This is a genomic window from Streptomyces sp. NPDC050263 (genome assembly GCF_040655955.1).
Classification (GTDB): Bacteria; Actinomycetota; Actinomycetes; order Streptomycetales; family Streptomycetaceae; genus Streptomyces.
In genome coordinates, this window is record NZ_JBFAKW010000071.1 from 1 (window position 1) to 49,544 (window position 49,544).

Annotated in this window: 44 protein-coding genes, 2 tRNA genes and 1 pseudogene; 18 read left to right on the plus strand and 29 right to left on the minus strand. The window is 71.8% G+C overall.

The window, feature by feature from the left end:
• Nucleotides 1–12: 12 nt before the first annotated feature.
• The 7 genes from AB0J04_RS27785 to AB0J04_RS27815 form a co-directional block, all read right to left on the minus strand.
• Nucleotides 13–86: transfer RNA gene (locus tag AB0J04_RS27785), tRNA-Lys, on the minus strand.
• Nucleotides 77–664, minus strand: a complete 588-nt coding sequence (locus AB0J04_RS27790) for a bifunctional DNA primase/polymerase (protein WP_363171290.1) — start codon at nucleotides 662–664, stop codon at nucleotides 77–79. The genes AB0J04_RS27785 and AB0J04_RS27790 overlap by 10 nt, the downstream gene beginning before the upstream one ends.
• A 122-nt stretch (nucleotides 665–786) precedes the next feature.
• A complete protein-coding gene (locus AB0J04_RS27795) occupies nucleotides 787–1,155 on the minus strand; it encodes a hypothetical protein (protein ID WP_363171291.1) in 369 nt (122 codons plus the stop codon).
• Between the two features lie 165 nt (nucleotides 1,156–1,320).
• Entirely contained in the window at nucleotides 1,321–2,661 is a 1,341-nt protein-coding gene (locus tag AB0J04_RS27800) for an AAA domain-containing protein (RefSeq protein WP_363171292.1), read from the minus strand.
• Entirely contained in the window at nucleotides 2,658–4,256 is a 1,599-nt protein-coding gene (locus tag AB0J04_RS27805) for a hypothetical protein (protein WP_363171293.1), read from the minus strand. Before AB0J04_RS27805 ends, AB0J04_RS27800 begins: the two co-directional genes overlap by 4 nt.
• Nucleotides 4,247–5,380 (minus strand): hypothetical protein, encoded by a 1,134-nt coding sequence (locus AB0J04_RS27810; RefSeq protein ID WP_363171331.1) that lies wholly within the window; start codon nucleotides 5,378–5,380, stop codon nucleotides 4,247–4,249. Before AB0J04_RS27810 ends, AB0J04_RS27805 begins: the two co-directional genes overlap by 10 nt.
• Entirely contained in the window at nucleotides 5,331–6,302 is a 972-nt protein-coding gene (locus AB0J04_RS27815; RefSeq protein ID WP_363171294.1) for a phosphatase PAP2 family protein, read from the minus strand. The genes AB0J04_RS27810 and AB0J04_RS27815 overlap by 50 nt, the downstream gene beginning before the upstream one ends.
• A 223-nt stretch (nucleotides 6,303–6,525) precedes the next feature.
• Here AB0J04_RS27815 and AB0J04_RS27820 point away from each other — a divergent pair, with 223 nt between their 5' ends.
• Nucleotides 6,526–7,119, plus strand: coding sequence for a histidine phosphatase family protein (locus tag AB0J04_RS27820; protein WP_363171295.1), 594 nt, complete (start codon nucleotides 6,526–6,528; stop codon nucleotides 7,117–7,119).
• 26 nt (nucleotides 7,120–7,145) lie between these two features.
• On the opposite strand, the gene AB0J04_RS27825 is transcribed toward AB0J04_RS27820, so the two are convergent.
• Nucleotides 7,146–8,624 (minus strand): hypothetical protein, encoded by a 1,479-nt coding sequence (locus AB0J04_RS27825; protein WP_363171296.1) that lies wholly within the window; start codon nucleotides 8,622–8,624, stop codon nucleotides 7,146–7,148.
• A gap of 281 nt (nucleotides 8,625–8,905) precedes the next feature.
• Here AB0J04_RS27825 and AB0J04_RS27830 point away from each other — a divergent pair, with 281 nt between their 5' ends.
• Both AB0J04_RS27830 and AB0J04_RS27835 read left to right on the plus strand, forming a co-directional pair.
• A complete protein-coding gene (locus tag AB0J04_RS27830) occupies nucleotides 8,906–9,304 on the plus strand; it encodes a hypothetical protein (RefSeq protein ID WP_363171297.1) in 399 nt (132 codons plus the stop codon).
• 78 nt (nucleotides 9,305–9,382) lie between these two features.
• Nucleotides 9,383–10,252 (plus strand): fused MFS/spermidine synthase, encoded by an 870-nt coding sequence (locus AB0J04_RS27835; RefSeq protein WP_363171298.1) that lies wholly within the window; start codon nucleotides 9,383–9,385, stop codon nucleotides 10,250–10,252.
• A gap of 19 nt (nucleotides 10,253–10,271) precedes the next feature.
• Here the strand turns inward: AB0J04_RS27835 and AB0J04_RS27840 are convergent, their stop codons facing one another.
• Nucleotides 10,272–10,838: a hypothetical protein gene (locus AB0J04_RS27840; RefSeq protein WP_363171300.1), complete on the minus strand. Its 567-nt coding sequence runs from the start codon at nucleotides 10,836–10,838 to the stop codon at nucleotides 10,272–10,274.
• Nucleotides 10,839–10,960: 122 nt separating this feature from the next.
• On the opposite strand from AB0J04_RS27840, the gene AB0J04_RS27845 reads away from it, so the two are divergent.
• The 4 genes and pseudogenes from AB0J04_RS27845 (at nucleotide 10,961) to AB0J04_RS27860 (ending at nucleotide 15,103) form a co-directional block, all read left to right on the plus strand.
• Nucleotides 10,961–11,674 carry a response regulator transcription factor gene (locus AB0J04_RS27845; protein ID WP_363171301.1) on the plus strand — a complete coding sequence of 238 codons (714 nt, stop codon included), beginning with the start codon at nucleotides 10,961–10,963 and terminating at the stop codon, nucleotides 11,672–11,674.
• Complete coding sequence (locus AB0J04_RS27850; RefSeq protein ID WP_363171302.1) at nucleotides 11,671–13,041, plus strand: HAMP domain-containing sensor histidine kinase; 1,371 nt, start codon at nucleotides 11,671–11,673, stop codon at nucleotides 13,039–13,041. The genes AB0J04_RS27845 and AB0J04_RS27850 overlap by 4 nt, the downstream gene beginning before the upstream one ends.
• Before the next feature lie 230 nt (nucleotides 13,042–13,271).
• Nucleotides 13,272–14,111: pseudogene (locus AB0J04_RS27855) on the plus strand (beta-galactosidase trimerization domain-containing protein); the annotation flags it as partial.
• Between the two features lie 83 nt (nucleotides 14,112–14,194).
• The gene (locus AB0J04_RS27860; RefSeq protein ID WP_363171303.1) at nucleotides 14,195–15,103 is read left to right on the plus strand and encodes a hypothetical protein; all 909 of its coding nucleotides are present in this window, start codon (nucleotides 14,195–14,197) and stop codon (nucleotides 15,101–15,103) included.
• Nucleotides 15,104–15,175: 72 nt separating this feature from the next.
• On the opposite strand, the gene AB0J04_RS27865 is transcribed toward AB0J04_RS27860, so the two are convergent.
• The 4 genes from AB0J04_RS27865 to AB0J04_RS27880 all read right to left on the minus strand — a co-directional run bounded on the left by AB0J04_RS27865 (nucleotide 15,176) and on the right by AB0J04_RS27880 (nucleotide 20,005).
• Nucleotides 15,176–16,606 (minus strand): GH1 family beta-glucosidase, encoded by a 1,431-nt coding sequence (locus AB0J04_RS27865; RefSeq protein WP_363171304.1) that lies wholly within the window; start codon nucleotides 16,604–16,606, stop codon nucleotides 15,176–15,178.
• A 125-nt stretch (nucleotides 16,607–16,731) separates the two neighbouring features.
• Complete coding sequence (locus AB0J04_RS27870; protein WP_363171332.1) at nucleotides 16,732–17,619, minus strand: carbohydrate ABC transporter permease; 888 nt, start codon at nucleotides 17,617–17,619, stop codon at nucleotides 16,732–16,734.
• Nucleotides 17,620–17,660: 41 nt separating this feature from the next.
• Nucleotides 17,661–18,671, minus strand: coding sequence for a sugar ABC transporter permease (locus AB0J04_RS27875; protein ID WP_363171305.1), 1,011 nt, complete (start codon nucleotides 18,669–18,671; stop codon nucleotides 17,661–17,663).
• A gap of 5 nt (nucleotides 18,672–18,676) precedes the next feature.
• A complete protein-coding gene (locus AB0J04_RS27880) occupies nucleotides 18,677–20,005 on the minus strand; it encodes an extracellular solute-binding protein (protein WP_363171306.1) in 1,329 nt (442 codons plus the stop codon).
• Nucleotides 20,006–20,397: 392 nt separating this feature from the next.
• Between AB0J04_RS27880 and AB0J04_RS27885 the strand changes: the two genes are divergently transcribed.
• Entirely contained in the window at nucleotides 20,398–21,453 is a 1,056-nt protein-coding gene (locus tag AB0J04_RS27885) for a LacI family DNA-binding transcriptional regulator (protein WP_363171307.1), read from the plus strand.
• A gap of 37 nt (nucleotides 21,454–21,490) precedes the next feature.
• On the opposite strand, the gene AB0J04_RS27890 is transcribed toward AB0J04_RS27885, so the two are convergent.
• The 5 genes from AB0J04_RS27890 to AB0J04_RS27910 form a co-directional block, all read right to left on the minus strand.
• Nucleotides 21,491–22,000, minus strand: coding sequence for a GNAT family N-acetyltransferase (locus AB0J04_RS27890; RefSeq protein WP_363171308.1), 510 nt, complete (start codon nucleotides 21,998–22,000; stop codon nucleotides 21,491–21,493).
• A 78-nt stretch (nucleotides 22,001–22,078) separates the two neighbouring features.
• Nucleotides 22,079–22,151, minus strand: a tRNA-His gene (locus AB0J04_RS27895).
• 105 nt (nucleotides 22,152–22,256) lie between these two features.
• Entirely contained in the window at nucleotides 22,257–22,859 is a 603-nt protein-coding gene (orn, locus tag AB0J04_RS27900) for an oligoribonuclease (protein ID WP_363171309.1), read from the minus strand.
• Between the two features lie 122 nt (nucleotides 22,860–22,981).
• Complete coding sequence (locus tag AB0J04_RS27905; RefSeq protein WP_363171310.1) at nucleotides 22,982–24,193, minus strand: helix-turn-helix domain-containing protein; 1,212 nt, start codon at nucleotides 24,191–24,193, stop codon at nucleotides 22,982–22,984.
• A gap of 377 nt (nucleotides 24,194–24,570) precedes the next feature.
• Entirely contained in the window at nucleotides 24,571–24,900 is a 330-nt protein-coding gene (locus AB0J04_RS27910; protein ID WP_363171311.1) for a hypothetical protein, read from the minus strand.
• Between the two features lie 367 nt (nucleotides 24,901–25,267).
• On the opposite strand from AB0J04_RS27910, the gene AB0J04_RS27915 reads away from it, so the two are divergent.
• Both AB0J04_RS27915 and AB0J04_RS27920 read left to right on the plus strand, forming a co-directional pair.
• Entirely contained in the window at nucleotides 25,268–25,795 is a 528-nt protein-coding gene (locus AB0J04_RS27915) for a universal stress protein (RefSeq protein ID WP_363171312.1), read from the plus strand.
• A gap of 169 nt (nucleotides 25,796–25,964) precedes the next feature.
• Nucleotides 25,965–26,531 (plus strand): GPR1/FUN34/YaaH family transporter, encoded by a 567-nt coding sequence (locus tag AB0J04_RS27920; RefSeq protein WP_363171313.1) that lies wholly within the window; start codon nucleotides 25,965–25,967, stop codon nucleotides 26,529–26,531.
• Nucleotides 26,532–26,667: 136 nt separating this feature from the next.
• On the opposite strand, the gene glmS is transcribed toward AB0J04_RS27920, so the two are convergent.
• Both glmS and AB0J04_RS27930 read right to left on the minus strand, forming a co-directional pair.
• Nucleotides 26,668–28,485: a glutamine--fructose-6-phosphate transaminase (isomerizing) gene (glmS, locus tag AB0J04_RS27925; RefSeq protein ID WP_363171314.1), complete on the minus strand. Its 1,818-nt coding sequence runs from the start codon at nucleotides 28,483–28,485 to the stop codon at nucleotides 26,668–26,670.
• 47 nt (nucleotides 28,486–28,532) lie between these two features.
• Entirely contained in the window at nucleotides 28,533–28,790 is a 258-nt protein-coding gene (locus AB0J04_RS27930) for a hypothetical protein (protein WP_363171315.1), read from the minus strand.
• 186 nt (nucleotides 28,791–28,976) lie between these two features.
• On the opposite strand from AB0J04_RS27930, the gene AB0J04_RS27935 reads away from it, so the two are divergent.
• Nucleotides 28,977–30,545: a metallophosphoesterase family protein gene (locus tag AB0J04_RS27935; RefSeq protein ID WP_363171316.1), complete on the plus strand. Its 1,569-nt coding sequence runs from the start codon at nucleotides 28,977–28,979 to the stop codon at nucleotides 30,543–30,545.
• Nucleotides 30,546–30,610: 65 nt separating this feature from the next.
• Here the strand turns inward: AB0J04_RS27935 and AB0J04_RS27940 are convergent, their stop codons facing one another.
• Nucleotides 30,611–31,504 (minus strand): DUF4429 domain-containing protein, encoded by an 894-nt coding sequence (locus AB0J04_RS27940; RefSeq protein WP_363171317.1) that lies wholly within the window; start codon nucleotides 31,502–31,504, stop codon nucleotides 30,611–30,613.
• 106 nt (nucleotides 31,505–31,610) lie between these two features.
• Between AB0J04_RS27940 and AB0J04_RS27945 the strand changes: the two genes are divergently transcribed.
• On the plus strand, nucleotides 31,611–33,218 hold the full coding sequence (locus AB0J04_RS27945; protein ID WP_363171318.1) for a beta-N-acetylhexosaminidase: 1,608 nt from the start codon (nucleotides 31,611–31,613) through the stop codon (nucleotides 33,216–33,218).
• Nucleotides 33,219–33,293: 75 nt separating this feature from the next.
• On the opposite strand, the gene AB0J04_RS27950 is transcribed toward AB0J04_RS27945, so the two are convergent.
• The 6 genes from AB0J04_RS27950 to AB0J04_RS27975 form a co-directional block, all read right to left on the minus strand.
• Nucleotides 33,294–33,473: a hypothetical protein gene (locus AB0J04_RS27950; RefSeq protein ID WP_363171334.1), complete on the minus strand. Its 180-nt coding sequence runs from the start codon at nucleotides 33,471–33,473 to the stop codon at nucleotides 33,294–33,296.
• A 19-nt stretch (nucleotides 33,474–33,492) separates the two neighbouring features.
• Nucleotides 33,493–34,545 (minus strand): ABC transporter substrate-binding protein, encoded by a 1,053-nt coding sequence (locus tag AB0J04_RS27955; RefSeq protein WP_363171319.1) that lies wholly within the window; start codon nucleotides 34,543–34,545, stop codon nucleotides 33,493–33,495.
• 201 nt (nucleotides 34,546–34,746) lie between these two features.
• A complete protein-coding gene (locus AB0J04_RS27960; RefSeq protein ID WP_363171320.1) occupies nucleotides 34,747–35,907 on the minus strand; it encodes an acyl-CoA dehydrogenase family protein in 1,161 nt (386 codons plus the stop codon).
• A gap of 6 nt (nucleotides 35,908–35,913) precedes the next feature.
• Nucleotides 35,914–36,843: a hydroxymethylglutaryl-CoA lyase gene (locus AB0J04_RS27965; protein WP_363171321.1), complete on the minus strand. Its 930-nt coding sequence runs from the start codon at nucleotides 36,841–36,843 to the stop codon at nucleotides 35,914–35,916.
• On the minus strand, nucleotides 36,840–38,849 hold the full coding sequence (locus AB0J04_RS27970) for a biotin carboxylase N-terminal domain-containing protein (protein WP_363171322.1): 2,010 nt from the start codon (nucleotides 38,847–38,849) through the stop codon (nucleotides 36,840–36,842). Before AB0J04_RS27970 ends, AB0J04_RS27965 begins: the two co-directional genes overlap by 4 nt.
• Nucleotides 38,850–38,855: 6 nt before the next feature.
• A complete protein-coding gene (locus AB0J04_RS27975; protein WP_363171323.1) occupies nucleotides 38,856–40,472 on the minus strand; it encodes a carboxyl transferase domain-containing protein in 1,617 nt (538 codons plus the stop codon).
• A 105-nt stretch (nucleotides 40,473–40,577) separates the two neighbouring features.
• On the opposite strand from AB0J04_RS27975, the gene AB0J04_RS27980 reads away from it, so the two are divergent.
• From AB0J04_RS27980 to AB0J04_RS27990, 3 genes are all read left to right on the plus strand, one after another.
• Nucleotides 40,578–41,171, plus strand: coding sequence for a TetR/AcrR family transcriptional regulator (locus AB0J04_RS27980; RefSeq protein WP_363171324.1), 594 nt, complete (start codon nucleotides 40,578–40,580; stop codon nucleotides 41,169–41,171).
• A gap of 188 nt (nucleotides 41,172–41,359) precedes the next feature.
• Nucleotides 41,360–42,517, plus strand: a complete 1,158-nt coding sequence (locus AB0J04_RS27985) for an acyl-CoA dehydrogenase family protein (protein WP_363171325.1) — start codon at nucleotides 41,360–41,362, stop codon at nucleotides 42,515–42,517.
• A 35-nt stretch (nucleotides 42,518–42,552) separates the two neighbouring features.
• Nucleotides 42,553–43,470 (plus strand): acyl-CoA thioesterase II, encoded by a 918-nt coding sequence (locus AB0J04_RS27990; protein ID WP_363171326.1) that lies wholly within the window; start codon nucleotides 42,553–42,555, stop codon nucleotides 43,468–43,470.
• Here AB0J04_RS27990 and AB0J04_RS27995 read toward each other — a convergent pair.
• Both AB0J04_RS27995 and AB0J04_RS28000 read right to left on the minus strand, forming a co-directional pair.
• Nucleotides 43,416–44,228 carry a phosphatase gene (locus tag AB0J04_RS27995; RefSeq protein WP_363171327.1) on the minus strand — a complete coding sequence of 271 codons (813 nt, stop codon included), beginning with the start codon at nucleotides 44,226–44,228 and terminating at the stop codon, nucleotides 43,416–43,418. The genes AB0J04_RS27990 and AB0J04_RS27995 overlap by 55 nt on opposite strands.
• Before the next feature lie 67 nt (nucleotides 44,229–44,295).
• A complete protein-coding gene (locus tag AB0J04_RS28000) occupies nucleotides 44,296–45,777 on the minus strand; it encodes a helix-turn-helix domain-containing protein (RefSeq protein WP_363171333.1) in 1,482 nt (493 codons plus the stop codon).
• Nucleotides 45,778–45,955: 178 nt separating this feature from the next.
• Between AB0J04_RS28000 and speB the strand changes: the two genes are divergently transcribed.
• Genes speB through AB0J04_RS28015 form a run of 3 tightly spaced genes read left to right on the plus strand, consistent with a single transcriptional unit; the run spans nucleotide 45,956 to nucleotide 49,321 of the window.
• Complete coding sequence (speB, locus tag AB0J04_RS28005) at nucleotides 45,956–46,924, plus strand: agmatinase (RefSeq protein WP_363171328.1); 969 nt, start codon at nucleotides 45,956–45,958, stop codon at nucleotides 46,922–46,924.
• Entirely contained in the window at nucleotides 46,921–48,603 is a 1,683-nt protein-coding gene (locus tag AB0J04_RS28010) for a thiamine pyrophosphate-binding protein (protein ID WP_363171329.1), read from the plus strand. The genes speB and AB0J04_RS28010 overlap by 4 nt, the downstream gene beginning before the upstream one ends.
• Before the next feature lie 37 nt (nucleotides 48,604–48,640).
• Entirely contained in the window at nucleotides 48,641–49,321 is a 681-nt protein-coding gene (locus AB0J04_RS28015; RefSeq protein ID WP_363171330.1) for a maleylpyruvate isomerase N-terminal domain-containing protein, read from the plus strand.
• Nucleotides 49,322–49,544: the final 223 nt, after the last annotated feature.

Consider the following 49,544-nt stretch of genomic DNA (forward strand, 5'->3'; position numbering starts at 1 on the left):
CTGTCGATGTCGTGCGCCGCCAGGGACTCGAACCCCGGACCCGCTGATTAAGAGTCAGCTGCTCTAACCAACTGAGCTAGCGGCGCCTGCTGACGTCGTAGACCTTAGCATCCTGATCGGCGGGAGGAAAAATCGATATCCGCACGGCCGCGCGGGCCGCCCGGACGGCCGCCCAGAGCAGGATCTCGGGCCCCGGAAGCCATGGGTGACGGGTGTCCGGAGCGACCATCCAGCGGGTGGCGGAGCCCGACCCGGCCGGGCTGAGCGCGGGCACGGTCACCGCGTCGCCGGTGCCGTGGCACAGCAGCGGCGGCACGCTTCCGGCACGGCCGTCCCGGCGGCCGTCGGCGCTCCACTCCTCCCACTCCAGGAGCGAGGGCAGCCGCTGGGCCGTGCCCGGCGCGGCGAACAGCAGCGTCCGCGCCCGGAACGCGGCCACCGGCCCGGAGCCCGGCCCGTCGCCCCAGAGCCGGTCGAGCATCAGCCGGCCGAACATCGCCGGCGCGCTGACGATGTCGAACACCGAGCCGCAGGGCAGCACCACCGGAGCCTGCGGCCGCTCCTCCCAGAGGGCGAGCGTGCTGCGCGGATACGTTCCGGCGGAGGCCAGCCAGGCGGCGCCGTCCGGGGTGACACCGAGGGGTTCGTCGTATGCGCGACTCATGCGTACAGGTCTACCGGCGGTGAGCGGCCGAATTCACAGGGTTGCGAGAAACCGGGACGGCAGGGTGGGGGACGGGGTATCTTGCCCGCCCGGCATATGCCACACATGTCGTCCCCGGGCCGCTAGACGGGGTCGACGTGCCCCCGTCCCTCGGCGTCGCCCCGCAGCAGATCGCGGCCGAACTCGACCATCTTCTTCGCGTAGTCCTCGGTCCACTCGGCGCGCTCGGCGATGTCTGCCGCCGTCAGCCGGTCGAAGCGGCGCGGATCGGCGAGCTGAGCGGCCGCCATCGCCTGGAACTCCGTCGCGCGGTCGGCCGCCGCCCGGAACGCGAGCGTCAGCTCCGTCGCGCGGGACAGCAGCGCACCCGGGTCGTCTATCGACTCCAGGTCGAAGAAGTGCTCCGGGTCACCGGCTGCCTCCGCGGGCTCGAAGAGCAGGGGCGCGGGGCGTAGCCGCGGTTCGTTCCGACGCGGCGTGGGCTCCGCCATGTCTTGTCCTCCTCGTGCGGTTCGGATGCGGACCACCTTCCATTGTCCCCCGGTGGCGCAAGAGGCATTCGGCCCCGAACTCTCAAGCACCCCGATCGCCCCGATGTTCCCCGTCCGGCGGGCGGGGGAGGGTCGGTCATGGGGGGTGGGCCGGCGGCGGGTCGGTCATGGCGTCCAGTGCACCCGGTGTTCCGCCAAGTGGGCCAGTACCGCGTGGTTGGCCTCCCAGCCGTCCGGGAACTTCACGAGGGTTCCGAGCTGGACGGGTTCCGTGGACGGGTATTCGTCCAGAAGGTCGCCGACGCCGGCTCGGCAGACGACCACGCACGCGTGGCGGTGGCGGGAGGCCAGGACGCACAGGCGGCCCGTCTCCAGGTGGAAGGCGGTGGCGTCGGGGCGGCCGGACAGCGGGTGCAGGATCACCGTGACGTCGAACTCCATGCCCTGGAGCCGGTTCGCCGTGTCCACGGTGACGTCCGCGACGCCCAGCTCCGCCAGCGCCGCCCGTACCGCCGCCGCCTGGTCGCGGTGGGCGGTGCCGACGGCGACCCGGGCGGCGGTCAGCGGGGTCGGGTCGGGGGAGCGCTCCGAGGTGGCCGCGCCGCCTCGGTCCAGCAGGCGCCGGACCACCGACGCGACCGCCCGCACCGCCTCCGGGTCTGTGCGGGGCGTGTGCCGGGCGGGCAGCTCCAGCAGGCCCCAGCCCGACTCCGCCGCCTCGTCGATCACCCGGTCGGCGCCGGAGCCGTCCGACGCGACCGCGAACGACAGGCGCCGGTCGCCGTGCCCGGTGCCGCTGCGGAACCGGGTGTACGGGTAGAACGCGTCGGACACGAGCGGCGCGGCCGACGCCGGGAGCCGCCAGGACACCGGCAGCCGGTGCTGCGGCAGCTCGGGGTTGTGCGCGAGCAGCGTGCTCACCGCCGAGGCCGACGGGTCGTACGACAGGCCCGCCCACTGCTCGCCGCCCACGATCGAGAACGGGTCCAGCTGCCCCGGGTCGCCCACGAACAGCGCCCGCTCGAACAGCCCGGCCACGGCCAGCAGCCCGTCCGACCGCATCTGGTAGGCCTCGTCCACGATCGCGTGCCGCCACGGCTCGTCGACCTTCACATGTGCCCACTTCGCGGCGGTGGAGATCACCACCGGCAGCCCGGCCAGCTCCGCCGCCTTCGCCGACTTCTTCACGTTCGGCAGCTCTTCCAGCGCCTTGTCGTACGGGTCGGCGTCACTGCTGTGCAGTCGGCCCACGGCCAGCTCGCGGTTCTTCTCGGCGAGCCGTACCACCAGGTCGTCGACCTGCGCGTTGGTCTGCGCGACCACCATCAGCGATCGCCCCGCGTCCGCGAGTTCGAGCGCCGCGCGGACCACGAGCGTGGACTTCCCGGCCCCCGGCGGGGAGTCGACGACCACCCCGCGCGCGGTGCCGTGCAGCGTGTCCCGAAGGATCGCGTCGGTGGCGCGGCCGGCGGCGGCACCGGGGTCGAAAGCGGCCTCGGTGGTCACAGGACATCCTCCGGGGTGACGGAATCGGGGGCTTCGGGCGCCTGCTCCCCGGGCGGCCCGCCGTGCGTCCACGGCGTGTCCTCCGGGTCGGGCAGCTTCGCGCCGCCGCGCTGTTCGTGCTCGAAGAGCGTGAAGCAGAGCAGATCGCCCTTCTCCGGCACCGACCCCTGCTCGGGTTCCTTGCCACGGCCCATCTTGTCGACGATCCGCAGCACCAGGAGGCCTTCGTCCTCCTCGCCGTCGCGCTGCACGAACTCCGCCGCCTGCGGCTTCCCGCCCAGCGACCGGTACACCTTCACCCGCTCCGCGAGCCGTGGCCGGTCGTCCGTCCGCACGGTGACCAGCGGGCGCGGGCTCGGCCGCTTCCCCTCGCTGTACGCCATGACGACGTCGACGACCTCGCCCGCGAACGCCTCCCCGCCCAGCCGCCGCCCCGCCATGACCAGCGGGTCGTCCAGCGCCTCCTGGGCCTCCAGGCGGGCCTGCTCGCGCTCGCGCGTGGCGAGCTTGTTGGCGGCGGTCACCGCGTCGTCCCGGCGCGGCTGCGGGGGCTCGCCGGCCACGACCCGGTCGCGGTGGCCGGTGAACGACCAGCGGTCGCGTGTCCACCGCTCCTCGACGTGCGCGCCCTCGGGCAGGGCCCGCAGCAGGTCGAGGCCCTCCCACACCCGGTTCCAGGTCGGCAGCGTCCGGCTCCGCACCAGCTCGCGGATCTCCCGCTCGGCGGCGGTGAGCGCGCCCAGCCGGTCGTCGGCCTGGAGGCCGTCCTCGGCGGCGGCCAGGGCGGTGCGGGCGCGGTCGTAGCGCTCGATGGCGGGGGCGAGCAGCTTGTTGTCGAACGCGGGGTCGGTCGCCGGGCCGGCCGGCGGGCACAGCAACTGCCCGTCCGCGTCCCGCCCGAGCTCCGCCCGCAGCGCCGCCTCGGCGCCCGTCTCGCCGTCCGGCGGGGAGATCCAGGCGAGCAGCGCCCCCAGGTGCTGGTCCTCCAGGCTGGACTGCCCGGTCGCCCAGTGCCGGCCCAGCAGCTCCGTGAGCGCCACCAGCAGCGAGGAGCCCGGCACCCGGGACCGCTCCCCGAAGTGGGTCAGCCATCGCCCGAGCAGCGGCACGCGCGGAGGCGCGGGATACGGCGTCTGCGGATCCTGCTCCGCCGTCCGCCGGAAGCGCATGGAGCGGCCCAGCAGGCGGACGAGGTCGACGCCCGCGCGGCTCGGGACGATCAGCTGGGGCGCGTCGGCGCACAGCTCGACCTCGACCTTGACGCGTTTGCCGGTCTCCGGGTCGGTCTCGCTGCGCTCGGCGGCCTCCACGGCCCCGGCGTAGGAGTCGATGTACGGCAGGACGATGTCGGCCAGCTCGGCGAGGAAAGCGAACCGCAGGTCGCGGTCGCGCGGCTGCGGTACGACGAGCAGCCGCGGCGCGGCCCGGTCGGTGCCGACCAGCGCGCCCAGCGGGGCGCCGGCCTCACCGGCGGTGGTCAGCGGCACGAAGACCAGCGGCCGGTCGGAGAGCCGCCGGTGCAGGGCGGTGGCGGTGGGCTGGGCGCGGCCGCTGCGGACGGCCTCGAGCCGGGCGAGGGTGGCGATCAGCGACACATCGCCCCCAGGGCCTCGCTCAGGGCCTCGGCGCGCAGCTCGGCCGCTCTGCGCAGCGCGGCCACCGCCGGATCATCCGGATCCCCGGCCTCTCCGCGGGCTGCGGCCAGGACGCCCTCGACGGTCGTCAGCCCGCCCAGTTCGGCGCGCACCGACCGGCCCAGCGAGGTGACGGCACCGGCCGCGCGGGAGCGGTCCCGGCAGTGGAACGCCAGCTCGCAGGCGGCCAGGCACTCGGGTGCGTACGTCGCCGGAACGGCCTCGACGGCCGCCGTGAGCTGCTCGGCGGGCAGTTCGGGGGAGAAGCAGGTGCCTTCGGGGAGGGCGTCGGCGATGTCCTGGATGCGGGTGAGGCGGGCCAGCTGGCGGCTGGTGACCGCGCGCTGCTTGCGTACGTCCACGGCGGAGGCGGTGGGCAGGTTGGAGAAGTCCTTGGGGCAGACCAGCAGCACGCGGTGGCGCACGCGCGGGGCCGGGTCGAGACGGGCGGCGACCTGCTCGAGGGCGAGCACGTAGACCGCGGCCTGGCGGGCGGCCGCGCCGACCTTCGCGGGGTCCGCCGAGCCGTCCAGCATGGGGAAGGACTTGATCTCCACGACCGTCCAACTGCCGTCCGGGTGCACCACCACAGCGTCCGGCTCCAGGAAGGCCGGGGAGCCGGCGACGTCGAGCGCGATCATCGGGTGGTCCAGCAGCGTCCATGTGCCGGTCGCCTCGGTGGCCTCGCGCAGCGCCAGCGCGGTGCGCGCGGTGCGGCCCTCGGGGCCGATCGCGGACAGGTCGGGCACGGTGGCGGCGACGGGCGGCGCGGCGGCCGGGTCCAGCCGCTCGTGCACCAGCCGCAGCAGTTCCGCGCCGCCGTCCGCCTTCACCTTCGCCTCGAACGCGTTGCCGCGCGTGAGGGCGAACTGGGACTGCCCGAAGGCCGACGGCGCGCCCAGCGCGCCCGCCAGCGCCGCCTTGTTCACCCCGGCGCCGTCGAGGATCGCGCGCCGTTTGCAGCCCGGGTTCGCGGCCAGCGCCGCGAGGGCCCGGGCGTCCAGCGCCTTGGCCGGTACGTCGGGGCCGCGCAGCTCAGCGAGCCGCTGCCGGAGCGCCGTCCCCCGCGTCCGAGGGAGAGGCACTCGGCTCGGCTCCGGGTCGAAGCCGTTGCTCGCGCTGCCGTGGAATTCGCTCACCCGGGGAAGTCTGGCATCCGCCACTGACAATCGAGGCCGAAGCGCCCTGAGAGTCCGCCGAGACCACCGGGATCCGGTCCACCATCGGGACCCGGGCCGCGAACCACACCCGGGCGCGGTCCGCGCTCCGCATCACCAACGGCGTCAGCAGCAGCCCCACGCCCATCACGGCCCCGCCCGCGACCGCGTCGAGGAAGTAGTGGTTGGCGGTGCCCATCACCACGATCGTCGTGACCAGCGGGTAGACGACGGCCGCCGTCTTCGCCAGGCGGGTGCCGCCGTGGCGCCACAGGATGACCCCGCACCACAGGGCCCAGCCCACGTGCAGCGACGGCATCGCCGCGTACTGGTTGGTCATGCCGCCCATGCCGCGCGGCGCGCTCGCCTCGCCGCCCCACCAGCCGTACGAGCTGTACTGGGCCATCGTGTCCACGAAGCCGTGGCTCGCCGACAGCAGCCGGGGCGGGCAGGTGGGCAGCAGCGTGAAGCCGATGAGGCCCATGAACGTGGACGTCATCAGCCAGGTGCGGGCCGCCCGGTAGTGCCGGGACCGGGACCGGAACAGCCAGACCAGGATCGCGGGCGTCACGAGGTAGTGCAGCGACGCGTACCAGAAGTCGGCCGGCACGCCGATCCACGCCTCGGTCCGGAACAGCCGGTTCAGCGGGTGCTCGGCGTTGATGTGCAGGAACTTCTCGATGCGCAGGATCGTCAGGCCGTGGTCGACGGCGGTCGTCACATCGCCGCGCACGAGCAGCCGGCCGCCCGAGTAGCAGGCGTACACCAGCAGGATCAGAGGCAGCTCGGTCCACCAGCGCAGCCTTGTCCGCGAGGCCGCCTCGGTGCCTGGTGTCTCGGTCTGCGGCATCCGATCGCCTCCCCCTTCTTGTCGCTGTGTCCTCGCTGCGGCGCCTCTGGCGCGGGACGGGCCACTTTACGGCGTATGCGCGCGCCCGCTGTGAGCGCCCCGGCTCTCAAAGACGCTGAGATCGCCCACCGGGTTGCCCCTGTTCAGGGTGAGCGATGATGGAGGGGTTCCGCCTCTGATTTCTGCCCTGGTCCCTGCCAGGGTTTTCCCGGAAAGGTCCCCCATGGCACCGCGCATTCTGCTGGCTCGGCACGGGCAGACGGAGTGGTCGCTGTCCGGCAGACACACCGGCAGGACCGACGTGCCCCTCCTGGAGGAGGGCCGCCGGGGCGCGAAACTGCTCGGCGAGCGGCTGCACCGGGCGCCCTTCGAGGGCCTCGCCGACGTCGAGATCCGCACCAGCCCGCTGGCACGCGCGCGTGAGACGTGCGAACTCGCCGGCTTCGGCGAGCGGGCCGCGCACTGGGACACGCTCATGGAGTGGCACTACGGCGCCTACGAGGGCCTGACCCCCGCCGAGATCCAGGCCGACCGGCCCGGCTGGCTCATCTGGCGCGACGGCGTTCCCGAGGGCGAGACGCTCGCCGAGGTGACCGCCCGCGCGGACGAGGTCGTCGCCTGGGCCCGCTCGGCCGACCGGGACGTCCTGGTCTTCGCCCACGGTCACATCCTCCGCTCCATCGGGGCACGTTGGCTGGGGCTGCCGCTGGACTTCGCGGCCCGAATACGCCTGAACCCGACGTCCCTGTCGGTCCTGGGCTGGGCCTACGGCGAACCGGCGATCGAGAGCTGGAACGACCTCGGGCACCTTGCGTAGAACGCCCCTGGGACGGCGCGTGGGGCTCAGGCCTTGCGCGGAGTCGAGGCGTGGCGCTCCAGGAAGGTCGAGACGCCGCCCGCCCGCCGGTGCGGCAGCAGCACCCTCGCCGTTCCCGCCAGCATCGTCTGGATCCGGGACGACTGGACCTGGTCCAGCAGGTCGAGGACGCGCATCCCGGCCACCGCGGCCTCGTCGGGGCGGCCCCCGCGCGCGAGGTCGTCCGCCAGCTCGGCGGTGTACAGCGCGATGTTCCGGGTGAAGTGCGGGTCCTGGAGGTCGGCCGCACGTCCCGCGTGCCGGGCCGCGCGCGGCCAGTCGCCCAGCGTGGACCAGCACTGCGCCTTGAGCCCCTCCAGCTCGGCCTCGCCGTAGAAGCTCATCCACTCGGGGTCGTCGTCGCAGGGGCCGCGGTCGTAGAGGGCCTGCGCGCGGACGAGGGCCTGCTCGCAGCCGGCGCGGTCGGTGAGCCCCGCCCAGCCGCCCGCCTCGCGCAGCGCGAGCAGCGACATCAGCCGGGGCGAGCTCAGCGGGCGGGCGACGCGCTGGGCGGCCTGGGCGGCGCGGACGGCCTCGCGGGGTCGGCCGGCGTCCCGCGCGAGGAACGCCGTGTTGCAGAAGGCGTGCGCCTCCAGTGCCTGGTCGCCGGTCATCCGGGCGGTCGCGAGGGCCTCGGCGTAGTGCGAGCGGGCGTCGTCGAAGCGGCCCGAGTCGTGCGCCAGCCAGCCGACGGAGATGGCGAGCTCACCGGCGCCCGAGTGCAGCCGGTCGGCGGTCGTCTGCCGGGTCGTCCCGGCGTCCAGCAGCGCGTAGGCGGCGCGCAGCGGGGCGGCGGCGCGCCGGTAGAGGCCGTCGGCCCCGTGCCGGTCGTCGAGCAGCCGGATCCTGCGGACCGCTTCTTCCAGGGCGCCCGCCTCGCTCGTCCCCACGCGGCGCACGGGACGTTCCGCCGCCGACGTGTCGGGGGCGAGCCTCAGGGGGCCCAGAGTGGCGGCGGCCACGGTGGCGCCTCCGCCGGTCATGAATGCGCGACGCAGCACGTCGCTCTCCTCGTGGTTGTGGTGCTTGTCGTACGGGTCCTGCGTGTCATACGGGTCCTGCGTGTCATACGGCTCATGCGCCCCACCCGTCTCACCCGTGTCCCGCTCGTCACTGGTAGTGCGCTCCGGTCTTGTGGTGTGCGCACAGGGCGCGTCCTCGGCGGTGCGCGCCCCTCGTCCGCGAACGGACGCGCGGGGCGCGAACCCCAGGTCGATGAGCGTGCGACCGGGGAACATGTGCAGGAACACCCGCTCGTACGCGTAGTTGGGGCAGCGGATCTCGCCCGCCTCGACCCGCCCGATGTAGCGCGCGTCGCAGCTGACCAGCTCACCGATCTCGCGAGCGGCCCGCCGTACGAGCGCGGCGAACTCGGCCGGCGAGCGCTGTCCGCGCAGGTGCCGGAAGGCGAGGTTGGGCCGTGGTGGCCGGTCGGGCCGAGGTGGGGTCACCGTTGACGACGCCATGGCCGGGTCCTCTCGTGCGAACCGTCGAACCATGCCGGATTCGGGGTGACTTGTCCGTGTGGCACCCTTGTTCCCGGCGGGCAAGAACGTACCTGCTGTGGTCGGGCCGCCATGCGGTGTTTGGCTACAAACCGGATATCTCATCCGCGATCTGCCATGAACTGCCATCCTTTGCGGCGGACTTCCGCCGTAGCCCTTGACGTGCCCGGGCGTTGAGCCTTGTGGACCAGGACAGGTCCCCAGGCCCTGTCGTCAAGGCGGGCTGCGCGGTGGAGGCCGGGATGGAGATCAGGGAGACCAGCCAGAGCGACGATCCTTGTATGCCGTCGGGGGCGGCGTGCGACCTCGTGACGGTGCCGACGCGTCAGGGGCTGGAGGCCGTCGACATCCTGCGGAGAGCGTCGGCGGGGGACGGAGTGGGGCCCGTCCTGCACGACGACGGCGACGACACGCTCGGCTTCGTCGTGCCGGCCGGGACGGCGGCGGCCTGGGACGTACCGGGCAGCACCTGCACCGAGACCGACGGCCGGGGGCTGAGACTCGTCCCCGAGCCCTCGAACGAGGACTCGGACTGGCTGGTGCCCCCCGGCGAGGCGGACCTCGCGACGGATCCGGCGGTGCTGCGACGGGCGTTGGGCGAGGCGGCCCGGTTGATCGAGGCGGCGGACAGCTGCCGTTGAGCGGGCGTCCGTGACCTCCCGCGCCGCCGGGCTCGGCCGAGCGCGCGGGGAGCGTCCGCGGCCTGCGAAAATGCTGTCATGGCAAAGTCCAGGAACACCCGGCGCGAGCGGGACGCCGACGCCACGGTCGTCGAGACGGTCGACGGCGGCCTCGCCCAGCTCATACCCGACCGGGACCGGACGCGGGCCTGGACGCTGCTCATCGACGGAGCCCCCCAGTCGCACGTCGACCTCGACGACCCCGCCTTTCTCTCCTTCGAGTACCAGCGGCGCCTGGGCCATGTCATCGACCTCACCGGCCCACCCGGCAAGCCCCTACAGGTCGTGCACCTCGGCGGCGGCGCCTTCACGCTCGCGCGCTATGTCGCCGCGACCCGGCCCCGCTCCACCCAGCAGGTCGTCGAACGGGACGCGGCTCTCGTCCGACTGGTACGCCGGGAGCTGCCGTTGGACCCGGGGGCGCGGATCAGGGTCAGGTCCGTCGACGCCCGGGAAGGTCTCGCCAAGGTGCCGGACGGGTGGGCGGACCTCGTCGTGGCCGATGTGTTCAGCGGCGCCCGCACCCCCGCCCACCTCACCTCGACCGAGTTCCTCGACGAGGTCCGCAGGACGTTGAAGCCCGGCGGAAGTTACGCCGCCAACCTCGCCGACGGCCCACCGCTCGCGCACCTGCGCGGCCAGATCGCCACCGCCGCCGCCCGTTTCCCTCACCTCGCGCTGGTCGCGGACCCGACCGTGCTGCGGGGCAAACGGTTCGGCAACGCCGTGCTCGTCGCCTCCGACCTGCCCCTGCCGATCGCCGAACTGACCCGCCGGGCCGCCTCCGACCCGCACCCCGGCCGGGTCGAGCACGGCCGCGCGCTCACCGACTTCAGCGGCGGGGCGGCGCCGGTCGCGGACGCGTCGGCGGTGGCCTCACCGGCACCGCCGCCGTCGGTGTTCCGGTAGCGGAACCGCCGTCGGCGGTTCAGTAGTTCTGTACGTCGACCCGCGGCGGGCCGTCGTGCCAGGTGCAGAACACCGTCACCCGGTCCGCGCCGGAGGCGAAGTCCACCCGGATCCAGGACTCCGTCTTCCACACCTGCACCGACCAGTTCGCGCCCGGGGTGGCCGACACGAGCGTCGCGTACGTCTCGGCCAGGTCCAGGACGACCCGGCCGCCGTCGGTGTCGTAACTCTTGACCGTGCCGGACGCGTTGCCGGACCCGCTGCCGGACGGGGTGGAGGCGACGGGCGTGCCACTCGGCGTCGGGGACGCGGCGGGCGTGGACGCTGCGGGCGCCGAGGGCGTCGCCGGAGTTTTCGAGGCCGTCCGCGACGGGCTGGGCGAGGGCAGCGGCTCGGCCTCGCGGGCCGCCGAGCCGCCCGTGTCCGCCTCGGCGGCCCTGTCGGCTTCGCCCACCGTCAACGGAAGGGCGCGCGGCGGGTCGTAGACGGTGCCCGCCATGACCGTGTGGACACCCCACCACGACAGCGTGACCGCCGCGCCCGTGGCCAGCGACCAGGCCAGTACGTGTAGGAGTGCGCTCCGCATAGCGCGCCATCCTGCCTCACCCGCCTCACAGGTGTCCCCCCGAGGGGCCACCGTCCGTCCACAGCGGGGGAGTTGTCCACAGGCCCCGGCCGGGTCCGGTCGCATGGCGTAGGTTGCGGCGCATGGCAAGTGTGCTCGTGGTCGAGGACGACCAGTTCGTCCGCTCGGCGCTCATCCGCCAGCTGACCGACGCCTCGCACCTGGTGCGCAGCGTCGGTACGGCGCTGGAGGCGCTGCGCGAGGTCGCCCATTTCCGCTTCGACGTGGTCGTTCTCGACCTGGGACTGCCCGATCTGGACGGCTCCGAGGCCCTGAAGATGCTGCGCGGCATCACGGACGTGCCGGTCATCATCGCCACCGCGCGCGACGACGAGTCGGAGATCGTCCGGCTGCTGAACGCGGGCGCGGACGACTATCTGACCAAGCCGTTCTCGGTGGAGCACCTGTCGGCGAGGATGGCGGCGGTCCTGCGACGGTCCCGACGGACCGGCCCCGGGGACGCCCCGCCGTCCTCGCCCGTGCTGCACGTCGGCGGCCTGAGTGTCGACCCGCAGCGCCGGCAGGCGGAGTTGGACGGGGTGCGGCTCGACCTCACCCGCCGCGAGTTCGACCTGCTGGCCTTTCTCGCGGGCCGGCCGGGGGTCGTGGTCCCGCGCCGGGAACTGCTCGCCGAGGTGTGGCAGCAGTCCTACGGCGACGACCAGACCATCGACGTCCATCTGTCCTGGCTGCGGCGCAAGCTGGGCGAGACGGCGGCGCGGCCGCGCTATCTGCACACCCTGCGGGGCGTCGGGGTGAAGCTCGAACCACCGGGGGAAGCGGGGCCGGTGCGATGAGGTGGGCGCTGGTCAGGGTGTGTCTGGCGGTCACCACGATGGTCGTGGTCGCCTTTGCGGTACCGCTCGGGCTCGTCGTCAAGGAGATGGCCCGGGACCGCGCGCTCTCCAACGCGGAGCGGGAGGCCGCGGTCGTGGTGCCGGCGTTGTCCATCACGACCGACCGGGACCAGTTGGAGCGGGTCGTGGCCTCGGCGGGCTCCGACGAAGGCATGGCGGTGCACCTACCGGCGGGTGACGGCCGGACCGCCGTCGACCTCGGCCGGCAGCGTGCCGCCGACGCGGACATCGCGGCCGTGCGGAGACTGGGCCGCGCCTCCACCACCGAGGTGCCCGGCGGCTCGGCGCTGCTCCAGCCCGTGGCGCTGGGCCTGGGGACCGTGGTGATCGAGGTGTACGTGCCGGAGTCCGAGGTGAGCAACGGCGTCGGCACGGCGTGGGCGGTGCTGGCGGCGGTCGGGGCCGCGCTGGTCGTCGGCTCGGTGGCCGTCGCCGACCGGCTGGGCGTGCGGATGGTGCGGCCGGCGCGTCGACTGGTGGAGGGTGCGCAGGAGTTGGGGGAGGGGAAGCTGGGGGCCAGGGTGCCGGAGGAGGGGCCGAGCGAACTGCGCCTGGCGGCGGTGGCGTTCAACTCGATGGCCGATCAGGTGGTCCAACTCCTGGCGAACGAACGGGAGTTGGCGGCGGATCTCTCGCACCGTCTGCGCACCCCGCTGACGGTGCTGCGTCTCAACGCGGCCTCCCTCGGTGACTCCCCGGCGGCGGAGCAGACGCGGACCGCCGTAGCCCAGCTGGAGCGCGAGGTCGACACGATCATCCGCACGGCTCGGGAGGCGAAGCCGCAGACGACGGCCCCCGGTCCCGGCGCCGGATGCGATGCGGCGGAGGTCGTCCGGGAGCGGATGGCGTTCTGGTCGGCGCTCGCGGAGGACGAGGGCCGCAAGGTGCGCACGGCCGGCGTCGACCGCCCGGTGCGCGTCCCCGTGGCCCGCACCGAGCTGGCCGCAGCCCTGGACGCCCTCCTCGGCAACGTCTTCCGCCACACCCCGGAGGGGACGGCCTTCGCGGTCGACGTACACAACGGCGAGGACGCGGTGATCGTCCTCGTGTCGGACGCCGGCCCGGGCATCCTCGACCCCGAGACGGCGATGGCCCGCGGGCGAGGCGCCGGAACCCCCGGCTCGACCGGCCTCGGCCTGGACATAGTCCGCCGCCTCGCGGAGTCGACGGGCGGCGACGTACGCATCGGCTCCTCGGTGCTGGGCGGCACGGAAATACGCGTCTGGATACAACTGGCCGGAACCGACCCCGTGCGCAGGGGCCACCGGGGTTCCGTGCGACGGCGCAGGCGGTCGGCGCTCAGGTGACGTCCTGCCCGTGACGCCCGAGCCGTCGCACGCTGTTGCGCGGCATAGGCGGCGCGGCCGTTCTGGGCGCCGGAATACCGGTGCTGTCCGCCTGTGGCGGCAGCGGCGCCGCGGCCGACCCGAAGGCCGTCACCCTCGCCTCCAACGCCTCCAACGCCTCCGACGCCTCCGACGCCTCCGACGCCTCCGACGCCTCCGACGCCTCCGACGCCTCCGACGCCGTCGGCACGGCCGAGACGGCGATCGTCTGGGACTGGGACGCCCGTTGGGCCTTGGAGCTGCCCTCACAGCCGAGCGAGGAGGTCCGCTACCTCGACCTGATCCGCTCCTGGTACGAGCCGCTGTGGCGGGCAGGCGTCGCCGTGGACTTCGTCCGCCCGGACGCGGACCTGTCGGCGTACCGCCTGGTCCTGGCCCTCAGCCGCTACCTGGTGGACGACGCGGGAGCCGCGAACCTCACCGGCTTCGCCGAGCGGGGCGGCACGCTGGCGGTCGGCTTCCACAGCGGGGCGGTCGACGAGAACTGCCATGTCCGGCTGGGCGGTTACCCGGGCGCGTTCCGCGAGGCGCTCGGCGTCCGCACGGACGAGCTGTTTTCGCTGCTGCCGGGCGAGACGGTCGGCCTGACCGGCGGCGGCACGGCGACCCTGTGGTCGGAGCGGGTGAGCCTGGCGGGCGCGGCGGCGGTGACCTCGTACACGGACGGCCCTCTGACCGGCCTCCCGACCGTGACCAGGCACGACCACGGCACAGGGACGGCCTGGTACCTGGCCGCCCTCCCCGACCCGACCACCCTGACGACGCTCCTGGAACACGTCCGGGAGGAGGCGGGGGTGCGGCGGGAGCTGACGGACGTCCCCCCGCCGGGCCTGGAGGCGGTCCGCCGCCGCGGAACCGACGCCGACTACCTCTTCCTCGTCGACCACACCGGCCGGGGGGCCCAGGTGACGGTGGCCGCCGACGCGGTGGAACTCCTCACGGGGAACCCACTGCCGGACGGCCGGGTCACCGTCGCGCCGGGCGGGGTGGCAGTGGTGCGGGAGGCACACGGACACCAGCCGCTGGCATAGGTCATAGGCAAATTCACTCGTGCGGCTGAAACCAACCCCCACTCGCGTGCACGAAATGCGCTCGTCCAACTACATTCCGTCACATGGTCAGTTCACCTCACGAGGCGATGCACCGGATCTTCAGGGACGATCCGGGACTGTTCGCCCGAGTCCTTCCCCGGGCCGGCATCCCGTTCCCCGAGCCCACGGAGATCCGGGCCCTCGACACGGACCTCACCGAGATCAAGCCGCTGGAACGCCGCGTGGACACTCTGCTGCGGGTCGACACGGCGGACGGCGGCAGCTTCCTGCTCGCGGTCGAGGCCCAGAGCCGACCCGTGCAGAACAAGCTCAACAGCTGGACCTACTACCTGGCTCATCTCTACGCCAAGTACGAGCTGCCCCCGATCCTGCTGGTGGTCTGCGCCGACAAGGCCACCGCGGCCTGGGCCGCTGAGCCCATCCGCATCGGTCCGCCCGTGCACACCAGCATGGCCGTGTTCCCACTGGTCCTGGGGCCGGGCAACGTTCCAGCGGTCATCGACCCGGACGAGGCCGCCGAGGATCTCGCCCTCGCCGTCTTCTCCGCACTCGCCCACGCCAAGGATCCGGTTCTGCCTGCGATACTGGACGCGCTGGCGGCGGCAGTGGCGAACACCGGAGGCGAGACCGCGAAGCGCTGGGCGGAATTCACCGAAGTCGGCCTGGGTGACACCCGGGCCCGTGCACTGTGGAGGCATCTGATGGCCACGTACACTCCCCACTTCCCCGGCAGCGGGACCCTCATCGAGGAAACCCTCATCGAGGGCGAGGCCAAGGGGCGCGCCGAGGGTCGCGCCCAGGGGCGCGCCGAGGACATTCTCCGCATCCTCGGTCTCCGTGGCGTTGATGTGCCTGCAGACGTGCGGGAGCGCATCGCCTCCTGCGCGGACCTGGACACCCTGGGCGTCTGGTTCGACCGGGCCCTCACCGTGGCCGGTGTCGAGGAGCTGTTCGTGGAGCCGCAGCCGTAGCCCGAGTGCGGCGCAAGGCAGTGGGCGCGGCACGCCCCCTCAGCGTGCCGCGCCCCTTCCCCTGCCCCCGGGTCAGGTGGTTTCGGGTGACGGGAGCGTTCCCGTGCGGGCCGCCTCGCCGTACCAGTGGGCGCTCGACTTCGGGGTGCGGGCCAGCGTCGCGTAGTCGACGTAGACCGTGCCGAACCGCTTCTCGTAGCCGTACGCCCACTCGAAGTTGTCCAGCAGGGACCAGAGGTAGTAGCCGCGCACGTCCGCGCCGTCGGCGATGGCCCGGCGGACCGCCGAGAGGTGGCCGTGCAGATAGGCGATGCGCTCCGGGTCGTGGACGCGGCCGTCCGGGTCGGGCTTGTCGTCGTAGGCCGCGCCGTTCTCCGTGATGTAGAGCGGGAGGCCCGGGGCCTCGCGCGTGTAGCGCATGATCAGCTCGTGCAGGCCCGTCGGGTCGATCGTCCAGCCCATCTCGGTGCGCTCGCCCGGCGTCTGGTGGAACGCGACGTCGTCCGCGCCCGGCCAGGGGGAGTACTCGCTCGCGCCGTGGCCGTCCGAACGCGGGCCCTTGACCGTGGTGTCCGCCGCCGAGACCAGCGTCGGCGTGTAGTAGTTCAAACCCAGTGCGTCCAGCGGCTGGTTGACGGTGCGCAGGTCGCCGTCGAGGACGTAGGACCAGTCGGTCAGGGAGGACGTCGCGGACAGCAGCGTCTCGGGGTACGCGCCGCGCAGGATCGGGCCGTGGAAGACGCCGTTGGCGAGGTCGTCGATCTTCTGGACCGCCGCCAGGTCCGCCGGGTCGCCGGGCGACAGCGGGCGCACCACCGACGAGTTGAGGCTGATCGCCACCGAGTTGCGGGCCGGCATGGCCGCGCGCAGCGCCGAAGTGCCCAGCCCATGGGCGAGGTTGAGGTGGTGGGCCGCCTTCAGGGAGGCCGCCGGGTCGGTGCGGCCCGGCGCGTGCACGCCGGACGCGTAGCCCAGGAACGCGCTGCACCACGGCTCGTTCAGCGTGATCCAGTTCTCCACGCGGTCGCCGAGCGCCTCCCCGACGATCTGCGCGTACTCGGCGAACCGGTACGCCGTGTCCCGCTCCGGCCAGCCGCCCGCGTCCTCCAACTCCTGCGGGAGGTCCCAGTGGTAGAGCGTGACGGCGGGCTGGATGCCGACCGCCAGCAGCTCGTCCACCAGCTTGCGGTAGAAGTCCAGGCCCACCTGCACCGCGGGGCCGCGGCCCGTCGGCTGGACCCGGGACCAGGAGATCGAGAAGCGGTACGCGTTCAGGCCCAGATCCGCCATCAGCGCCACGTCGTCGCGGTAGCGGTGGTAGTGGTCGACAGCGATGTCACCGGTCTCACCACCGGCGGTCCGGCCGGGCGTATGACTGAAGGTGTCCCAGATCGACGGCGTACGGCCGTCCTCCCGCACCGCCCCCTCGATCTGGTAGGCGGAGGTCGCCGCGCCCCAGAGGAAGGCGGGAGGAAAGGTCACCGGAGTAACGGGCTCAGGCATGGAAGCGCTCCCATGAATGGTCGGCGAGACCGACGGAGGTTGGGGGGAAGTCGTGCGAAGGGGTGCTGAGGGGGCCGGGGCGGCGATGGCCCGGCCCCCGGGAAGTCACGGGGGCGGCGGCGGACTCAGCCCTTCACCGCGCCCTGCATGATGCCGCCCACGATCTGCTTGCCGAAGATCGCGAAGACCAGCAGCAGCGGCAGCGTGCCCAGCAGCGCGCCCGCCATGATCAGGGACTGGTCGGGCGTGAACCCGCGGCCGAGGCCCGCGACCGCCACCTGCACGGTCGGGTTGCCGGTCTGGCTCAGCACCAGGAACGGCCACAGGAAGTCGTTCCACGTCTGGACGAACATCAGCATGCCGAGCACCGCCATCGCGGGGCGCGCCGCGGGGAACACGACGTGCCACACCACGCGCCAGCTGCTCGCGCCGTCCACCCGGGCCGCCTCGATGATCTCGTCGGGCAGCGCCTGGATGAGGTACTGCCGCATGAAGAACACACCGAACGCGCTCACCAGCGACGGCAGGATCACCGCCTGGAGCTGGTCCGTCCACTCCAGCTTGGCGACCATCATGTACAGCGGGATCACGCTCAGCTGCGGCGGCACCATCATCGTGCCGATCACGATCAGCATCAGCGCGCCCCGGCCCCGGAACCGCAGCTTGGCGAAGGCGAACCCGGCGATCGTGGAGAGGAACACGACGGTCGCCGCCGACGTCCCGGCCACGATCGTCGTGTTGACGAACGCCTTGCCCAGGTTGGCTTCGTTCCAGGCCAGGTCCAGGTTGTGGAAGAGGTTGGAGCCGAACACGAACGGCGGCGGACTCTGCGCCAGCCGGTTGTTGTCGCGCGAGGCGGCGATCGCCGTCCACACGAGCGGGAACAGCGAGACGATGGTGAACACGGCCAGGATCGCGTACGCGATCGGGCCGCCGTGCATCTGCCCGCCGGCCCGCGCGGACTTCGGACGGCGCACCTTGCGGGCCGTCGGCACGGCGTCCTCGGGTTCCACTGACTTCGCGGTCGTTGTCGTCGTCGTCACGGCCGGTACTCCTAACTACTGGCGCGCAGCCGGCGCGAGATGACGTAGTTGACGATGCCGACCACGATCAGGATCAGGAACATCGTCCAGGCGATCGCCGAGGCCCGGCCCAGGTGCTGGTTCACCCAGCCCTGCTCGTACAGATACAGGCCCAGCGTCTGGAACTGGTGCTCCGCGCCGCCCGACGCGCCCCTGTTGGCGTCGAACAGCAGCGGCTCGCCGAAGACCTGGCTGGCGCCGATCGTCGAGACGACGACCGTGAACAGGATCGTCGGCCGCAGCGACGGCAGCGTGACGTGCAGGAACTGCTTCCAGCGGCTCGCGCCGTCCAGCGCCGCCGACTCGTACAGATCCTGCGGGATCGCCTGCATCGCGGCCAGATAGATCAGCGCGTTGTAGCCGGTCCACCGCCAGATGACGATCGTGGACACCGCGATCTGCGACGGCCACTTGTCGTTCTGCCAGTCGATCGCGTCGATCCCGACGAAGTGCAGCGCCCAGTTGATCATGCCGTAGTCGCGCCCGAAGAGCAGCACGAAGACGAGCGAGGCGGCCGCGATCGACGTCGCGTACGGCGCGAGCATCGCGACCCGGTAGAAGGTCGAGGCGCGCAGTTTGTAGTTGAGGATGTGGGCGAGGCCCATGGCCATCAGCAGCTGCGGGACGGTCGAGATGATCCCGATGGTCAGGGTGTTCTTCGCCGCGTTCCAGAAGAAGTCGTCGTCGAAGATGCGCGTGTAGTTGCGCATCCCCACCCACGTCATGTCGGTGGGCGCCGTCAGCTCCACCTGGTGCAGCGAGGCCCAGCCCGTGTAGAGCAGCGGGAACAGGCCGAACGCCAGGAACAGCAGGAAGAACGGCGAGACGAACGCGTACGGGCTCCAGCGCTTGTCGCGCTGCCAGCGGCGGGACAGCCGGGCCCGCCGCCGCTCCTCCGCCTCCGTGGAGACGACGGGCGGGCGGCCCGGGGCCGCGCCCCCCTCCTTCACGGGGGGCGCGGCGGTGGTGTGACGGGTGGTCATACGGGTCACTGGTCCAGGCTGTTGTCGATGGTCTTGGTAGCCGCGTCCCAGGCTTCCTGCGCCGACTTGCCCTTCGTCACGAGGATGACGCCGTTCTCGCTCAGACCCTTCATGATGATCTGGTCCTTCGGGCCGATCACCTGCACCGGGGCGGCCTTGGCGGCCTCGGCGAAGAACGTGCCGATGTTCGCCGTGCCGGTCATCTCGTTGGTGGCGCCGGTGACTTCGGGCATCGTGTAGGTGCTGGGCGCGCTCGGGAAGGAGCCCTGCACCTTGAACAGCTTGGCCTGCTGCGCGGGCGCGGTCAGCCAGGCGACGAGCTTCTCGGCCTCCTTCACGTGCTTGCCGCTGGAGGGCACGCCCAGGAAGGAACCGCCCCAGTTGCCGGACTTCGGCGCCACCGCGACGGCCCACTTGCCGGACGACTCGGGCTTCGACTTGCCCTTCAGGGTGCCGAGCATCCACGGCGGGCAGGCGATGGTGGCGAACTTGCTGTTGGCGATCGTCGTGTCCCAGGCCGGCTGGAACTGCGTCTGGGGCTGGACCAGACCCTTCTCGGCGGCCTTGGCGGTCAGGTCGAAGCCGGCCCTGATGGCGGGGTTGGTCTTGTAGATGACCTTGCCGGAGGAGTCGTAGAACTTCTCCTTCTCACTGCTGAGGACCGCGTTCAGCAGACCGCCGGGGGAGTCCATGAAGAACGTGCCGCTGGGCGCCTTCTTCTTGTACTGCTCGCCGACGGTGATGAACTTGTTCCAGTCGCCCGCCCACAGCGCGCCGACCGCCTTGGGGTCGGTGGGCAGACCGGCGGCCTTGAAGAGGTCCGTGCGGTAGCAGAGAGCCATCGGGCCGACGTCGGTGCCGAGTCCGATCGTCTTCTTGTCGCTGGTCGTGGCCTGCGCCCACTTCCAGCTCAGCCAGTTGCTCTCGCTCACGCCCGAGACCTTGGACATGTCCTGGAACTTGTTCGCCTGGGTGCCGACGACCTCGGAGATGTTGGCGACTTCGATGGCCTGGACGTCCTGCAGGCCGCTGTTGGTCGTCAGGTGGTTGACGAGCGCCGGGTAGTAGTTCTCGTTCCGCTCGATGACGTTCTCGGCGATCTTGATGGTCGGGTTGAGTCTCTCGTACTCGGTGTACAGCCCCGCTTCCTTGAAGCCCATCGTGCCGAAAAGACCCAGTGTGATGGTGGTCTTGCCCTTGCCGCTGTCCGACGAGGAACCGTCGGAAGCGTCGTTGCCGCCATCGTCGGCACAGCCGGCCAGCAGCCCGGCGCCCAGCGTCGCGACGGCCGCCAGGACCACCGCCTTGCGGGCGGTTCGGGTACGTGCTCGCATTGCGTCCTCCTGTTGCCCTGACGTGCCGACCCCCCGGCCAACTGCATTGTTGGGCCCGTTAGTTACTCGCTGCGGCTCGGGCGGGGAACGTGCGGGATGTGTATGTGTCAGGTACCGTGGGAGCGCTCCCACAGGTGATGTGTTGAAGAGTCGTCGGTTCGGGCGGGGGTGTCAAGGGTGGGAGCGCGGAAGGATGCGTTCAGTTATCTGCCTGTTAGCTAACTCGGGGAGACAGCGCTTTCGGTCTCTTTCGGCCCGTCCGGCACGGGAGGACGAGGCCCGTTCGGGGCCGGGGCGGGGGTCTGGGGGCGGTGGCCCCCAGGACCGGTGACCGACCCGACGGGACTGTTACATTCCAGGCCAGCACGAAAAGCGGCGGGAAGGCGGAGGCCATGGCAAGCCACGGAACGCGGGGGCGCAGTGGTGGTCGGCCGACCCTCGAAGAGGTGGCCGCACGCGCCGGCGTCGGCCGCGGCACGGTCTCCCGGGTGATCAACGGCTCGCCGAGGGTCAGTGACGCGACCCGCGCGGCGGTGGAGGCGGCGGTCGCCGAGCTCGGCTATGTCCCGAACACCGCCGCCCGCGCTCTCGCCGCCAACCGCACGGACGCGATCGCGTTGGTCGTCCCCGAACCGGAGACGCGTTTCTTCGCGGAGCCGTACTTCTCGGACATGCTGCGCGGCGTGGGCGCGGAGCTGTCCGAGACGGAGATGCAGCTGCTGCTGATCTTCGCGGGCAGCGACCGCGAACGGCGTCGGCTGGCCCAGTACCTGGCGGCGCACCGGGTGGACGGCGTCCTCCTGGTCTCGGTCCACGCCGACGACCCGCTGCCGGATCTGCTGGCCCAGTTGGAGATCCCGGCGGTGATCAGCGGCCCGCGATCCGCCGCGGAGACGCTGCCGTCGGTGGACTCCGACAACTACGGCGGCGGACGCTCGGCGGTCGAGCACCTGCTGTCCCGGGGCCGCACCCGCATCGCCCACATCACCGGCCGCCTGGACGTCTACGGCGCCCAACGGCGTGTCGACGGCTACCGCGACGCCCTGCGCGACGCGGGGTACGCGGCGGACGAAGGCCTCGTCGCGCCGGGCGACTTCACCGAGGAGGGCGGGCACCGCGCGATGCGGGAACTCCTCGCCCGCACCCCGTCCCTGGACGCGGTCTTCGCGGGCTCCGACGTCATGGCGGCCGGCGCCCGGCAGGCCCTGCGCGAGGCGGGCCGCCGCATCCCTGAGGACGTCGCCCTGGTCGGCTACGACGACTCGGCGATCGCCCGCCACATGGACCCGCCCCTGACGAGCGTCCGTCAGCCGATAGAGGAGATGGGCCGCAGAATGCTGGACCTGCTCCTCACCGAGATCGCGGACCGTCGTCCGGCGGTCTCCCGAGGCCTGGAACGACGTCAGGTGGTGCTGGCCACGGAACTGGTGGGCCGGGCCTCGTCCTGACGTTCCTCCGCTCCGGGCGCTCCCGGCGCCCCCGGCGTCAGAGCCGCCACCGGACCTCGCCGTCCTGCTGCTCGGGCGTGGCCGAGAGGCCGGCGGAGCGGGCCACCGCCGCCGACGCGTGGTGGTCCGGGTGGACGTGGGCGACGATCGTGCGCACGCCCTGCTTCCGCAGCCAGCCGACGAGGGCCGTCGCCGCCTCGGAGGCGAGGCCGCGGCCCTGCCAGGGGGTGCCGACGACCCAGGCGATCTCCGCGGTGTCGCCCCGGTCCGTGATCGTCGCCTGGACGGTGCCGGTCAGTCGGTCGGCGTCGCGCAGCCGCAGGACCCAGTTGCACCAGGAGACGGCCGGGTCCGGGGAACCGGCGACGAGGCGTTCGTAGCGGCTGCGCAGGGCCTGCGGGGTGCCGGGTTCGCCGCCGATGAAGGTGTGCAGGGCGGGGTCGGCCAGGACGGCCGCCATCTCCGGCGCGTGTTCGACGCGCAGGGGGAGGAGGTCGAGCCGGGCGGTGTCGATCGGCTCGGCATGGACGACTGGACCTGACCGCATGATCGCTCCCATGAGCAGTCCCGGGAAACGCATCAGCCGGTGACCTCCCTTACGGGAAGTCACCGGCTGATGACTCAGGGTGAGTGACGGGACTCGAACCCGCGGCATCCTGGACCACAACCAGGTGCTCTACCAGCTGAGCTACACCCACCACGTTCGGTAGTTGGACTTTGTGGTCTCCCTACCGGCCGAGAAAAAGTGTACAGGGTCCGAAGGGGTGCTCGCGCACGGCTTTTCCGGGACCGCCCCGGCGCCCCTACGGGGCGGGCAGGACGTGCTTCGCGGCGATCGACTTCGCCGTGTCGGAGTCCGGTCCGGGCTGCGCCACGAAGACGGCCTCGCGGTAGTAGCGCAGTTCCGCGATGGACTCGCGGATGTCGGCGAGCGCGCGGTGGTTGCCGTTCTTCTCCGGGCTGTTGAAGTACGCCCGCGGGTACCAGCGCCGGGCGAGCTCCTTGATCGACGACACGTCGACGATCCGGTAGTGGAGGTAGTCCTCCAGGGCGGTCATGTCCCGTGCCAGGAACCCGCGGTCGGTGCCGACGGAGTTTCCGCACAGGGGAGCCTTGCCCGGCTCCTTCACATGCTCCCGTACATATGTCAGGACCTGCTGCTCGGCCTCCGCCAGCGTCGTCCCGCCGGCCAGCTCGTCGAGCAGTCCGGACGTGGTGTGCATCTGGCGCACCACCTCCGGCATCGTCTCCAGTGCCTTGGCCGGCGGGCGGATGACGATGTCCACGCCGTCACCGAGGATGTTCAGCTCGGAGTCGGTGACGAGGGCGGCTACCTCGATGAGAGCGTCGTCGGACAGCGAGAGGCCGGTCATCTCGCAGTCGATCCACACCATGCGATCGTTCATGCGACCACCCTAAAGCTGGCGTCGGCTTTTGAGATGCCCCGCGTTCGTGCGGGCCTCGTCCTCAAGCGCCGGACGGGCTGAAATGCCTCACCCGTCCGGCGCTTTTGAGGGTCATGCCCCGGTCACGTCCCGCTGCGCTGCCCCGGCAGGCTCGCTCGCGAGGTCGCGTACGCGTCGCGGGCGTGTTCCGACGGCAGGGACGCCACCGCGGCCGTACGCCTGAGCTGCGGGGGCACCGGCCCCGGCCCCTCAGGGTGCAGCGACGGAGGCGGCGGTGGCGGTGACGACGGCTCGCTGTCCGTCGAGCGTTCGCTCTGCGGTCTGCGCGCCCGGTACGCCGCCCGGTACGCCGCCGGCGACGAGCCGAGCTGACGGCGGAAGTGGCCGCGCAGGGCCACCGGCGAGCGGAAGCCGCAACGACCCGCGACCTCGTCCACCGAGTAGTCCGACGTCTCCAGCAGCCGCTGCGCCTGGAGCACCCGCTGGGTGATCAGCCACTGGAGCGGCGCGCTGCCGGTCAGCGACCGGAAGCGGCGGTCGAAGGTGCGGCGGCTCATATAGGCGCGTGCCGCCAGCGTCTCCACGTCGAACTGCTCGTGGAGGTGTTCCAGCGCCCAGGCGACGACCTCGGCCAGCGGGTCGGCGCCGATCTCCTCTGGTAAAGACCGGTCGAGGTAGCGCTCCTGGCCGCCCGATCGGCGCGGTGGCACCACCAGCCGCCGGGCCAGCGCGCCCGCCGCCTCGTTACCGTGATCCGTCCGCACGATGTGCAGACACAGGTCGATTCCGGCCGCGGTGCCGGCCGACGTCAGTACGTCGCCGTCGTCCACGAAGAGCTCTCGTGGATCCACGTGGACCGACGGATAGCGCTTGGCCAGCGTCGGCGCGTACATCCAGTGTGTGGTGGCCGGACGGCCGTCCAGCAGACCTGCGGCGGCCAGCACGAACGCGCCGGTGCACAGGCCCACGATGCGGGCACCCTCTTCGTGCGCCCGGCGCAACGCGTCGAGCGCGTCCTCCGGTGGCGGCGAGGTGATCGAACGCCAGGCCGGCACGACGACCGTGCCCGCCCGCGCGATCGCCTCCAGGCCATGTGGCGCGGTGAGTTCCAGGCCCCCTGTGGTCCGCAGCGGGCCCTCTTCGCCGCCGCACACCAGCAAGCGGTAGCGCGGCACGCCGGCGTCCTGGCGGTCAATCCCGAACACCGACAGCGGAATGGAACTCTCGAAGATGGGGCCGCCGCTGAACAGCAGCACCGCGACGATCTCCTTGCGGCGTCGCCCGGACAGTTTCCGGGCCGCGGCTTCCGGCGCGGCAGTGGAGTCGTGGCTCATCCTGCTAAGCCCCCCTCGGTGGTCGCGGCTCCTCGGTTGTGTCGCTCCTGCACGTTTCCCCTCGGTCCTGCACGAGTCCCCCGCCGTAGACAGTCAAGATCGAATCTACTGTGTCGCATGATGCCGGCGTGGCCAGTTCACCACCCGGCGGATTGTCGACATGGCAACTTGGCGTGAAGCATTCGATCACGAAGCGTTGCACTCGTGGGCCGTGCAGGGAAGTGCGCCTCGGTCCGGTGGCCAATCCCCGTAGGGTGCGCAGGGCCCCTGAGGCCCTTTCCGTGCAGGTGGAACGGGGGGTGGGGGGTGGTTACGGCAAGGGATGCACAGTGACGGGAAGTTGGCTGAAAACCAGCGTGTCCGTGCGTGAAAACCGGTCAACCGACCGGTGAGTTTCCTCCGGAGTGACGACCGCCACGGTGCGACCCCGTTCCGGTGCGCTGATGGCGCCCCCGGTGGTGCGCCCGGGGCGCGTCCTCCTCGGTGAGCAAGCGGGCCGCGCAGCGCTCGGACCGGCGCAGCAGCAGTCGGCAGACGGCCGTGACGGCCGCGAGCCCGAGGGCGGTGCCGGCGGTGCCCGCAAGCGAGGTGCCGTACCAGAGGAGGACCACCGGAACCAGGACACAGCTGAAGGCCGCCCAGCGGATCAGATCGGTCGTCCGGTCGTCGCCGGGGCAGGGCTCGGGATGGGCGTGGGACGAGGGCACGGGGCGGGCTCCTTCCTGGGGCGGCGGTGCGGTGGCGGGGTGACGGCGGTGGGGTGTGCGGCCGGGTGCGGGCCCGGGGCGGCCGGGGTGCACCGAGTTCAACGCCTGCTTGAGCGGACGGTCACTGCCGCCGGTCGGTTCCGTGTAAATGAATCCTGTGCAAACCGCCTGTACGGGGCAGCAACCATTGCGTTACGGGCGTCCGCTCGTGCATGCTCCCTGGAACCCTCACCGAGGGCGTGCGGGCTCTGGGCCCAGGAGGCGTGCCGCCGTACCCTTGGGGGTATGGGGTTGGGAAGATGATTCCCGGACAGCTCCGCCGCTCACCGCCGTCCACCCGTATAAGGATCGATTCGCCGAGACAGTCATGGCCGGTCACGAATTCTTCGAACCCGCGGACCGCAAGCGGCCCGTCGCCGACCCCACGGCGGCCGAGCCCCTGGCGGCGGAAGAGACACGCCCCGCCTGCGACCCCGCCTTCAAGCACGGCGTGGTCGTGGGCTTCGACGGCTCCACGTCCAGCGAACGCGCCCTCGCGTACGCCATCGGCATGGCCCACCGCTCCGGCGCGGGCCTGATCATCGTCCATGTCGCCAACCGGCTGCCCACCACGGTGTGGGCAGGCTGTGAGCCGCCCGTCTTCGTCGATGTGCCGGACCACCGCACCGAGGTGCTCGGTCTGGAGCTCGCGTGCGCGGAGTACCTCGCGGAGGTGCCGTGGATCCTCGTCGAGCGCGGTGGCGACATCTGCCATGAACTCGAGGAAGTGGGGCGGGAGTACGAGGCCGACGCGATCGTCGTCGGCTCGACGCACGGCATCGTGGGGCGGATCTTCGGGTCCGTCGCCGGGCGGCTCGCCAAGCGGGCGAAGCGGCCCGTCGTTGTCATTCCGTAACTCGCCGTTCTCCCAGGTGAGATGAGATCTGGGTACCTCCGGCTCCTTTTGTGCGCAGTTACTGCGCAGGGTGCGCGCGGCATAAATCTACTGGCGCGCAGGAGTGTTTGTGCCCTTGTGAAGGGCATATACCGCTCACACAACTGCACAGGCATGAAGGGAGCCCGCCGTGGACAACGACGTCTCTGCGGGAAGCAGCACCACCACGATCGCCGGCCGACTCGCCCTGGGCGTCACCCTGTTGGCGTTCGGGCTCGGGTACACCGACCTCATCGACGGCGTGACGGCTGCGGACGCCGTATCCATCGCCCATTACATCGGCGGCGTCGCGCTGTTCGTCGCCGGCCTGTTCGCCCTGCGTGAGCGGGACACGGCCGCCGGCACCGCCTACACCGTCCTGGGCGCCTTCTGGTTCACCTGGGCGGTCTCCGCCGGGACCCAGGTCTCCGACAACGCCGCGGGGCTCTTCCTGCTCCTGTTCGCCCTCGTGGCGCTCTCCCTGACCCTCGCCGGCGGCGACCAACTCGGCCAGGGCGTCTACGGGTTGTTCTGTGTGGCGCTCGTGCTGATGGCTGTCGCCCGGTTCGCCGGCAGCGACGGTCTGACCAAGGTCGGCGGCTGGTTCGCCGTCGCGGCCGGTGCGGTCGCGTGGTACGCGGCCACGGCGGCCCTGGCTCACTGGCCCACTGCGCTCTCGCGACGTGCTGCCCGTCCCGGTGTGACGGCCGCGGGCTGAACTCGGCAGCCGTGCCGGGGGGTTGGGCTTCCCCGGCGAACGGAGGCCCCCCACGTGGACGGTGGCATCACGTGGGGGGCCGTCCGGTGTTCCGGCCGCTGCGGGCCGGTGGGGCTGCTCGCGCCCCTTGACCGCTCTACTCGACCGTCACCGACTTGGCGAGGTTGCGGGGCTTGTCGATGTCCCTGCCGAGGGCCTTCGCCGTGTAGTAGGCGAGGAGTTGGAGGGGGATGCCCATGAGGATGGGGTCGAGTTCGTCCTCGTTCTTGGGGACGACGATCGTCTGGTCGGCCTTCTCCTGGTCCTGGTGGGCGACCGCGATGATCCGGCCGCTGCGGGCCTTGATCTCCTCCAGGGCGGCGCGGTTCTTCTCCAGCAGGTCGTCGTTCGGGACGATGGCGACCGTCGGCAGCGCGGGCTCGATGAGGGCCAGCGGGCCGTGCTTGAGCTCGGAGGCCGGGTAGGCCTCGGCGTGGATGTACGAGACCTCCTTGAGCTTCAGGGAGGCCTCACGGGCGACCGGGTAGCCCCGGACGCGGCCGATGAAGAGCATCGAGCGGGCCTCGGCGAGATCCTCGGCCAGCTTCTCGATCTCCGCCTCCTGCTCCATGATCTCGGCGATCTGCGCGGGCAGCTTGCGCAGGCCCTCGATGATCCGCTTGCCGTCGCGCACGGAGAGGTCGCGGGTGCGGCCCAGGTGCAGGGCGAGCAGCGCGAAGGCCACCGTGGTGTTGGTGAAGCACTTGGTGGAGACCACGCAGACCTCGGGGCCCGCGTGCACGTACACGCCGCCGTCCGCCTCGCGGGCGATCGCCGAGCCGACCACGTTGACCACGCCCAGCACCCGCGCGCCCTTGCGCTTCAGCTCCTGGACGGCGGCCAGCACGTCGTAGGTCTCACCGGACTGGGAGACGGCGATGTAGAGGGTGTCGGGGTCCACGACCGCGTTGCGGTAGCGGAACTCGGACGCCGGCTCGGCGTCGGCGGGGATGCGGGCGAGCTCCTCGATCATCTGGGCGCCGATCATGCCCGCGTGGTAGGAGGTGCCGCAGCCGAGGATCTTGACGCGGCGGATCTGGCGCGCCTCGCGGGCGTCCAGGTTGAGGCCGCCGAGGTGCACGGTGGAGAAGCGGTCGTCGATGCGGCCGCGCAGCACGCGGTCCACGGCGTCGGCCTGCTCGTGGATCTCCTTGTGCATGTAGGTGTCGTGGCCGCCCATGTCGTAGGAGGCGGCCTCCCACTCCACGGTGGTGGGCTCGGCGGTGGTGCGGGTGCCCTCGGTGGTGTAGGTGCGGAAGTCGTCGGCCTTGAGGGTGGCCATCTCGCCGTCGTCGAGCGTGACGATCTGGCGGGTGTGGGCGACCAGGGCGGCGATGTCCGAGGCGACGAACATCTCCTTCTCGCCGATGCCGAGGACGACCGGCGAGCCGTTGCGGGCGACGACGATGCGGTCGTTGAAGTCGGCGTGCATGACGGCGATGCCATAGGTGCCCTCGACCACGCGCAGCGCCTCGCGGACCTTGTCCTCCAGCTTCTCCTGCTGGGAGCGGGCGATGAGGTGCACGAGGACCTCGGTGTCCGTCTCGGAGAGGAACTCGACGCCGTCGGCCTCGAGCTTCTTCCGCAGGTCGGAGGCGTTGTCGATGATGCCGTTGTGGACGACGGCGACCTTGAGGTCGGCCGACATGTGCGGGTGGGCGTTCACGTCGGAGGGGGCGCCGTGGGTGGCCCAGCGGGTGTGGGCGATGCCGGTCGTGCCCTTGAAGCGCGCCGGGACCTTGGCCTCCAGGTCACGGACGCGGCCCTTGGCCTTGACCATCTTCAGGCCGGCCGTCTTCGGGGAGGTGACGACGATGCCCGCCGAGTCGTAGCCGCGGTACTCGAGCCGCTGGAGCCCCTCCAGCAGCAGCGGGGCCACGTCGCGCTTCCCGATGTATCCGACGATTCCGCACATATATAGGTATCCCCAAGCTTTCAGGTCAGCCGTGGAACGGCCGTGGATCAGCCGTAGACCATGCGACGCAGTTGCCTGAGCGTGAGCTCAGGCGGTGCGACCGCCCGGTATTTCAGATCCGCCTCGATCCGTTCGAAGATCTCCGCGTTCACCAGGCCCTGGGCCTGGAGCTCGCGGTGGCGGCGACGGACGTAGTCCTCGGTCGTCTCGTCGAAGTAGGCGAGCACGTCCTGGATCACCCGCAGTGCCTCGCCCCGCTGGAGGGGCGTGGACCGCATCAGATGATCAACAAGTTCGTCGTGCACCCGGTAGATCCTGAGGGACGCGCGCGGGTTTCGCAAGAAACCTGCCCGATTTCGGGCAGGCGCCTGTTAAGAAGCCTTGGGTGAACCTTGAATGTGTTATGAGGGCCTGTTCGTGAACCGTCCACTCGGCGTCTTGCGGTCCGTCGCCCGGGGCGACGAGTTTCAGACGTCATGGACACTCCTCGCATGGGCGTACCCGAGCAGCTCGCCGAGCGCATGAGCATGGCGGAGCAGCACGAGTACCTGCGCGCAAGACTCTCCCGCCGCACGATGATCCGCGGCGGTGCGGTCACCCTGGGCACTGTCACGGGTGGCGCGTTCGTGACCGGCGCCGCCCAGGCCGCCGTACCGACGCAGAGCCCGAAGACCACCCCGGCCGCCGAGCACGTCGACGGAGCCCTCGTCGCTCCCTTCGGCCGCCACCTCGCCTACGGCAACGACCCGCGCACCGAGATCACCGTCTCGTGGCAGGTCCCGGTCGCGGTGAAGAAGCCCTTCATCCGCATCGGCGTCCACCCCTGGGACCTCTCCCGCAGGATCGAGGCCGAGGTGCGCACGCTGTTCACCCCGACCGGCGTCGGCGCGAGCGGCAACCACACCCAGTACTACCTGCACGCCAAGCTCACCCACCTCAAGCCGGGCAAGACGTACTACTACGGCGTCGGCCACGCCGGCTTCGACCCGGCCGCCGCGCACCTGCTCGGCACCCTGGGCACCTTCACCACCGCCCCCGCGCACAAGGAGCCGTTCACCTTCACCGCCTTCGGCGACGAGGGCGTCAGCTACCACGGGCTGGCCAACAACAGTCTTCTCCTCGGCCAGAACCCGGCCTTCCACCTGCACGCCGGCGACATCGCCTACGCCGACCCGGCCGGTGCGGGCAAGACCGCCGACACCGGCTTCGACTCGCGGATCTGGGACCAGTTCCTCGCCCAGACCGAGTCCGTCGCCAAGTCCGTCCCGTGGATGCCGGCCTACGGCAACCACGACATGGAGGCCTGGTACTCCCCGAACGGCTACGGCGGCGAGGAGGCCCGCTGGAGCCTCCCGGACAACGGCCCCGACAAGAAGAACCTGCCGGGCGTCTACTCCTTCGTCTACGGCAACACGGCGGTCATCTCGCTGGACGCCAACGACATCTCCTTCGAGATCCCGGCCAACCTCGGCATCTCCGGCGGTACCCAGACCAAGTGGCTCGAAGGTCAGCTGAAGAAGTTCCGGGCGTCCGAGGACGTCGACTTCGTCGTGGTCTTCTTCCACCACTGCGCCTACTGCACCTCCACCGCGCACGCCTCGGAGGGGGGCGTGCGCCAGGAGTGGGTGCCGCTGTTCGAGAAGTACACGGTGGACCTGGTCATCAACGGTCACAACCACCAGTACGAGCGCACCGACGTCATCAAGAAGGGCGCGGTCGCCAAGAAGCTCCCGATCGGCGGCACGGCGTACCCCGAGACCGAGGGCGTCGTCTACGTGACGGCGGGCGCGGCCGGCCGCAGCCTGTACGCGTTCACCGCCCCGCTGTCCTACGAGGGCCACGAGAACGAGGTCGACTCGGTCGCCTCCTTCATCAACACCAAGGACGGCAAGGTCGACGAGACCGTCACCTGGTCGCGCGTGCGCTACCTCGACTACTCGTTCCTGCGCGTCGACGTCACCCCGGCGTCGAAGGGCCGCACCGCCACGCTGACGGTGCGCGGCATCGCCGAGAGCGGTGAGCAGGTCGACCACTTCACGGTGGCCCGCAAGGCGAAGTAGTTCCCGGGTGCGCCCGGAAGGCGGGGCGCACGCTTCCTGACACCCGCAGGCGGTCCTCGGGCGCTCTACAGGCGCCTGAGGACCGCCTGTTTGGCCATGGCGAACTCGTCGTCCGTCAGGATCCCGTCCCGGTGCAGCTCGCCCAGCTCCCGCAGCCGGCGCAGCAACGCGTCGTGGTCGTCCCCGGAGCCGCCGGGGGAGGCGGCGGAGGCAGGGGAGGCGGGGGAGGGCTCCAGAGGGACGGCGTCGTCGGGGGCGGCGGCCGGATGCGGCAGCCGGGCCTGGACCGCCGCCGCGACCAGCGCCATCAGCGGGTCCTTCTTGAACCCCCACAGCTCGACGGCGTTGGAGTCGTACTTCGGCGGGGCCTCGGTGGGCGCGCCCCGCACGCTGAACCGCAGATGGCCGTTCTCCAGGCCGACCGCCGGCTGCCATGCGACGCCGATGATGTCCGCCACCCCGATCGTGCGGGCCCCGGCGGCGGACTTCGCGTCCTCCGTCTTCCAGTTCCACTCCAGCCGGACCCGGTCGCCGTCGAAGCTCGCCGTGCCGTCCCCGGCGGCGACCGTGACCGGCACGGACGGCCCCGGCAGCAGGTAGGCGTCCACCGGGCCGGTCGGCACCCGGTCCAGGGTCAGCGCGTGGCGCACCTCGTCCACGAAGTACTCGGCGACCCCGTACCGGTCGGACTCCACGGTCAGCTGATACGGGTCGTGCGGCTCGGTCAGCCGGCCGCCGGTGGCCAGCAGCAGGGGGTCGGAGCCGTCCCGCAGCCGCAGCCTGAGCCGCCCGGTCTTCTTGCCCTGCTCGAAGGAGATCCCCGCCAACGCCCCCAGGGGGACGGTCAGTTCACCCAGTTCCCGGCGCAGCGGCGAGACGCCCTTGTCCCGGCCCGGCGTCAGCCGCAGCGCGTCACCGTCGAAGACCCAGGTGCCGTCCCTCTGGATGATTTCTGCCATGCCGGAGATTGTTCCACCGGTTCCAGCGGTTCCACACGAGAACAGAATGGTCTATACCTATAGTGGTCTATACCCATTTCGAAACCCATGTCGAAGGGAGCCCAGGGTGAAACGGCATCACAGAACGACGCCCCGTACGAGCCGACTTCTCGGTTCGCTGCTGCTCGTGGCGGCGGCCGGCGTCTTCGCCGTCGGAGCGACACCGGCGCCCGGCCCGGCGCCCGGGACCGCCACCCCGCTCGCCCGCGTGGTCCCGGCCCCCGCCTCGGTCTCCCCGGGCGGATCCCCGTACCGCATCACCCGGGACACGCAGATCCGGGTGGACGACTCGCGTGAGGTCCGCCGGATCGGCGAGTACCTCGCGGACGTCCTGCGGCCCTCCACCGGCTACCGCCTGCCGGTCACCGCGCACGGTCGCGGCGGCATCCGACTCCGGCTCGGCCAGGGACCGTTCGGCGCCGAGGGCTACCGGCTCGACAGCGGCCGCGGCGGGGTCACGATCACCGCCCGCGAGCCCGCAGGCCTCTTCCACGGGGTCCAGACCCTGCGTCAACTGCTGCCCTCGGCCGTCGAGAAGGACTCGGTGCAGCGCGGCCCCTGGCTCGTCGCGGGCGGCACCGTCCAGGACGCCCCCCGGTACGCGTACCGCGGCGCGATGCTCGACGTCTCCCGGCACTTCTTCACCGTCGCCCAGGTCGAGCGGTACATCGACCAGCTGGCCCTCTACAAGGTCAACAAGCTGCATCTGCACCTCAGCGACGACCAGGGCTGGCGCATCGCGATCGACTCCTGGCCCCGGCTCGCCGCCCACGGCGGCTCCACCCAGGTCGACGGCGGCCCCGGCGGCCACTACACCAAGGCCGACTACCAGGAGATCGTCCGGTACGCGGCCTCGCGCTACCTGGAGGTCGTCCCCGAGATAGACATGCCCGGCCACACCAACGCCGCCCTCGCCTCGTACGCCGAACTGAACTGCGACGGCGTCGCGCCCCCGCTCTACACGGGCACCGACGTCGGCTTCAGCTCGCTCTGCGTCGACAAGGACGTCACGTACGACTTCGTGGACGACGTCATCCGCGAGCTGGCCGCGCTCACGCCGGGCAAGTACCTGCACATCGGCGGGGACGAGGCGCACTCCACCAGCCACGAGGACTACGTGAAGTTCATGGACCGGGTGCAGCCGCTCGTCGCCAAGTACGGCAAGACGGTCATGGGCTGGCACCAGCTCACCGGCGCGACCCCGGCGAAGGGCGCGCTCGCCCAGTACTGGGGACTGGACGACACCGACGCCGAGGAGAAGGCGCAGGTGGTGAAGGCCGCGAAGAACGGTACGGGGATCGTGCTGTCGCCGGCCGACCGGATCTACCTCGACATCAAGTACACCGAGGACACCCCGCTGGGCCAGGACTGGGCCGGCCTGGTCGAGGTGAAGCGGGCGTACGACTGGGATCCGGGCACCTACCTCGCCGGGATGCCCGCCTCCGCCGTCCGGGGCGTCGAGGCGCCCCTGTGGACCGAGACGATCGTGACCAGCGCCGACCTCGAGTACATGGCCTTCCCGCGGCTGGCGGGCGCCGCCGAACTCGGCTGGTCGCCGGCGGCCACGCACGACTGGGACGCCTACAAGGTGCGGCTCGCGGCCCAGGGACCGCGCTGGGACGCGCTCGGGATCTCGTACTACAGGTCGCCCCAGGTGCCCTGGCCGACGAGCTGAGCACAGGCTGACGGGGCGAGCGAGCACAGGCGGACGGCTCCCCGGGGACCGTACCCGGGGAGCCGTCCGCTGTGATCAGAACCCCGTGACGGGATTCTTCAGGGTTCCGATCAGCTGGAGGGCGCCCGACGGGTCCGCCAGGTCCACCATCTGCTCGTTGTCGCGCAGTTGGAGGCGGTTCAGGCAGGACAGCGCGAACTCTAGGGGCGCGGGGAACTGCGCGCCCAGCCGCAACCGGACCCGCAGCCACCCCACAACCTCAAGTCACCCTGTCTCAGGCGACCTTCTTCGCCTTCTCGAGAGCCTCGGCGAGGTTCTCCAGCAGCGGCACGCACTTCGCATACGACAGGATCGGCTCCGGCGACCGGGCGATGACCTGCCCGGCCTTCACCGCAGGCAGCTTCTTCCACGTCGCCTCGGTGATCGCCGAAGGCTGGATCGTCGACGAGCGATCGTCCATCATGATGATGTCCGCCGCGTACTTGTCGACGTTCTCCCAGCTCAGCGACTCGTACCAGCCACCGCCCTGTGCCTTCGCGCTCTCCGGCGGCTCGACGAAGGTCACGCCGAGGGCCTTGAAGTACTCCAGGTCGATGGAGAGGTTGGTGCCGGAGACGTAGAACAGGTCGGCGCTCGCGGAACCGGCCATCACCTTGATGTCGGGCTTGGCCTTCGCGGCGGCGCGCAGACGGGCGGCCGCGTCCTCGAACTTCTTCTTGGCGTCGGTGACGGCGGTCGTCGTCAGGTCCGCGCCGAGGGACTCCGCCAGCGCCCACATGCGCTCCAGCGGAGCGGTCAGCCGGCGGTCGTAGACGGAGACCCCGACGCTCGGAGCGAGCTTCGCGATCTTGTCCTTGGAGGCCTCGGGGACGTACCAGAGGGTGCCGGCGCTGTCGAACATGGTGGAGATGAGCACGTCGGGCGCGAGGGCCGCGTACTTCTCGACGTTGAACTCGTCCCAGACGTTGCCGAGGACCGTCACCTTGGTGACGTCCATGTCGCCGGCCTGGACGTCCGCCTTGCCGTCGGCCGTCGTGGTCGGGCCGAACACGCCCTTGACCTGGATGCCGTAGTCGTGGAGGGCGGCGCCGACGCCGGTGAAGGCGACGATGTTCGCGGGGATCTTGTCGAGCTTCACCGTGGTGCCGCGGTCGTCCTTGAACGTCCAGGGCCCGGACTTGGCCGAGGCTCTCGCCGCCGCCGATTGCGAGCCGCCGCTGCTCGCGTCGTCGTCCCCGCAGGCGGCGAGCACGGCGCCGAGGCCGAGGGCGCCGCCTGCGGCGAGGATGCCGCGGCGGGTAGGGCGAGCGGCTCTGGCGTTGGACATGTGTCTGGCTACCTTCGAACGGGGTGGATCACCCGGGGACGATTCGGAACGAAGGTTAGCCTAACCTAAGCTCATGTCCAGGGGTGCCCGCTCTCTGTGTCATACCTGTGTATTGAAGGCGTGGAGGGTTTCGGGAGGCTGTTTCAGATATGAGATCGCCGATGGCCCCGCGGAAGCGAAGACGTGCGGGGCCCGTCCGGGTCAGCCCGTCAGTCCCAACTCGCGGGCGATCAGCATCCGTTGCACCTCGCTCGTGCCCTCGCCGATCTCCAGGATCTTGGAGTCGCGCCACATCCGGGCCACCGGATACTCGTTCATGAAGCCGTAGCCGCCGTGGACCTGGGTCGCGTCGCGGGCATTGTCGACGGCGATCGTCGACGAGTACAGCTTCGCCAGGGCGGCCTCCTTCTTGAAGGGGTCGCCGGCCACCAGCCGTGAGGCCGCGTCCCGCCAGGCCAGACGGGAGGTGTGGGCCTTCATCTCCATGTCGGCGATCTTGAACTGGATCGCCTGGTTCGCGCCGATCGGACGACCGAACGCCTCGCGTTCCTTGGCGTACTTCACCGACTCGTCCACACAGCCCTGCGCCAGCCCGGTCGCCAGGGCCGCGATGGCGATGCGGCCCTCGTCGAGGATCCGAAGGAACTGCGCGTACCCGCGGCCCTCCTCGCCCAGCAGGTTCGCCGCCGGGACGCGGACGTCGGCGAAGGACAGCTCGCGGGTGTCGGAGGCGTTCCAGCCGACCTTGGAGTAGGGCGCCGCGACCGTGAAGCCCGGGGTGCCGGACGGAACGATGATCGCCGAGATCAGCGGCCGGCCGTCCGGCCCCCGGCCGGTCACCGCCGTGACCGTGACCAACCCGGTGATGTCGGTACCGGAGTTGGTGATGAAGCACTTGGTGCCGTTGATCACCCATTCGTCCGTGTCGGGGTCGCGACGGGCCGTCGTCCGGGTGGCTCCCGCGTCCGAGCCGCCGTCCGGCTCGGTCAGGCCGAACGCGCCCAGCAACTCGCCGGAGCACAGCCGCGGCAGCCACTGACGCTTCTGCTCCGGCGTGCCGAAGAGATGGATCGGCATGGCGCCCAGCGAGACGCCCGCCTCCAACGTGATCGCCACCGACGAGTCGACGCGCGCGAGTTCCTCCAGCGCGATGCCGAGGGCGAGGTAGTCGCCGCCCATGCCGCCGTACTCCTCGGGGAACGGCAGCCCGAACAGGCCCATGCGGCCCATCTCGCGGACGATCTCGTAGGGGAACTCGTGGCGCTCGTAGAAGTCGCCGATCTTCGGCGCGACGACGTCGTGCGCGAACTCCTCGACCGTGCGGCGGAGTTCTTCCAGCTCGGGGGAGAGGCGGTGGTCCATGGTCGTTCACTCCTGGTGGGAGAGGGCGCGGACGGTGCGGGACGGGCTGGGTCGGCCCAGTCGTTCGGCCATCCACTCGCTTGTGGCGACGAGACGGCCGAGGTCGACCCCGGTGTCGATGCCGAGGCCCTGCAGCATCCACACGAGGTCTTCGGTGGCGAGGTTGCCGGTGGCGGACTTCGCGTAGGGGCAGCCGCCGAGACCGCCCGCCGAGGCGTCGACGGTGGTCACGCCGTGCTGGAGCGCGGCGAGGGTGTTGGCCAGCGCCTGGCCGTAGGTGTCGTGGAAGTGCACGGCCAACGCGCCCGTGGGCACGCCCTGTTCGTTCAGCGCGGTCAGCAGCGACCGGACGTGCCCCGCGGTGGCCACGCCGATCGTGTCGCCCAGGCTCAGTTCGTCGCAGCCCAGGTCCAGCAGGGCGCGGCAGACCCGGACGACCTGGTCGACCGGGACCGCGCCCTCCCAGGGGTCGCCGAAGCACATGGAGAGGTAGCCGCGCACCCACACGTCCTCGGCCTTCGCCCGGGCCACCACCGGCTCGAACATGGCCAGCGCCTCGTCCACCGTGCGGTTGAGGTTGGCCTTCGCGAAGGACTCGGTGGCGCTGGCGAACACGGCGACGCGGCGCGCGCCCAGCGCGAAGGCACGGTCGAGCCCGCGTTCGTTCGGCACCAGGACCGGCAGCTCCGCCGACAGGTCGCAGACCAGCGGGAACAGCTGCTCGGCGTCGGCGAGTTGGGGCACCCACTCGGGGTGGACGAAGCTGGTGGCCTCGATGGTGGTGAGACCGGCGTCGGCGAGGCGGCGGACGAACTCCGCCTTGACGGCCGTCGGCACGGTCGACTTCTCGTTCTGCAGACCGTCGCGAGGGCCGACCTCGTGGATGCGCACCCGCGCGGGCAGCTCCGGGGCCGGTACGACCATGGGGAGTGTCACTGGGCCTCCTCTGTCTGTGCCAGTGCCTCTGTCTGTGCCTCTGCCTCTGCCTCTGCCTCTGCCTCTGTCTGTGTCTGTGCCTGTGCCTGTGTCTGTGCCTCTGTTGGGGCGATGACGGCCAGTACCTGGTCCATGGCGACCGTCGTGCCCGGGGTCACGTCGAGTTCGGCGACCGTGCCGGCGTGCGGGGCGCAGATGACGTGCTCCATCTTCATCGCCTCGACGACCAGCAGGCTCTGTCCCGCGGCCACTTCGTCCCCCACGGCCACCTTGACGACCGTGACGGTGCCGGGCATGGGCGCGGTGAGCGAGTCGGCGCCCGCGTGGGCCCCTCGGCCGAGGGAGGCGGCGACCGGGTCGTGGTCGCGCACCTGCCAGGCGTCGCCGTCGCGGCCCAGCCAGTCGGCGGCGCGGTGGAACGTGTGGCGGACGCCGTCCAGGGTGATGCAGACCCGGTCGTCCGTGACGGTGTGCGTGCCGTGTCCCTCGTGGATGACGGGTTCGAGTCCCGGCACCCGGAGGGGGAAGCCGACGGGCCGGGGCGCGCCGCCCAGCCGCCAGCCGCTCGGCACCGAGAACGGGTCGGTCCAGCCCTCGCCCGTGGGCCGCAGGGCGTCGAGCCGTACGGCCGCCGCCGCCTCGTACACCTCCGGCGGTACGTCCGTGCGGACGAGCCCGTCCGCCTCCCGTTCCACCAGCCCCGTGTCCAACTCGCCCGCCACCACCGCCGGATGGGCCAGCAGCCGACGCAGGAAGCCCGCGTTGGTCTGCACGCCCAGCGTGACCGTCCCGGCGAGGGCCGCCCGGAGCTTTCTGAGCGCGGTCTCCCGGTCGGGGCCGTAGGCGATCACCTTGGACAGCATCGGGTCGTACAGGCTGCCGACCTCCGTGCCCTCGCTGAGCCCGGAGTCGGTGCGCACGCCGTCGCCCTGCGGTTCGCGCAGCCGCAGCACCGTCCCCCCGGAGGGGAGGAACCCGCGCGCGGGGTCCTCGGCGCAGATCCGCGCCTCGACCGCGTGCCCGGTCAGCCGGACGTCCTCCTGCCCGAAGGACAGGGGCTCACCGGCCGCCACCCGCAGCTGCCACTCCACCAGATCGAGCCCGGTGACCAGCTCCGTCACCGGATGCTCCACCTGGAGCCGGGTGTTCATCTCCATGAAGTGGTAGGACGACGGGTCGACGCCCGGCACGATGAACTCCACCGTGCCCGCGCCCCGGTACCCGCAGGAGCGCGCCGCCTGGACCGCCGCCGCGCCCATCGCGGCCCGGGTCGGCTCGTCGAGCAGCACACTCGGCGCCTCCTCGACGACCTTCTGGTGCCGTCGCTGCAGCGAGCACTCGCGCTCGCCGAGGTGGACGACGTTCCCGTGGCCGTCGGCCAGGATCTGGATCTCGATGTGCCGGGGGCGGTCCACCCAGCGCTCGACGAGCAGCGTGTCGTCGCCGAAGGAGGCGCGGGCCTCGCGGCGGGCGGCGGCGATCTCCTCGTCCAGCACGGACAGATCCCGCACCAGGCGCATGCCCTTGCCGCCCCCGCCCGCCGACGGCTTGAGCAGCACGGGCGCGCCCAGCTCGCGGGCGGCCTCGGCCAGGTCGGGGTCGCGCCCGCCGGGGACCACCGGCACGCCTGCGGCCTGCACGGTCTCCTTGGCGCGGATCTTGTCGCCCATGAGGGCGATCGCGTCGGCGGGCGGCCCGATGAAGACCAGCCCCGCCTCCTCGCAGGCGCGCGCGAAGGCCGCGTTCTCCGCGAGGAAGCCGTACCCGGGGTGGACGGCCTGGGCTCCGGTGCGGGCCGCGGCCTCCAGCAGCCGCTCGGCCGACAGATAGCTCTCCGCGGCGGGCGGCGGTCCGATCCGGACCGCCGTGTCGGCCTCCCGGACGTGCCGGGCGTCCGCGTCGGCGTCGGAGAAGACGGCTGCCGAGCGCACGCCGAGCGCCCGGAGCGTGCGGATGACCCGGACGGCGATCTCGCCCCGGTTGGCCACCAACACCGTTTCAAACATGGGTCCTCACATCCGGAAGACGCCGAACTGGGGGTCGCCCAGTGGCGCGTTGGCGCAGGCGGTCAGGGCCAGGCCCAGCACCTGGCGGGTCTCCAGCGGGTCGATCACGCCGTCGTCCCAGAGCCGGGCCGTGGCGTAGTAGGCGTTGCCCTGGCGCTCGTACTGGGCGCGGATCGGGGCCTTGAAGGCCTCTTCCTCCTCCGCCGGCCAGGACTCCCCGCGCCCCTCCAACTGGTCCCGCTTCACGGTCGCGAGGACCGACGCGGCCTGCTCGCCGCCCATGACGGAGATCTTGGCCCCCGGCCACATCCACAGGAACCGGGGCGAGTAGGCCCGGCCGCACATGGAGTAGTTCCCGGCGCCGTACGACCCGCCGACCACGACCGTCAGCTTCGGCACGCGCGTGCACGCCACTGCCGTCACCATCTTGGCGCCGTGCTTGGCGATGCCCCCGGCCTCGTAGTCCCGGCCGACCATGAAGCCGGAGATGTTCTGGAGGAACACCAGCGGGATCCCGCGCTGGTCGCACAGCTCGATGAAGTGGGCGCCCTTCTGGGCGGACTCGGAGAACAGGATGCCGTTGTTGGCGACGATGCCGACCGGGTGGCCGTGGATCCGGGCGAAGCCGGTGACCAGGGTCTGCCCGAACTCGGCCTTGAACTCCGCGAACCGGGAGCCGTCCACCACGCGCGCGATGACCTCGCGTGCGTCGTAGGGGGTACGGGAGTCGACGGGGACGGCGCCGTAGAGCCCGTAGGGGTCGACCTTGGGCTCGACGGCCGGCCGCACCGCCCAGGGGAGCGGCCCGCGCGCGGGGAGCGTGGCGACGATGTTCCGGACGATCCGCAGCGCGTGCGCGTCGTCCTCCGCCAGGTGGTCGGTCACGCCCGACACGCGCGCGTGCACCTCGCCGCCGCCCAGCTCCTCCGCGGTGACGACCTCGCCGGTGGCGGCCTTCACCAGCGGGGGCCCGCCCAGGAAGATCGTGCCCTGGCCGCGGACGATGACCGCCTCGTCGCTCATGGCCGGGACGTAGGCGCCGCCGGCCGTGCACGAGCCCAGCACGGCCGCGATCTGCGGGATCCCGGCCCCGGACATCCGGGCCTGGTTGTAGAAGATCCGCCCGAAGTGCTCCCGGTCCGGGAACACCTCGTCCTGCATGGGCAGGAAGGCGCCCCCGGAGTCGACCAGGTAGAGGCACGGGAGGCGGTTCTCGAGGGCGACCTCCTGGGCGCGCAGATGCTTCTTCACCGTCATCGGGTAGTAGGTGCCGCCCTTGACGGTGGCGTCGTTGGCGACGACCACGCACTCGCGCCCGCCGACCCGCCCGATCCCCGCGATGACCCCGGCGGCCGGGGCCTGCCCCTCGTACATCCCGTCGGCGGCGAGCGGGGCGAGCTCCAGGAACGGCGACCCGGGGTCCAGCAGGGTGTCGACCCGGTCCCGGGGCAGCAGCTTCCCCCGCGCGGTGTGCCGCGCCCGCGCCTTCTCCCCGCCGCCGAGGCGGGCCGCGGCGAGCTTGCCGTGCAGCTCGTCCACGAGCGCGCGGTGCGCCTGCTCGTTGGCCTGCCAGGCCTGCGAGGCGGGATCTGCCGCGCTCGTCAGCTCCGGTGCCTGTTCCATCCTCGCGGTCCCCTCACCCGGTTCACCCAGTGATCGCCTGTTAATGAGCGTTAACCATTTCCTCCAGGTTAACGACCGCTAACGCCCCTGTCTAGAATTGCCTCCATGGCCACGAGAACCGACGCCCCCACCCGCCGCGAGCAGATCCTCAAGGAGGCCGCGCGGCTGTTCGCCGAGCGCGGGTTCCACGGGGTCGGGGTCGACGAGATAGGGGCCGCGGTCGGCATCAGCGGCCCGGGGCTCTACCGGCACTTCCCGGGCAAGGACGCGATGCTCGCGGAGCTGCTGGTCGGCATCAGCGGCCAGCTCCTGACGGGCGCGAAGCGCCGCCTGGCGGAGGCCGACGGGGGGCCTGCGGCGGCGGTCCTCGACTCGCTCATCGAGGGGCACATCGACTTCGCGCTCGACGACCGTCCCCTGATCACCCTGCACGACCGTGAGCTGGACCGCCTGCGCGACAGCGACCGCAAGCTGGTCCGCCAGCTCCAGCGGCAGTACGTCGAGCTGTGGGTGGAGGCCCTGCGTGCCCTGTACCCGGGCCTCGCCGAGCCCGCGGCCCGCTCCGCGGTGCACTCCGTCTTCGGCCTGCTGAACTCCACCCCGCACCTCGGCCGACCGGGTTCCCTGCCGGGCCGCACGGCCACGGCGCGGCTGCTGCACCGGATGGCGCGGGGGGCCTTCGCGGCGGCCGGGGAGTGACGGCCGTCGGAGTGACGAGCGTTACGGCCGGGCGGGCCAAACGCCTCTGGACGCCTGCGCCTACTCGCCGGTACGGTTCATGAGCAAGCGCTTAGCCATGGGGTCGTGACCATCGATTGAGCAACCCCGACGGCGGGCAACCACATCCGCGAGAGCGGCGCCGGTTTAGGCGCAGAGAGGGGCCGGCGGTGCGCCGTACGGTGTTCAACGAGGATCACGAGGCGTTCCGGGAGACCCTGCGGGCCTTCATCGAGGCCGAGGTCGTTCCGGTCTACGACGAGTGGTTCGCGGCCGGCCAGGCGCCGCGCGACTTCTACTACAAGCTCGCCGAGCTCGGCGTCTTCGGCATCCGCGTCGACGAGGAGTACGGCGGCGCCGGCATCGACTCCTACAAGTTCGAGGCCGTCCTCTACGAGGAGACCGCCCGCGCGGGCGTCTCCTTCGGCGGCTCCGGCGTGCACGTGCTGCTCGGCCTGCCCTACATCAAGCTGCTCGCCACCGACGAGCAGAAGAAGCGCTTCCTGCCGAAGTTCGTCTCCGGCGAGGAGATGTGGGCGATCGCGATGACCGAGCCGGGCACCGGCTCCGACCTCGCTGGCATGAAGTCCACCGCCAAGCTCTCCGAGGACGGCACGCACTACGTCCTCAACGGCTCCAAGACCTTCATCACCGGCGGTGTGCACGCCGACCGCATGATCGTCTGCGCCCGCACCTCCGCGCCCACCGCCGAGGACCGCCGGCACGGCATCTCCCTCTTCGTCGTGGACACCAAGGCCGAGGGGTACTCGGTCGGCCGCAAGCTGGACAAGCTCGGCCTGAAGACCTCCGACACCGCCGAGCTGGCGTTCGTCGACGTCAAGGTGCCCGTCGAGGACCTCCTCGGCGAGGAGAACAAGGGCTTCTACTACCTCGGCCACAACCTCGCCTCCGAGCGCTGGGGCATCGCCTACGGCGCCTACGCGCAGGCCAGGGCCGCCGTCCGGTTCGCCAAGCAGTACGTGCAGGACCGCGTCGTCTTCGGCCAGCCCGTCGCCGCGTTCCAGAACACCAAGTTCGAGCTGGCCGCCTGCCAGGCCGAGGTGGACGCGGCCGAGGCCGTCGCCGACCGCGCCACGGAGGCCCTCGACGCCGGTGAGCTGACCCCGGCCGAGGCCGCCAGCGCCAAGCTGTTCTGCACCGAGGTCGCGCACCGCGTGATCGACCGCTGCCTCCAGCTGCACGGCGGCTACGGCTTCATGAACGAGTACCCGATCGCCCGCCTGTACGCGGACAACCGCGTCAACCGCATCTACGGTGGCACCAGCGAGATCATGAAGTCGATCATCGCGAAGGACATGGGTCTGTAAGGTCCCGGTAATTACCGAACAGTAGAAATGGCCGCATGAGCCAGGCACTTCAGGATCTCCTCGATCTGCTCGACCTCGAGCAGATCGAGGAGAACATCTTCCGCGGCCGGTCCCGCTCCGCCGTCGTCCCGCGCGTCTTCGGCGGGCAGGTCGCGGCCCAGGCGCTGGTCGCCGCCGGACGGACGGTCCCCGAGGACCGTCTCGCCCACTCCCTGCACGCGTACTTCCTGCGCCCCGGCGACCCGGGCGCGCCCATCGTCTACACGGTCGACCGGATGAACGACGGCCGTTCGTTCACCGCGCGCCGGGTCCTCGCGGTCCAGCACGGACAGCCGATCTTCGCGCTGTCCGCCTCCTTCCAGCGGCACGAGGAGGGCTTCGAGCACCAGGCCCCCATGCCGCCCGCCCCGGACCCGGCCACCCTCCCCACCTCCGAGGAGCGGCTGCGCGGCTACGACCACCTCCCGCCCGAGATCGTCGAGAAGTTCCTGGAGACGCGCCAGGCCGTCGACCTGCGCTATGTCGACGAGCCGCCGTACGGCCGGTACGGCGAGCCGCGCGAGCCGCACTCCCAGGTCTGGTTCCGCGCCAACGGCAAGCTGGCCGACGACCCTCTGCTGCACGTCGTCCTCGCCACCTACGTCTCCGACATGACGCTCCTCGACTCGGTTCTGCTCGCGCACGGCCGCGGCGGCTGGGCGGTCGGCGACGTGGTGGGGGCGTCCCTGGACCACGCGATGTGGTTCCACCGCCCGTTCCGCGCCGACGAATGGCTCCTGTACGACCAGGAGTCGCCGTCCGCGCACGGCGGCCGCGGCCTCGGCCAGGCCCGCATCTACACGCAGGACGGCCGCCTCGCGGTGTCGGTGATCCAGGAAGGCGTGGTCCGAGCTCCCCGTCAGTCCTGCTCGGATTCCTCTTCCTCGCCGAGGCCCGCCTCGGCCAGCAGGTAGGCGACCATCGGGTCGTAGTGGCGCGGGCTGACGACATGGTCGTCCAGGGGGACCGCCACCTGGACGGTGCCCTCCGCCTCGGCGATGAACAGCGCCGGGTCGTTGCAGTCGGCGTACCCGACGGAGTCGACGCCGTGCCGGCCCGCGTAACCCGCCCAGCCGTGGTCGGCGACGACCAGGTCGGGCAGCGGGCGGCCCTCGCGCTCCAGCGCGGTGAGGATGGCCTTCATCGGCTCGCCGGAGTGGGTGTGCCACAGGCTGGCGCCGTGTTCCAGGACGGCCACGTCGGCCAGCTGCCAGACATACCCCTCGTCCGTCTGGAGCCCCTCCGGGATGACGACGATCTCGCAGCCGGCCGCGCGCAGGGCTGCGGCCGTGGCCCGGTGCACGTCGAGGAGGCCGCCGGGGTGGCCGGTGGCGAAGAGGACCCGCTGCCGTCCCTCGGCCGCCTTGCGCAGCCGGGCCGCGAGCCGGTCCAGACCGTCGACCGTCAACTCGGGGTCGATGGTGTCCTGGCCGTGGCGGTACTCGGGATCGTCGTTCACGCCGACCCGCTCCGCCATCACCGCGAGCACGTCCTGCTCGTCGCTCCAGCGGTCGCCGAGTTCCAGGCCGAGCCAGAAGTTGCGGACGCCGTTGGCCAGTTGGCGGTAGTGGGAGAGGTTGTTCTCGCGCGGTGTGGCGACATCACCCGCGATACGGGTTCTGACGAGGTGGTCGACGAGTTCGGCGCGGCTTGGCGTCCCGGGTATCGGCATGGTTTCCATTGTGGGGGCAGCGGGCTGTGCGCGTCTTGGCTGTTCCGGCCGCTGGGACACGCGTCACTCACTGATTTCTGAGCGCGAACCACAGCTCCATCCGTACGTCGGGATCGTCCAGGTCCGTCCCCAGCAGCGTCGCGCAGCGGGCGATCCGCTGCCGCACGGTGTTGCGGTGCACGGACAGCGCCACCGCCGTGCGGTCCCAGCTGCCGTGCAGGGAGAGCCAGGCGCGCAGGGTCTCGCTGAGCGGGGCGCTCGCGGCGAGCGGGGCGAGGAGCGTCCGGGCGTGGGCGCGGGCCTCGTCCTGCGGCAACAGGTCGAGCAGACCGGCGCCGCGACCGTGCCGGACGAGAGCCGCGCGGGTGGCGCGGGCCCGGGCCAGCGCGCGGGCCGCCTGCGCGTCGGCGGCCGGCCAGTCGGCGGGCTCCGCGGCCGCGCTGACGCCGAGGGTCCAGCCCGGCTGCGGCCCCGGCGCCCGGTCGGCCGGCACGAGGACCCGGACGACGTCGGCGGCCAGGTCCACCAGCGGTGACCCGAGCGCCGTGCCGAGCGCCGAGGCCGCCACCGGGCCGGGCGTCTGCGCATCGGGCCGGGCGTGCACGACGAGCCACGGCTGACCGGATTCCCGGCCGAGCAGCGGCGCGACCTCGTCGGGCGCGCTGCCCAGCAGCAGCCGGACGAGCGCCGAGGAGCGAGCCGCGCCCGAGCCGCTCTGCTGCTCGCCGGTGAGAAGGGAGAGCAGGACGGCGGCGACGGAGGCGATGGTGTGGTCGCCGGGGTCCCGCCGGGGCGCCGCGACCCCGAGCACGAACCCCTGACCGGCGCCCAGCGCGTAGGCGGCGAGGTGGGCGCCGGAGGGCGCGGTGTCGCTGGCGGTCGCGGTCGCGGTGGGGGCGGCCGGGACACGGGCGGTGAGGATACGGGCGAGGCCGGCCAGGGGGAGGTCGTCCGGGGACGCCTGCCCCGCCCCCGCGATCTCCGTCCCCTCCGGCCCGTACAGCACCGCGCGCCCCGCGATCCGCTGGGCCAGCTGCCGCAGGACGGCCGGGACCGGGTCCGGCCGGGAGGCGGCGGCCGCGAGACTCGCCTGCGCCTCCGTCACCCGGCGCAGCTCGGCCGTGCGGGCGCGCTCCATCAGCTGCCACACCGCACGGGCGACGGCCGCGAAGGTCGTCCGCGGCGGCACCTCCAGCAGCGGCAGCCCCTGCGCCTCGCAGGCGTCGACCAGCGCCCCCGGCACGGTGTCGTGCACCGGCGCGACCCCGAACCCGAGGGCCGCGCCGCCGCCGGCGACGATCCGCGTGACGTAGTCGTCGAAGTAGGCGTCCCACTCGGCGACGTCCGGCAGATGCACCCCCGCCGTCAGCAGCAGCTCGCCGCCCAGCAGGTACGGGTACGGGTCGGTCATCTCCGAGGCGTGCGCCCCGTGCAGCACGACGCCGGGAGCGGCGGGCCCGGCGATCTGCCGCAGGGCGAGATCCTCACGGGCCAGGAGGGCGGCGAGGGGCACCGGCGGGGTGAGCGGCACCGGTGGGGTGAGCGGCACGGGTGGGGTGAGCGGCACGGGTGGGGTGAGGGGAACGGCAGACTGCTCCGTCACGATGTACGTTCCCTCCATTGCATGACCCACAGATGGCGGAAACGTACACTTCGTGTCGGCTCTCCCGCCACCTACGCTCGAAGTCGGACCAGGCGACGAAGCGTGCGAAAGAAGGCATACGACCATGAGCGGCAACGAGACGCCCCGCGGCCCCGTCGACTCCTCCCGCATCCCGAGGTACGCGGGCCCCGCGACCTTCGCCCGACTGCCCCGTCTCGACGAGGTCGGCCGCGCCGACGTCGCGGTCGTGGGCGTGCCCTTCGACTCCGGCGTCTCCTACCGCCCGGGCGCCCGCTTCGGCGGCAACGCGATCCGCGAGGCGTCCCGGCTGCTGCGGCCGTACAACCCCGCACAGGACGCCTCCCCCTTCGCCCTCGCCCAGGTCGCGGACGCAGGCGACATCGCGGTGAACCCGTTCGACATCCACGAGGCCGTGGAGACGATCGAGGCGGCGGCGGACGACCTGCTCGGCACCGGCGCCCGGCTGATGACCCTCGGCGGCGACCACACCATCGCGCTCCCGCTCCTGCGCTCGGTGGCGAAGCGGCACGGACCCGTGGCCCTGCTCCACTTCGACGCCCACCTCGACACCTGGGACACGTACTTCGGCGCGGAGTACACGCACGGCACGCCGTTCCGCCGGGCGGTGGAGGAGGGCATCCTCGACACCGAGGCCCTCTCCCACGTCGGCACACGCGGCCCGCTGTACGGCAAGCAGGACCTGACCGACGACGAGAAGATGGGCTTCGGCATCGTCACGTCGGCGGACGTCTACCGCCGCGGGGCCGACGAGATCGCCGACCAGCTGCGGCAGCGCATCGGCGACCGCCCGCTCTACATCTCCATCGACATCGACTGCCTGGACCCGGCGCACGCCCCCGGCACCGGCACCCCCGAGGCCGGCGGCATGACCTCCCGCGAACTGCTCGAGATCCTGCGCGGCCTGGCGTCCTGCAACCTGGTCTCGGCGGACGTCGTCGAGGTGGCCCCCGCGTACGATCACGCGGAGATCACGTCGGTGGCCGCGTCCCACACGGCGTACGAACTGACCACGATCATGTCCCGCCAGATTGCAGAGGCTCGCCCGAAGTGACCCACGACCACGACCTGGAACTCCGCCCGACGCCCGCCCAGACGGAGGCGGCCCTGAACCCCCCTCCGGGCCGCATCGGCGGAGACCTGGTCGTGGAGACCCTGGCCGCCCTCGGCACGACGACGGTCTTCGGCCTGCCCGGCCAGCACGCGCTGGGCATGTTCGACGCCCTGCGCCGCTCCTCGCTCCGCTACATCGGCCTGCGCGTGGAGAACAACGCGGGCTTCGCGGCGGACGCGTACGGCAGGATCACGGGCGAGGCCGCCCCCTTGCTCCTCTCGACGGGCCCGGGAGCACTGACCTCCCTCGCGGCTCTCCAGGAGGCGGCCTCGGCCTCCGCGCCGGTGCTGGCCATCAGCAGCCAGATCCCGACGCCGGGCCTGGGCGGCGGCAGGCACGGCTACCTCCACGAACTCACCGACCAGTCGGCCTCCTTCCGGGGCGTGGTGAAGTCCGTCCACACGGTCCGCGCCCAGTCCCAGATCCCGTCCGCGATCGAGGCGGCCTGGAAGTCGGCGCTGACGGCCCCGCACGGCCCGGTGTGGGTGGAGATCCCGCAGGACGTACTGCTGGCCGAGACCGCGATCCCGGTCGTGACGGGCGGCGACGCCTTCCCGGAGGAACTCCCGCCCCGCCCCGAACTGACGGCGGTGGCGGCACACCTGCTGTCCACCGCCGCCCGCCCGGCGATCATCGCGGGCGGGGGAGTGGTGCGCGCGGACGCGTCGAAGAAGCTGCGCCAGCTCGCGGAGCGGCTCCAGGCCCCCGTGGTCACCACCCCCGGCGGCAAGGGCGCCTTCCCCTGGAAGCACCCGCTCTCCCTCCAGTCCTGGATCGAGGACCGGCACACCACGGACTTCCTGGAGGACGCGGATGTACTCCTGGTGGTGGGCTCGGGACTTGGCGAACTCTCCTCGAACTACCACACGTTCAAGCCGCGTGGCCGCGTCATCCAGATCGAGGCGGACCTGGGCAAGCTGGAGTCCAACCACCCGGGGCTGGGCATCCACGCGGACGCCCGCCTCGCACTGCAGGCACTGCTGGAGACGGTGTCCGAGCGGCCGGACCCTTCCGCGCCCAAGCGCGTCCGCGAGGTCCTGGCGAAGGTGGCCGACCGTATCGCGGCCCAGGAACTCACCCTGGAACAGCATGTGTTGGCGTCGGTGCGAGCGGCGCTGCCGACCGACTCCCCGTCCTTCTGGGACATGACGATCCTGGCCTACTGGGCCTGGTCGGCGTTCGACGCCAAGGGCCCCAACCACATGCACTCCGCCCAGGGCGCCGGGGGCCTCGGCTACGGCTTCCCGGCGGCCCTGGGCGCGGCGGTCGCGGACCCCACCCGCCCGGTCCTCGCGGTCTCCGGCGACGGCGGCGCGCTGTACTCGATCGCGGAACTGGCGACCGCCCGTCAGCACCACCTGAACGTGACCTGGCTGATCGTCGACGACGGAGGTTACGGCATCCTCCGCGAGTACATGACGGACGCCTACGGCGAGACGACGGGGACGGAGTTGGCGCGGCCGGACTATGTGGCGCTGGCGGAGTCGTTCGGGGTGCCGGGGGTGCGGACGTCGGCGGAGACGTTGGAGGCGGACCTGAGGAAGGCACTGTCCGAGCCGGGCCCCTCCGTCGTCGTACTCCCGGCGGTCCTGCGGATGTTCGCACCGACGCATCTCTGATCGCCGACGCGTCTCCGATCGTTGATACGGTCCCGCCATGCCTGAAGCGCCCGTACCCCCCGTATCCCCTGTCACCGCCGACGACGTGCAGTACGCGGTCCGGCTGGCGGCGGCCGCGCTGCGCGGGGTGGAGCAGGGGGCCGACTGGGACGGCAAGGCCGGTTCCCTGGAGTGGAGTTGCCGGGAGACCGTCGAGCATCTGGCCGACGACCTGTTCGCCTACGCCGCCCAACTGGGGCCCGAGCACCCGCCGTCGGACCGAGAAGTCCCCTTCGTGTGGCGGCGGGAGCGGCCCGGCGGGCCGGCCAACGTCGTCTTCGCGGACCGGGCGGCTGGGGTGGCCGGGCTGGTGCAGGTGCTGGAGGCCAGTGGGGCTCTGCTGACGGCCATGGTGCGGACGACCGCGCCGAGCGTCAGGTCGCACCATGTCTTCGGCGCCTCCGACCCGGAGGGCTTCGCCGCGATGGGCGTCGTCGAGACGCTGGTGCACCTGCACGACGTCGCCGCAGGGCTCGGGGTGGAGTGGGCGCCGGACGCCGGACTGTGCGGCCGCGCACTGGCACGTCTCTTCCCGGACGCCCCGAACGACACCGCCCGGTGGCCCACCTTGCTGTGGGCCACCGGGCGGGGAGAACTGCCGGGGCATGCGCGCCGCACCGAGTGGCGCTGGTACGGCGCTCCCCGGGGTGAGCGACTCGACGGCGCCGACGGCTGCTGACATGCCGTCACGCTGTCCGGCCATGGTCGATGCACGCCAGAGAGCGAGGCAGGCGCCGTCACGTCCGGCGGCGACCCGGACACGCCGACGCCGTGGACCCGTCCGCTCGTGGGCCGGCAGCGGAATGACTAGATGAATGAGTCCAAGGGGTGTCGTTGCGGTCAGTGATCGTAGGCGGTCAGCGACCGTTTGATCGGTTGCCCGGTTTTGTCGTTGTGCCAGA

Excerpts from the sequence above, each read along its gene's own strand:
- AB0J04_RS27835 (WP_363171298.1), top strand. The coding sequence starts at position 9,383 with ATGGCAAAGTCCAGGAACACCCGGCGCGAGCGGGACGCCGACGCCACG.
- speB (WP_363171328.1), top strand. The coding sequence starts at position 45,956 with ATGAGCGGCAACGAGACGCCCCGCGGCCCCGTCGACTCCTCCCGCATC.
- AB0J04_RS27885 (WP_363171307.1), top strand. The coding sequence starts at position 20,398 with ATGGCAAGCCACGGAACGCGGGGGCGCAGTGGTGGTCGGCCGACCCTC.
- AB0J04_RS27830 (WP_363171297.1), top strand. The coding sequence starts at position 8,906 with ATGGAGATCAGGGAGACCAGCCAGAGCGACGATCCTTGTATGCCGTCG.
- AB0J04_RS27875 (WP_363171305.1), bottom strand. The coding sequence starts at position 18,671 with ATGACCACCCGTCACACCACCGCCGCGCCCCCCGTGAAGGAGGGGGGC.
- AB0J04_RS27940 (WP_363171317.1), bottom strand. The coding sequence starts at position 31,504 with ATGGCAGAAATCATCCAGAGGGACGGCACCTGGGTCTTCGACGGTGAC.
- AB0J04_RS27980 (WP_363171324.1), top strand. The coding sequence starts at position 40,578 with ATGGCCACGAGAACCGACGCCCCCACCCGCCGCGAGCAGATCCTCAAG.
- AB0J04_RS27860 (WP_363171303.1), top strand. The coding sequence starts at position 14,195 with ATGGTCAGTTCACCTCACGAGGCGATGCACCGGATCTTCAGGGACGAT.
- glmS (WP_363171314.1), bottom strand. The coding sequence starts at position 28,485 with ATGTGCGGAATCGTCGGATACATCGGGAAGCGCGACGTGGCCCCGCTG.
- AB0J04_RS27815 (WP_363171294.1), bottom strand. The coding sequence starts at position 6,302 with ATGCCGCAGACCGAGACACCAGGCACCGAGGCGGCCTCGCGGACAAGG.
- AB0J04_RS27865 (WP_363171304.1), bottom strand. The coding sequence starts at position 16,606 with ATGCCTGAGCCCGTTACTCCGGTGACCTTTCCTCCCGCCTTCCTCTGG.
- AB0J04_RS27915 (WP_363171312.1), top strand. The coding sequence starts at position 25,268 with ATGGCCGGTCACGAATTCTTCGAACCCGCGGACCGCAAGCGGCCCGTC.
- AB0J04_RS27905 (WP_363171310.1), bottom strand. The coding sequence starts at position 24,193 with ATGAGCCACGACTCCACTGCCGCGCCGGAAGCCGCGGCCCGGAAACTG.
- orn (WP_363171309.1), bottom strand. The coding sequence starts at position 22,859 with ATGAACGATCGCATGGTGTGGATCGACTGCGAGATGACCGGCCTCTCG.
- AB0J04_RS27820 (WP_363171295.1), top strand. The coding sequence starts at position 6,526 with ATGGCACCGCGCATTCTGCTGGCTCGGCACGGGCAGACGGAGTGGTCG.
- AB0J04_RS27880 (WP_363171306.1), bottom strand. The coding sequence starts at position 20,005 with ATGCGAGCACGTACCCGAACCGCCCGCAAGGCGGTGGTCCTGGCGGCC.
- AB0J04_RS27850 (WP_363171302.1), top strand. The coding sequence starts at position 11,671 with ATGAGGTGGGCGCTGGTCAGGGTGTGTCTGGCGGTCACCACGATGGTC.
- AB0J04_RS27795 (WP_363171291.1), bottom strand. The coding sequence starts at position 1,155 with ATGGCGGAGCCCACGCCGCGTCGGAACGAACCGCGGCTACGCCCCGCG.
- AB0J04_RS27840 (WP_363171300.1), bottom strand. The coding sequence starts at position 10,838 with ATGCGGAGCGCACTCCTACACGTACTGGCCTGGTCGCTGGCCACGGGC.
- AB0J04_RS27845 (WP_363171301.1), top strand. The coding sequence starts at position 10,961 with ATGGCAAGTGTGCTCGTGGTCGAGGACGACCAGTTCGTCCGCTCGGCG.
- AB0J04_RS27990 (WP_363171326.1), top strand. The coding sequence starts at position 42,553 with ATGAGCCAGGCACTTCAGGATCTCCTCGATCTGCTCGACCTCGAGCAG.
- AB0J04_RS27890 (WP_363171308.1), bottom strand. The coding sequence starts at position 22,000 with ATGCGGTCAGGTCCAGTCGTCCATGCCGAGCCGATCGACACCGCCCGG.
- AB0J04_RS27790 (WP_363171290.1), bottom strand. The coding sequence starts at position 664 with ATGAGTCGCGCATACGACGAACCCCTCGGTGTCACCCCGGACGGCGCC.
- AB0J04_RS27825 (WP_363171296.1), bottom strand. The coding sequence starts at position 8,624 with ATGGCGTCGTCAACGGTGACCCCACCTCGGCCCGACCGGCCACCACGG.
- AB0J04_RS28015 (WP_363171330.1), top strand. The coding sequence starts at position 48,641 with ATGCCTGAAGCGCCCGTACCCCCCGTATCCCCTGTCACCGCCGACGAC.
- AB0J04_RS27995 (WP_363171327.1), bottom strand. The coding sequence starts at position 44,228 with ATGCCGATACCCGGGACGCCAAGCCGCGCCGAACTCGTCGACCACCTC.
- AB0J04_RS27955 (WP_363171319.1), bottom strand. The coding sequence starts at position 34,545 with ATGTCCAACGCCAGAGCCGCTCGCCCTACCCGCCGCGGCATCCTCGCC.
- AB0J04_RS27935 (WP_363171316.1), top strand. The coding sequence starts at position 28,977 with ATGGGCGTACCCGAGCAGCTCGCCGAGCGCATGAGCATGGCGGAGCAG.
- AB0J04_RS27975 (WP_363171323.1), bottom strand. The coding sequence starts at position 40,472 with ATGGAACAGGCACCGGAGCTGACGAGCGCGGCAGATCCCGCCTCGCAG.
- AB0J04_RS27960 (WP_363171320.1), bottom strand. The coding sequence starts at position 35,907 with ATGGACCACCGCCTCTCCCCCGAGCTGGAAGAACTCCGCCGCACGGTC.
- AB0J04_RS27970 (WP_363171322.1), bottom strand. The coding sequence starts at position 38,849 with ATGTTTGAAACGGTGTTGGTGGCCAACCGGGGCGAGATCGCCGTCCGG.